Source organism: Brevundimonas sp., assembly GCF_036963785.1.
Taxonomy (GTDB): Bacteria; Pseudomonadota; Alphaproteobacteria; order Caulobacterales; family Caulobacteraceae; genus Brevundimonas.
Genome location: NZ_JBALUS010000007.1, coordinates 1 through 56,320 on the forward strand (window position 1 = coordinate 1; position 56,320 = coordinate 56,320).

The 56,320-nt window shown below is 67.7% G+C and carries 50 protein-coding genes, 1 tRNA gene, 1 pseudogene and 1 riboswitch (1 of these 53 cut by a window edge); of the genes and pseudogenes, 31 read left to right on the forward strand and 21 right to left on the reverse strand.

Annotated elements, in window-relative coordinates; all coding sequences use genetic code 11:
• The first annotated feature begins 143 nt into the window (after positions 1-143).
• Positions 144-220: transfer RNA gene (locus V7672_RS13430), tRNA-Met, on the forward strand.
• Between the two features lie 61 nt (positions 221-281).
• On the opposite strand, the gene V7672_RS13435 is transcribed toward V7672_RS13430, so the two are convergent.
• Entirely contained in the window at positions 282-1,772 is a 1,491-nt protein-coding gene (locus V7672_RS13435) for a spinster family MFS transporter (RefSeq protein ID WP_335625083.1), read from the reverse strand.
• 9 nt (positions 1,773-1,781) lie between these two features.
• A complete protein-coding gene (locus tag V7672_RS13440) occupies positions 1,782-3,062 on the reverse strand; it encodes a hypothetical protein (RefSeq protein ID WP_335625084.1) in 1,281 nt (426 codons plus the stop codon).
• Positions 3,063-3,441: 379 nt separating this feature from the next.
• Between V7672_RS13440 and V7672_RS13445 the strand changes: the two genes are divergently transcribed.
• The 7 genes from V7672_RS13445 (at position 3,442) to V7672_RS13475 (ending at position 12,991) form a co-directional block, all read left to right on the forward strand.
• Positions 3,442-5,778 carry a TonB-dependent receptor gene (locus V7672_RS13445; protein ID WP_335625085.1) on the forward strand — a complete coding sequence of 779 codons (2,337 nt, stop codon included), beginning with the start codon at positions 3,442-3,444 and terminating at the stop codon, positions 5,776-5,778.
• 3 nt (positions 5,779-5,781) lie between these two features.
• A complete protein-coding gene (locus tag V7672_RS13450) occupies positions 5,782-7,116 on the forward strand; it encodes a spinster family MFS transporter (protein ID WP_335625086.1) in 1,335 nt (444 codons plus the stop codon).
• On the forward strand, positions 7,113-8,756 hold the full coding sequence (locus tag V7672_RS13455) for a carboxylesterase/lipase family protein (RefSeq protein WP_335625087.1): 1,644 nt from the start codon (positions 7,113-7,115) through the stop codon (positions 8,754-8,756). The genes V7672_RS13450 and V7672_RS13455 overlap by 4 nt, the downstream gene beginning before the upstream one ends.
• Positions 8,753-10,318 (forward strand): AMP-binding protein, encoded by a 1,566-nt coding sequence (locus V7672_RS13460; RefSeq protein WP_335625088.1) that lies wholly within the window; start codon positions 8,753-8,755, stop codon positions 10,316-10,318. Before V7672_RS13455 ends, V7672_RS13460 begins: the two co-directional genes overlap by 4 nt.
• A 94-nt stretch (positions 10,319-10,412) precedes the next feature.
• Positions 10,413-11,039, forward strand: coding sequence for a TetR/AcrR family transcriptional regulator (locus V7672_RS13465; protein WP_335625187.1), 627 nt, complete (start codon positions 10,413-10,415; stop codon positions 11,037-11,039).
• Between the two features lie 51 nt (positions 11,040-11,090).
• The gene (locus tag V7672_RS13470) at positions 11,091-11,981 is read left to right on the forward strand and encodes an SDR family NAD(P)-dependent oxidoreductase (protein ID WP_335625089.1); all 891 of its coding nucleotides are present in this window, start codon (positions 11,091-11,093) and stop codon (positions 11,979-11,981) included.
• Positions 11,978-12,991 (forward strand): serine hydrolase domain-containing protein, encoded by a 1,014-nt coding sequence (locus tag V7672_RS13475; RefSeq protein ID WP_335625090.1) that lies wholly within the window; start codon positions 11,978-11,980, stop codon positions 12,989-12,991. Before V7672_RS13470 ends, V7672_RS13475 begins: the two co-directional genes overlap by 4 nt.
• Here V7672_RS13475 and V7672_RS13480 read toward each other — a convergent pair.
• The 3 genes from V7672_RS13480 to V7672_RS13490 all read right to left on the reverse strand — a co-directional run bounded on the left by V7672_RS13480 (position 12,988) and on the right by V7672_RS13490 (position 16,708).
• Positions 12,988-14,025, reverse strand: coding sequence for an ABC transporter ATP-binding protein (locus tag V7672_RS13480; RefSeq protein WP_335625091.1), 1,038 nt, complete (start codon positions 14,023-14,025; stop codon positions 12,988-12,990). The genes V7672_RS13475 and V7672_RS13480 overlap by 4 nt on opposite strands.
• Complete coding sequence (locus V7672_RS13485) at positions 14,022-15,560, reverse strand: ABC transporter permease (RefSeq protein ID WP_335625092.1); 1,539 nt, start codon at positions 15,558-15,560, stop codon at positions 14,022-14,024. Before V7672_RS13485 ends, V7672_RS13480 begins: the two co-directional genes overlap by 4 nt.
• 71 nt (positions 15,561-15,631) lie before the next feature.
• Entirely contained in the window at positions 15,632-16,708 is a 1,077-nt protein-coding gene (locus V7672_RS13490; protein WP_335625093.1) for an extracellular solute-binding protein, read from the reverse strand.
• A 132-nt stretch (positions 16,709-16,840) separates the two neighbouring features.
• On the opposite strand from V7672_RS13490, the gene V7672_RS13495 reads away from it, so the two are divergent.
• The 4 genes from V7672_RS13495 (at position 16,841) to V7672_RS13510 (ending at position 20,518) form a co-directional block, all read left to right on the forward strand.
• Positions 16,841-17,725, forward strand: coding sequence for a DUF4232 domain-containing protein (locus V7672_RS13495; RefSeq protein ID WP_335625094.1), 885 nt, complete (start codon positions 16,841-16,843; stop codon positions 17,723-17,725).
• Positions 17,726-17,788: 63 nt separating this feature from the next.
• Positions 17,789-18,979, forward strand: a complete 1,191-nt coding sequence (locus tag V7672_RS13500) for a glycine C-acetyltransferase (protein ID WP_335625095.1) — start codon at positions 17,789-17,791, stop codon at positions 18,977-18,979.
• Entirely contained in the window at positions 18,976-20,028 is a 1,053-nt protein-coding gene (gene tdh / locus V7672_RS13505; RefSeq protein ID WP_335625096.1) for an L-threonine 3-dehydrogenase, read from the forward strand. The genes V7672_RS13500 and tdh overlap by 4 nt, the downstream gene beginning before the upstream one ends.
• A 28-nt stretch (positions 20,029-20,056) precedes the next feature.
• A complete protein-coding gene (locus V7672_RS13510; RefSeq protein WP_335625097.1) occupies positions 20,057-20,518 on the forward strand; it encodes a hypothetical protein in 462 nt (153 codons plus the stop codon).
• On the opposite strand, the gene V7672_RS13515 is transcribed toward V7672_RS13510, so the two are convergent.
• Together V7672_RS13515 and V7672_RS13520 are read right to left on the reverse strand one after the other, a co-directional pair.
• A complete protein-coding gene (locus V7672_RS13515) occupies positions 20,515-21,531 on the reverse strand; it encodes a DNA topoisomerase IB (RefSeq protein ID WP_335625098.1) in 1,017 nt (338 codons plus the stop codon). The two genes, V7672_RS13510 and V7672_RS13515, sit on opposite strands and share 4 nt — an antisense overlap.
• A gap of 69 nt (positions 21,532-21,600) precedes the next feature.
• Positions 21,601-22,068 (reverse strand): surface-adhesin E family protein, encoded by a 468-nt coding sequence (locus tag V7672_RS13520; protein WP_335625099.1) that lies wholly within the window; start codon positions 22,066-22,068, stop codon positions 21,601-21,603.
• Between the two features lie 150 nt (positions 22,069-22,218).
• Between V7672_RS13520 and rlmJ the strand changes: the two genes are divergently transcribed.
• Both rlmJ and V7672_RS13530 read left to right on the forward strand, forming a co-directional pair.
• Positions 22,219-23,043: a 23S rRNA (adenine(2030)-N(6))-methyltransferase RlmJ gene (gene rlmJ, locus V7672_RS13525; RefSeq protein ID WP_335625100.1), complete on the forward strand. Its 825-nt coding sequence runs from the start codon at positions 22,219-22,221 to the stop codon at positions 23,041-23,043.
• 117 nt (positions 23,044-23,160) lie between these two features.
• A complete protein-coding gene (locus V7672_RS13530; protein WP_335625101.1) occupies positions 23,161-23,739 on the forward strand; it encodes a tetratricopeptide repeat protein in 579 nt (192 codons plus the stop codon).
• A gap of 149 nt (positions 23,740-23,888) precedes the next feature.
• Here V7672_RS13530 and V7672_RS13535 read toward each other — a convergent pair whose 3' ends face one another.
• Positions 23,889-24,197: an antibiotic biosynthesis monooxygenase family protein gene (locus V7672_RS13535; RefSeq protein WP_335625102.1), complete on the reverse strand. Its 309-nt coding sequence runs from the start codon at positions 24,195-24,197 to the stop codon at positions 23,889-23,891.
• A 58-nt stretch (positions 24,198-24,255) separates the two neighbouring features.
• Here V7672_RS13535 and V7672_RS13540 point away from each other — a divergent pair, with 58 nt between their 5' ends.
• From V7672_RS13540 to V7672_RS13550, 3 genes are all read left to right on the forward strand, one after another.
• Entirely contained in the window at positions 24,256-24,960 is a 705-nt protein-coding gene (locus V7672_RS13540) for a type 1 glutamine amidotransferase (RefSeq protein WP_335625103.1), read from the forward strand.
• 188 nt (positions 24,961-25,148) lie between these two features.
• Positions 25,149-25,343: a hypothetical protein gene (locus V7672_RS13545; protein WP_335625104.1), complete on the forward strand. Its 195-nt coding sequence runs from the start codon at positions 25,149-25,151 to the stop codon at positions 25,341-25,343.
• 15 nt (positions 25,344-25,358) lie between these two features.
• Positions 25,359-25,967, forward strand: a complete 609-nt coding sequence (locus V7672_RS13550; protein ID WP_335625105.1) for a YdcF family protein — start codon at positions 25,359-25,361, stop codon at positions 25,965-25,967.
• Positions 25,968-25,971: 4 nt separating this feature from the next.
• Here the strand turns inward: V7672_RS13550 and hemF are convergent, their stop codons facing one another.
• A complete protein-coding gene (gene hemF / locus V7672_RS13555; RefSeq protein WP_335625106.1) occupies positions 25,972-26,859 on the reverse strand; it encodes an oxygen-dependent coproporphyrinogen oxidase in 888 nt (295 codons plus the stop codon).
• Between the two features lie 102 nt (positions 26,860-26,961).
• On the opposite strand from hemF, the gene V7672_RS13560 reads away from it, so the two are divergent.
• Positions 26,962-28,230, forward strand: a complete 1,269-nt coding sequence (locus V7672_RS13560) for a dipeptidase (RefSeq protein ID WP_335625107.1) — start codon at positions 26,962-26,964, stop codon at positions 28,228-28,230.
• Here V7672_RS13560 and V7672_RS13565 read toward each other — a convergent pair.
• Positions 28,227-28,667: a tRNA (cytidine(34)-2'-O)-methyltransferase gene (locus V7672_RS13565; RefSeq protein ID WP_335625108.1), complete on the reverse strand. Its 441-nt coding sequence runs from the start codon at positions 28,665-28,667 to the stop codon at positions 28,227-28,229. The two genes, V7672_RS13560 and V7672_RS13565, sit on opposite strands and share 4 nt — an antisense overlap.
• A gap of 192 nt (positions 28,668-28,859) precedes the next feature.
• Between V7672_RS13565 and petA the strand changes: the two genes are divergently transcribed.
• The 5 genes from petA (at position 28,860) to V7672_RS13590 (ending at position 35,838) form a co-directional block, all read left to right on the forward strand.
• Positions 28,860-29,411 (forward strand): ubiquinol-cytochrome c reductase iron-sulfur subunit, encoded by a 552-nt coding sequence (petA, locus tag V7672_RS13570; RefSeq protein ID WP_335625109.1) that lies wholly within the window; start codon positions 28,860-28,862, stop codon positions 29,409-29,411.
• Positions 29,412-29,428: 17 nt separating this feature from the next.
• Positions 29,429-30,730 carry a cytochrome b gene (locus V7672_RS13575; RefSeq protein WP_335625110.1) on the forward strand — a complete coding sequence of 434 codons (1,302 nt, stop codon included), beginning with the start codon at positions 29,429-29,431 and terminating at the stop codon, positions 30,728-30,730.
• A 5-nt stretch (positions 30,731-30,735) separates the two neighbouring features.
• Positions 30,736-31,620 carry a cytochrome c1 gene (locus V7672_RS13580; protein WP_335625111.1) on the forward strand — a complete coding sequence of 295 codons (885 nt, stop codon included), beginning with the start codon at positions 30,736-30,738 and terminating at the stop codon, positions 31,618-31,620.
• A gap of 871 nt (positions 31,621-32,491) precedes the next feature.
• A complete protein-coding gene (locus V7672_RS13585; protein ID WP_335625112.1) occupies positions 32,492-34,147 on the forward strand; it encodes a M28 family metallopeptidase in 1,656 nt (551 codons plus the stop codon).
• Between the two features lie 86 nt (positions 34,148-34,233).
• On the forward strand, positions 34,234-35,838 hold the full coding sequence (locus V7672_RS13590) for a M28 family peptidase (RefSeq protein WP_335625113.1): 1,605 nt from the start codon (positions 34,234-34,236) through the stop codon (positions 35,836-35,838).
• On the opposite strand, the gene V7672_RS13595 is transcribed toward V7672_RS13590, so the two are convergent.
• The 5 genes from V7672_RS13595 to V7672_RS13615 form a co-directional block, all read right to left on the reverse strand.
• Positions 35,791-36,999 carry a hypothetical protein gene (locus V7672_RS13595; RefSeq protein WP_335625114.1) on the reverse strand — a complete coding sequence of 403 codons (1,209 nt, stop codon included), beginning with the start codon at positions 36,997-36,999 and terminating at the stop codon, positions 35,791-35,793. The two genes, V7672_RS13590 and V7672_RS13595, sit on opposite strands and share 48 nt — an antisense overlap.
• A gap of 1 nt (position 37,000) precedes the next feature.
• Entirely contained in the window at positions 37,001-38,194 is a 1,194-nt protein-coding gene (gene metB / locus V7672_RS13600) for a cystathionine gamma-synthase (protein ID WP_335625115.1), read from the reverse strand.
• A complete protein-coding gene (metX, locus tag V7672_RS13605) occupies positions 38,191-39,150 on the reverse strand; it encodes a homoserine O-succinyltransferase MetX (protein WP_335625116.1) in 960 nt (319 codons plus the stop codon). Before metX ends, metB begins: the two co-directional genes overlap by 4 nt.
• A gap of 132 nt (positions 39,151-39,282) precedes the next feature.
• A riboswitch (SAM riboswitch) is annotated at positions 39,283-39,414 on the reverse strand.
• Between the two features lie 46 nt (positions 39,415-39,460).
• On the reverse strand, positions 39,461-40,447 hold the full coding sequence (locus tag V7672_RS13610) for a DUF6607 family protein (RefSeq protein WP_335625117.1): 987 nt from the start codon (positions 40,445-40,447) through the stop codon (positions 39,461-39,463).
• 47 nt (positions 40,448-40,494) lie between these two features.
• Positions 40,495-42,702 (reverse strand): TonB-dependent hemoglobin/transferrin/lactoferrin family receptor, encoded by a 2,208-nt coding sequence (locus V7672_RS13615; protein ID WP_335625118.1) that lies wholly within the window; start codon positions 42,700-42,702, stop codon positions 40,495-40,497.
• 117 nt (positions 42,703-42,819) lie between these two features.
• On the opposite strand from V7672_RS13615, the gene V7672_RS13620 reads away from it, so the two are divergent.
• The gene (locus V7672_RS13620; protein ID WP_335625119.1) at positions 42,820-43,269 is read left to right on the forward strand and encodes a hypothetical protein; all 450 of its coding nucleotides are present in this window, start codon (positions 42,820-42,822) and stop codon (positions 43,267-43,269) included.
• On the opposite strand, the gene ychF is transcribed toward V7672_RS13620, so the two are convergent.
• Positions 43,266-44,360, reverse strand: a complete 1,095-nt coding sequence (gene ychF, locus V7672_RS13625) for a redox-regulated ATPase YchF (protein WP_335625120.1) — start codon at positions 44,358-44,360, stop codon at positions 43,266-43,268. The two genes, V7672_RS13620 and ychF, sit on opposite strands and share 4 nt — an antisense overlap.
• Before the next feature lie 79 nt (positions 44,361-44,439).
• Positions 44,440-44,871 (reverse strand): copper chaperone PCu(A)C, encoded by a 432-nt coding sequence (locus V7672_RS13630; RefSeq protein ID WP_335625121.1) that lies wholly within the window; start codon positions 44,869-44,871, stop codon positions 44,440-44,442.
• 167 nt (positions 44,872-45,038) lie between these two features.
• Between V7672_RS13630 and V7672_RS13635 the strand changes: the two genes are divergently transcribed.
• Both V7672_RS13635 and V7672_RS13640 read left to right on the forward strand, forming a co-directional pair.
• Positions 45,039-46,451: a DUF4139 domain-containing protein gene (locus V7672_RS13635; RefSeq protein WP_335625122.1), complete on the forward strand. Its 1,413-nt coding sequence runs from the start codon at positions 45,039-45,041 to the stop codon at positions 46,449-46,451.
• A 5-nt stretch (positions 46,452-46,456) separates the two neighbouring features.
• Positions 46,457-48,112, forward strand: a complete 1,656-nt coding sequence (locus tag V7672_RS13640; RefSeq protein ID WP_335625123.1) for a DUF4139 domain-containing protein — start codon at positions 46,457-46,459, stop codon at positions 48,110-48,112.
• A gap of 3 nt (positions 48,113-48,115) precedes the next feature.
• Here V7672_RS13640 and pth read toward each other — a convergent pair whose 3' ends face one another.
• The 4 genes and pseudogenes from pth to V7672_RS13660 all read right to left on the reverse strand — a co-directional run bounded on the left by pth (position 48,116) and on the right by V7672_RS13660 (position 51,799).
• Positions 48,116-48,724, reverse strand: a complete 609-nt coding sequence (gene pth, locus V7672_RS13645; RefSeq protein ID WP_335625124.1) for an aminoacyl-tRNA hydrolase — start codon at positions 48,722-48,724, stop codon at positions 48,116-48,118.
• A 170-nt stretch (positions 48,725-48,894) separates the two neighbouring features.
• Positions 48,895-49,509: pseudogene (locus V7672_RS13650) on the reverse strand (50S ribosomal protein L25/general stress protein Ctc); the annotation flags it as partial.
• Positions 49,510-49,658: 149 nt separating this feature from the next.
• A complete protein-coding gene (locus tag V7672_RS13655) occupies positions 49,659-50,771 on the reverse strand; it encodes a hypothetical protein (RefSeq protein WP_335625125.1) in 1,113 nt (370 codons plus the stop codon).
• Between the two features lie 92 nt (positions 50,772-50,863).
• A complete protein-coding gene (locus tag V7672_RS13660) occupies positions 50,864-51,799 on the reverse strand; it encodes a ribose-phosphate pyrophosphokinase (protein WP_335625126.1) in 936 nt (311 codons plus the stop codon).
• Between the two features lie 223 nt (positions 51,800-52,022).
• Here V7672_RS13660 and V7672_RS13665 point away from each other — a divergent pair, with 223 nt between their 5' ends.
• The 5 genes from V7672_RS13665 to V7672_RS13685 all read left to right on the forward strand — a co-directional run.
• Positions 52,023-52,883 (forward strand): outer membrane protein assembly factor BamD, encoded by an 861-nt coding sequence (locus tag V7672_RS13665; protein ID WP_335625127.1) that lies wholly within the window; start codon positions 52,023-52,025, stop codon positions 52,881-52,883.
• A gap of 112 nt (positions 52,884-52,995) precedes the next feature.
• The gene (recN, locus tag V7672_RS13670) at positions 52,996-54,747 is read left to right on the forward strand and encodes a DNA repair protein RecN (protein WP_335625128.1); all 1,752 of its coding nucleotides are present in this window, start codon (positions 52,996-52,998) and stop codon (positions 54,745-54,747) included.
• A 154-nt stretch (positions 54,748-54,901) separates the two neighbouring features.
• On the forward strand, positions 54,902-55,252 hold the full coding sequence (locus V7672_RS13675; protein WP_335625129.1) for an AtpZ/AtpI family protein: 351 nt from the start codon (positions 54,902-54,904) through the stop codon (positions 55,250-55,252).
• A gap of 22 nt (positions 55,253-55,274) precedes the next feature.
• On the forward strand, positions 55,275-56,060 hold the full coding sequence (locus tag V7672_RS13680; protein WP_335625130.1) for a F0F1 ATP synthase subunit A: 786 nt from the start codon (positions 55,275-55,277) through the stop codon (positions 56,058-56,060).
• Between the two features lie 50 nt (positions 56,061-56,110).
• Positions 56,111-56,320, forward strand: the 5' portion of a protein-coding gene (locus V7672_RS13685) for a F0F1 ATP synthase subunit C (protein ID WP_335625131.1). 15 nt of this gene lie beyond the right edge of the window; 210 of the gene's 225 nt are visible here — the first part of the coding sequence; its start codon is at positions 56,111-56,113; its stop codon lies beyond the right edge, outside the window.

Sequence of the window (56,320 nt, forward strand, 5' to 3'; positions counted from 1 at the left end):
CTTCGTCTTAAGGCGCGGGAGAGTAGGTCGCTGCCGGGTCTACCAGTCAGATAGGGATTAAAACGATGTCGCCTGAAGCCGCTTGTGCCTCGGGGACATGTCTCGAACCTTTTCTTCCTTCACATTCTCCTTTCCATCTTTGACGCGGGATGGAGCAGCCCGGTAGCTCGTCAGGCTCATAACCTGAAGGTCGCAGGTTCAAATCCTGCTCCCGCACCCAAGATCCAACGCCGCCCGGTTCCGCCGGGCGGCGTTTTTCGTTTCCGGCCTGTGCTTTCCGCCTAGCTTGGGCCCCTCAGGTGCCGGGCCATGCCGATGGCGGCGAGGAAATAGTGGACCGAGGCCCAGCCGTAGAACAGGAAGGTCAGCACCAGCCCGCCCTGGGTGCCGTCCGCCAGGGCACGCCGACACGCCTCGACCGTGCCGGGTGCCGCTCCGGCCGGGGCGATGCCGCCGGGGCAGGTCGCGGCGAACACTGCGGGATCTCCGCCGACGCCCCCGGCCCAGCCGGCGAGCAGGGCCGCGACGCCGCCCGTGCCGCCCAGGTTGAACCGGACACCGGCCAGCTGGTCGATCACCCAGCCGGTGAAGGGCGGGCCGCCGCCCAGGGCGATCAGGTTCAGGAACAGGAACAGCACCGCCGTGGCGGTCGCGCGCCGCCGCACATCTACGGAATTCTGCACCACGCCGAAGGTCGGTCCCAGATAGGTGTACTGGAAGAAGCCCGGCAGCAGCAGAATGGCGGCCGCCATCTGCCAGGACTCGCGGGTATAGGCCAGGATGTAGAGCGGCGTGCACAGCGCCAGGCCGATGGCCGGCGTCAGCGCGTACCAGGCCGGACTGATCCGGGCCAGCCGGTCGGCCAGGAAGCCGCCGGCCAGGGTGCCGATGCCGGCACCGACGCCCCCGATCAGACCGATGATCAGGCCCACCGTCGTCAGATCGAGGCGGAAGGCGGCGACGAAATACTGGGGCGCGAACTGGGCGGATCCATAGAGGCCGAACGACACCAGGGTGATCCCCAGCGCCATGTTGAGCACCGGCCAGTTGCCGAACAGGGCGCGGACCACGGCCCCGATCTCGCGCGTCTCATGGCCAATGGACCAGGGAAGGGGCGGGTGCGGCGCCTCGACCGGCAGTCCGGCCGCCAGCGCTGCCTCTCGGTCGGCGTAGCCGCGGGGCGGCTCCCGGACCAGCAGTTTGAAGACGATCGCCAGCAGCACGCCGGGCAGGCCCACGGCTACGAAGGCCCAGCGCCAGCCCAGGGTCTGGGCCAGCCAGCCGCCCGCGGCCGCGCCGAACATCACCCCGAGCGGCACGCCCAGCCCATAGATGGCCAGGGCCGAGGCGCGGCGCCCTGGCGGGAAATAGTCGCTGATCAGGCTGTGGGCCGGCGGCGAGCAGCCGGCCTCGCCGACGCCGACCCCGAACCGGCACAGGGCCAGCATCACATAGTTCCCTGCAAGGCCGCACAGGGCGGTAAAGCCTGACCACACTACCAGCGACACGGTCAGGATATTGACCCGGCTGTAGCGCTCGGCCAGCCGCGCGATCGGGATGCCCAGCAGGGTGTAGAGCAGGGCGAAATACAGCCCGCCCAGCAGGCCGATCTGGGTCGAGGTCAACGACAGCTCGGCCCGGATCGCCGGCCCCAGGATCGACAGGATGGTCCGGTCGATGAAATTGAACACATAGGCGCAGAGCAGCAGGCCGAGGACCATCCCCCTGTACTGCGGCGAGTGAAGGGGGCGGGCCGTCGGATGCGGGGGCATGGGGTGTCCTTACGAGGCCAGGATGTCGGCGAGGGCGCGCCGCAGCGCCTCGGATACGGGCCGGACCAAGGCCCCGGACACACAGCGCAGGTCGTCGTTGCGGCTGTGGTGGAACCGGTGATTGCCGAAAAAGCCGGCGGCGCTCGGGTATCCCGCCCTGAGGATGTTGGTCAGTTCGCCGGCGGCGTTCTCGACGGTCGCCGGATAGAGGGCCTCCAGACCCGGCTGGCCGGCGAAGGCCCGGGTGAAGGCGTCGGCCACATCCGGCGTCGCCAGCAGATAGCGCTGGGCATCGGGGCCGGGCAGGGGGCGGGTGCGGCCCCCGTACATATGCCAGTCGCGCGCCGCCAGATTGGCGCCCACATGCACCCACAGGCGCGTGCGTTCCGGTCGGGGGGCGAGCACCTCCAGATAATGTTCTCCACCCAGATTCTCGTATTCATGGCCGCTGATGGCGACCAGCTCGACGTCGAAGGGATCCTGTCGCTGCGCCAGCCAGTGGGCGGCGGCCAGCCAGACGGCGATCCCCGACCCGCGCTCGGCGGCACAGGTGAACCAGCCGGATCGCGGCGTCGACAGCACGACGGCGCGATCGGCATTCCGCTCCAGTCGGGCCGTCAGGTTGAAGGCCGGGCGCTGTCCCCCCTGTCCCGACAGGGTGAGCCTGCCGGTCCGGCCCTCGGCGGCCGCATTCAGAAAGGGCTCTGCATCATCGGGGGCCAGAATGGCGATGGGCCCTGCACCCGGCGCCAGACGAGCCGGGGCATTGAGCGCCAGGGCGTCGCCGGTCGGGCCGGTCGTGACCAGCACGGCGGCCGCCGCGCCCCGGCTCCAGACATCCGCCAGCCGGGCCTGGATCAGTCCGTCCAGCGCACTGGACCATCGGCGTGATGGCAGGACGATCAGGGCAATACTGCCGTCCAGCCGACCCGTGCCCAGGGCGAGGCGAAGCGGAGCGCTCAGGCCGTCCGCCCCCGTCGCGGTGACCGGCGCCTGGGGAATGACGGCCGCGGACTGCCCCTCGATCGCCAGCGTCGCCTGGTCGACGTCAAAGTAGGGGGCCTGAAAGCCGTGGCGGTGACAGACGTAGCCGATGCGGGTCAGGTCTTCCTCAAGCCAGGCGCCGACCGCGGTGTCGCCCGGTCCGCCGGTCGCCTTTTCGCCAGCACCGGCGTAGCGCTCGAGCACCCTCTGGTGCCAGGCGTCGTCCAGGTGAGGCGTGTCCGGCAGCAGGGGCGCCAGTCCGGCCCCTCCCGCGCCCATCAGCACCCCCCGCCGCGAGGGGGTCACGTCGTCGCTCCGTCGCGGGCCGTCCGGGTGTCCGTTTCGTCGACCATGGGGCCTCCCTGCTGCAGGCGCGGGAATCGCCGTCCCGCCCTGCCCGGCGCCGATGAGGTCGGCGCTCTCCCGCAGCGGAGTGGGGCACGCCACGGCGGATGTGTCAAATATCACTCACAGGAGCGTGAACAAAAGTATTTCGCTCGACGATGAATATCGGTTCAATCGTGTCGAAATCCTTGGTGTGGCGTTCGATCCAGCCTGAAATCACCGCGTCGCCCTGCGTCGTTGATGTTCACACGCGTGATAGGGAGTGTTGACAGGCCGCTGATGTCGTGTCCCTCTCTGGTCAAACGTCGGCGCTCACGACCGGCGTAAGGGAGGGATTTCTATGAAAGCGACACTTCTCGCGTCGGCCTGCGCCGCCGCCACCCTTGCTGTCCTCACCCCGGGCCTCGCCCTGGCGCAGGAGCAGGACCCCGCGACCAACCGGTCACAGGAACAGGCCACAACCCTTGAGGAGGTGATCGTCACCGCCACCCGCCGCACCGAGCGGGCCCAGGATGTGCCGATCAGCGTGACCACCCTGTCGCAGGAAGATCTGAACGAGCGGGGGATCGTCAACTATGACGGTCTGGCCATCGCCACCCCGGGCGTGACGCTCAACCGGGCCTCGGCCAACTTCAACAACTTCTCCGCGCGGGGCGTGGCCACCAACGGCTATGGCGCCAATCTTCAGAGCACGGTCGCCATCTATCTGGACGAACTGCCGATTTCGTCGAACGGCAACTCCACCATTCTCGATCCCAGCCTCTACGACGTGGAGCGGATCGAATTCCTGCGCGGGCCCCAGGGCACCCTGTTCGGCTCGGGCTCGCTGGCCGGCGCCCTGCGCATCCTGACCCACGATCCGGACCCCAGCGGGTTCGATGCCTCGTTCCTGATGGACATCGGCAAGATGAACGAGAGCGACGGCCTGCGTCAGCGCTACAACGCCATGATCAATGTGCCCCTGATCGAGGATCAGCTGGCCATCCGCGTGGTGGGCTTCTCGCGCAACGAAGAGGGCTGGGTCGACAACATCGGCACCGGCATCGAGGACTCGAACACCCTCATCCAGTACGGCGGCCGCGCCATCCTGCAATGGGAGCCGAACGAGCGCTTCGTCGCCCGCCTGCTGGTCTCGAACGAGGTCTCCAACCCGCATGACTCGTCGCTGACCAACCCCAATCTGGGCGACTTTGTCCGGCGCAGCGACCGCCCGGATCGCTTCCAGAGCGACATGACCAACTACAATGCGACCTTCGAATACCAGTTCGACGGCGCGCGCCTGACCAGTTCGACGACCTTCTCGGACTACACGGGCCTGTTCTACGTCGACCTGGCCGGCAGCTATAATCAGGCCTTCCCGTTCGCGCTGGACGCCGATGCCTGGGACGAGACCTTCGTCCAGGAAACCCGGCTGGTCTCGGATCCCGGCGGCGCCTTCGACTGGTCGGTCGGCACCTTCTACTTCCGCAAGCGTCGCGATGTGGACTATGGCTACCGGTCCAACCAGGCGTTCCTCGACGACTACCTGCTCTCCGGTCTGCCGGACGAGTATTACCAGAAGTTCGCCTCGCATTTCATCAGCCACGAGATCGCGGCCTTCGGCCAGCTGACCTATCGCTTCACGCCCGACCTGTGGGTGACCGGCGGCATCCGCTACGGCAAGACCGACGCCCAGGGCTTCACCGAGGCGGGCGGCTACAATTCGAACTATCTGGCGACGGCCTATGACATGACGGTCAATGGCAACTACGCCGCCTACTACAACTACTATATCGGCTTCCTGGGGCTGGACAGCATTCCGCTCACCGTGGCGCCGCCCTATGCCGCCGCTGAAGGGGTCAAGGTTGAGGAGGAGGGGCCGTCCTACCGGTTCAGCCTGTCCTGGCGCCCGACGCCGTCGATCACGACCTATGCGTCCTATTCGACCGGCTTCCGTCCGCCGATCGTCAACGCCCGGGCCGGCGCGGTCAGCACCATCGACCCCACCGACATCGTCATCCCGTACGGGGCGACGTCCGATGAGCTGATCAACTACGAGGTCGGGGTGAAGGGCCGCTGGTTCAACAACCGCCTGTTCGCGGATGCCGCAGTCTATTTCATCGACTGGAACGACATCCAGGTCCAGGCCAACCGCGTGTCCGACTCGGTCCAGTTCGCGACCAACATCGGCGGCGCCACCAGCAAGGGCTTCGAGGTTGCCCTGGTCGCTCTGCCGGTCGAAGGCTGGACGGTGGCCCTGACCGGGTCCTGGAACAAGACCGAGGTCGACGATCTGACCGCGTCCGAGGCGGCCATTTCCGGCGCCGTTCTGGGGGCTCCGCTGGCCGGGCCGGAATTCTCGGGCTCGCTGCGGGTCAACTACGAGTGGTTCCCGACCTCGACCGTGACGGGCAATGCGTCGCTGGCGATCTCGCATGTGGGCGGCTATCCGAACGCCTTCCCCAACACCCCGGGCAAGCCGAACATCCCGCTGCCGACCTTCGACGAAGTGGACAGCTACACCTTCGTCAACGGCACCGTGGCCTTCGCCTTCGATCACTACGTCGTCGGGGCCTATGTCGAGAACCTGTTCGACGACAAGTCGGTCAACTATGTGCACCCGGAAGCCTTCATCGACGGGCGCTACGGTCGGGTGCGGCCGCGCACCATCGGTATCCGCCTCAGCTATGAGTACTGATCGATGACGGCATCGTCTCCTGTTGCCCCGGACGCGCGCCCTGCGCGTCCGGGTGCCCGGGCCTGGACCGTCCTGGCGATCCTGTGCTTCGTCTATGTGCTGAACTTTCTGGATCGGCAGCTGCTGTCGATCCTGGCCAAGCCGATCCAGGATGAGCTGGGCGTCTCGGACGGCCAGCTGGGCCTGCTGGGCGGCCTGTTCTTTGCGGCCTTCTACTGCATCCTGGCCATTCCGGTCGGTTGGCTGGCGGACCGGACGAACCGGGTCCGCGTGCTGGCCATCGCCTGCGGCCTGTGGAGCGCGGCGACCGCCGCCTGTGGCCTGTCGACCAATTTCGGCCAGCTGGCGGTCTCGCGCATGGCGGTGGGCGTCGGCGAGGCGGGCGGGGTTCCCCCGTCCTACGCCATCATCTCCGACTATTTCCCCTCGGGCACGCGCGGCACAGCGCTCAGCCTGTTCAACCTGGGACCGCCGATCGGCTCGGCGCTGGGCGTGGCCTTCGGTGCCTCGATCGCCGCCAACTATTCGTGGCGCGACGCCTTCATCTGGGTCGGCGTGATCGGGGTGATCACAGCCGTGGTCGTCTGGATGTTCGTCAAGGAACCGAAGAAGGGCGGGCTGGATGCCGCACCCGTCGTCGATCCCGTCCCGACGGCAGATCCCGTCACCTCGCCGAAGACCGGATTCATGGCGACGTTCACTATGTTCTTCGCCAACTCCACGCTTCGGGGCATCTCCCTGGCGTGTGGCGCCACCCAGTTCGTCACCTATGCCCTGCTGAACTTTGCGGTGCTGTTCCTGATGCGCGAAAAGGGCATGACCCTGGAACAGGTCGCGCTGTGGTACGCCCTCGTCGTGGGCGGCTGCGTCAGCCTCGGCATGCTGATGTCAGGGCGTCTGATCGACATCTTCGCCAAGCGCTCCAAGACGGCCTATGCGTGGATTCCGGCCATCGGCCTGATCATCGCCGTGCCTTTCTACGCTGGCTTCGTCTGGGCCCCGACCTGGCAGATGTCCCTGGCCTTCCTGACCGTGCCGATGGCGCTCAACTACTTCTATCTGTCGCCGTCGATCACCCTGGTCCAGGAGACCGTTCGCCCGGATCAGCGCGTCATGTCGGGCGCCCTGCTGCTGCTGGTCATGAATCTGATCGGGCTGGGCCTGGGGCCGACCTATCTGGGCTTTGCCAGTGACTTCTTCGGGGAGAACGGCTTCCCGGACAACTCGCTGCAGATCGCCCTCTACACCCTGATCGCCTTCTATGTGCTGGCGATCGCCATGTTCCTCGGCATGGTCGGGAAGATCCGCCGTCAGACGGTACAGGAGGCCGCACGATGACCCGCGTACTCACCAGTCTGATCGTGGCGCTGGCGCTGACCGCCTGTGCGACCGCAACGGTCGAGGCCCAGACCCCGCCGGTGGTCAACGCGCCTGCCGGTCCGGTCCAGGGGCAGGCGGCGGACGGGCTTCATATGTTCAAGGGCATTCCCTACGCCCTGCCGCCGACCGGCTGGCGACGCTGGCGCCCGCCGGCGAAAATGGATCGCTGGACCTCGACCCGCGACGCCACGCAGTTCGGCGCGGCCTGTCACCAGCCCGTCGCGCGCGGCACCAGCATCTATGCCGGTGACGCCCCGACGATGAGCGAGGACTGCCTGTTCCTGAACATCTGGGCGCCGGAGGACGCCCGGGGCGCCCCGGTGTTCGTCTGGATCCACGGCGGCTCGCTGACCACCGGCGCGGGCAGTGAGCCCATGTATGACGGCGCGCGCATGGCGTCCGAGGGCGTCGTGGTCGTGACCCTCAACTACCGCCTTGGTGTGCTCGGCTACATGGCGCACCCCGAGCTGAGTGCCGAGTCCCGCAAGAACGTCTCGGGCAACTACGGCCTCCAGGACCAGATCGCGGCGATCGAATGGGTTCGGGACAATATCGCCGCCTTCGGGGGTGACCCGGAAAACGTCACCGTCGCAGGCGAGTCCGCGGGCGCCCTCAGCGTCATGTATCTGATGGCCTCGCCCGAGGCCGAGGGCCTGTTCGACAAGGCCATCGCCCAGAGCGCCTATATGTTGTCGATGCCCGAGCTGCGCACGCGCACCCACGGCGACGTCCCGGCCGAAGGGCTGGGCTGGTGGCTGCAGGGACAGCTGGGTCAGGCCAATCTGGCCGGCCTGCGCGCCATGGATGCCCAGACCCTGACCGTCTCGGCGCAACAGGCGGGCTATGCCCCTTTCGGCAATATCGACGGAGTCTATCTGCCGGCCCAGCTGGCCCAGGTGTTCGAGCGGGGCGAGCAGGCCCCCGTGCCGCTGCTGGCCGGCTTCAATCAGGGCGAGATCCGCTCGCTGCGGTTCCTCGTCCCGCCGGCGCCGGCCGACGCGGCCGCCTATGAAAAGGAAATCCGCGACCGCTACGGCGAACTGGCCGACACCTTCCTCGCCCTCTATCCCTCGGCCGACATGGCCGAGAGCATGCTGGCGACGCCGCGAGACGCCCTTTACGGCTGGACCGCCGAGCGCCTGATGCGCACCCAGACGGCACGGGGTCAGAACGCCTATCTCTACTTCTTCGACCACGGCTATCCAGCTGCGGATGACGCCGGACTGCACGCCTTCCATGCGGCCGAGATTCCCTATGTGTTCGGCAATGTGGATCGTTTGCCGCCGCGCTGGCCCGCCATCCCGGACACGCCGACCGAGCAGGCGTTGTCAGATGCGATGATGTCGTATTGGCTCAGCTTCGCCCGAACCGGTGTGCCGACCGCCGAGGGTCAGCCCGACTGGCCCGCCTATGGACGCACGGCCGCCTATATGCATTTCGCGGACGGCCCGCAGGTCGGCCAGCGCCTGATGCCCGGCATGTTCGAGCTTCATGAGACCGTCGTCTGTCGCAGACGGGCGGCCGGCGGAATTCCGTGGAACTGGAATTTTGGAGTCATCTCTCCGCCGCTGCCGACCGCCGCCCCCGGCTGCCCATGATTGACGGGGACATGCAGGCCTGGGCGCTGACGCTCGATAAATTCCTGGACCACGCGGCCCGCTGGCGGCCGGACGGACAGGTGGTCACCGCGCGCGGGAACGGCCGGGTCGACCGGATAGGCTATGACGCCCTGCGGACCCGCAGCCGCAAGGTCACGGCCGCGCTGATCGGGCTGGGCATCGCCCCGGGTGATCGCGTTGCGACGCTGGCGTGGAACAGTCAGGCCCACGTCGAGGCCTGGTATGGGGTGATGGGCATGGGCGCGGTCTGCCACACGCTCAATCCCCGCCTGACCGAGGCGCAGCTGGTGTCGATGCTGTCGCAATCGCGGGCCCGGATCCTGATCGCCAGCGCGGATCTGGAGCCCGTTGCGCGTCGCATCGTCTCCCGGACGTCCTCGCTGGAGCGGCTGTTGGTCATCGATGCCGATGCCGACGGCGCTGACCAGCTGGAGACGCTGATCGCCCGCGAGACCGGTGACGGCGTGGTCTGGGGCGACTTTGCCGAGACCACCCCCAGCGGCCTGTGCTTCACCTCGGGCACCACCGGCGCCCCCAAGGGGGTCACCTACACCCACCGGTCCAGCTATCTGCATACCCTGCGTCTGCTGCAGGCCGACGTCATGGGCATCACGGGGGCCGACAGCGTGCTGGCCGCCGTGCCGATGTTCCATGCCAACGCCTGGGGTCTGCCCTTCGCCGCGCCCGCGACGGGGGCCCGGCTGGTTCTGCCCGGACGCTGGCTGGACGGCGCCAGTCTGGCCAATCTGATCAATTCCGAGAACGTGACGCTGGCTGTCGGCATCGCCACCGTCTGGCTGGGACTGGTCGAACACCTGGACGCCCACGGTGGCGACACCCCGACGCTGGAGCGGGTCGTGGTCGGCGGCGCGCCCATGCCGCCGGCGCTGATGGAGCGGATCGAGCAGCGGCTGGGCGTGACCGTCCAGACCAGCTGGGGCATGACCGAACTGTCGCCGCTGGGCACCTGCGCACCCCGGAACGGCCCGCGCGCCGCCCAGTTGTCCGGGCGCCCCGCGGTGGGGGTCGATCTGTTGCTGACGGATGCCGACGGCCACGCCCTGCCCGAACAGCGCGGCGCCGAAGGGCATCTGCATGTGCGCGGCGAGGCTGTCGTCGATCGCTATTTCGGCGAGACCACCCCCGCCACCAATGCCGACGGCTGGTTCCCGACCGGCGATCTGGCCCGCATCGACGAGACGGGCAACCTGATCATCACCGGCCGCGCCAAGGACCTGATCAAGTCGGGGGGTGAATGGATCAATCCGGCCGAGATCGAGGCCGTGATCAATGAGCATCCGGCGGTGTCGCTGGCGGCGGTGATCGGCCGTGCCGATGCCAAATGGGGGGAACGTCCGGTGCTGGTCATCCAGGCCCGTGACACGCCCGACGTCACCGACGAGGATCTGCTGGCCGCCCTGCGGGGACGGGTGGCGCCGTGGTGGATTCCCGATGCGGTCATCCGTGTCGGACAGATGGCTCTGGCCTCGACCGGCAAAATCGACAAAATGCGTCTGAGAGTTGAATATGGCGACAGCTAATCTGAGGTCCGAGATCAAAGCGCCCCGAGTCCCTGCCGATCCGCCCGTCGCTGCCAAGCGCCGCCGCCGTACCAAGGTCGAGCAGCGCGCCGACATGATGGAACAGATCCTCGACGCGGCCGAGTATCTGTTCTCGATCCATGGCCTGTACGGGGTGACCCTGAAGGACGTGGCCAAGCGCGTCGGCGTCCACCACACCCTGCTGAACTACTATTTCACCGACAAGAAGAAGCTGTTCGACGACGTCATCGCCCGCCGCGCCGGCGTGACCAGCACCCTGCGGATGCAGGCGCTCAACGACTATGATGCCGCAACCGGGGGCAAGCCGACGGTCGAGGGCGCCTTGCGCGCCTTCCTCGACACCGACCTCGACCTCTATGGCCAGGGCGGCGAAAACTGGAAGAACTACGGGGCTCTGGGCGCGCAGGTGTCCAACACCCCCTATGGCGCCGAGCTGTTTGACCTCCACTTTGACCCGGTGGTCATGCGGCTGATCGAACTGCTGAAAAAGGCTCTGCCGGACTGTGCCGAGGAAGACATCTTCTGGGGCTACCACTTCGTCACCGGGGCGCTGATGCTGACGCTGGCGCGGACCGGGCGGATCAACCGCCTGTCGGGCGGCCTGTGCGACGCCGACGATTTTGACGCCATCAAGGATCGCATGGCGACCTTCATGGCCTCCGGCTTCATGTCGATCTGCAAGCCGAAGGCCCGGGGCTGACGCTTCGGCGTGCCGCCTGCCAACATTCTTTTTATACGGGGAGTAAGGCCCATGAGGCTCAACGGACGAATCGCGATTGTCACCGGCGCAGGCGGGGGGCTGGGCCGCAAGCATGCCCTGTTCCTGGCGCGGCAGGGCGCGCGCGTGGTGGTCAATGACATGAACGGGGCGGCGGCCGATGCCGTGGCCGCCGAGATCGTCGCAGCGGGCGGCGAGGCGATCGGCATCGGTGCCTCGGTCACCGATGAGGCGGCGGTCCAGGCCATGGTCGAGCGGACTCTCGCCGAATGGGGCCGCATCGACATCCTGATCAACAATGCCGGCATCCTGCGCGACAAGAGCTTCGCCAAGATGGACATGGCCGACTTCCGGCTGGTCGTCGACGTCCACCTGATGGGCGCGGCCCTCTGCTGCAAGGCGGTCTGGGCGGTGATGCGCGAGCAGGGCTTTGGCCGCATCGTCATGACCACCTCCTCGTCCGGCCTGTTCGGGAACTTCGGCCAGGCCAACTATGGCGCGGCCAAGATGGCGCTGGTCGGCCTGATGCAGACGCTGGCGATCGAGGGCGAGAAGTACGGCATCCGCGTCAACTGTCTGGCGCCGACGGCGGCGACCGGCATGACCGAGGGCGTGCTGTCCGAGGCCAGCCTGAAACAGCTGGACCCCGCGCTGGTCAGCCCGGCCCTGCTGCCGCTGGTGGTCGACAATGCCCCGACCCGCGCCATCGTCTGCGCCGGCGCGGGCCATTTCGCCCGGTCGTATGTCACCCTGACGGCCGGCCAGTTCATCGGCGGTGGCCCGGATGCGGGTGAGCGCCTGCTGGACGCCTGGGACCGGGTCTCGGACGACGCAGGGGCCATCGTCCCCGAATACGGCTTCACCCAAGCCGAGCGCGAGGTGGCCAGTGCCGAGCGTCACGGCCGGGTGCTGGTCGACTCATGACCCCGCTCAGCCGGCGCACAGCCCTGACCGGCGCGGGCGCCCTGGCGGCGGCGTGCGCCGGTCGGTCGATGGCGGGGTCCGGCGATCTCGAGGCCGTGGTCGACCGGGCCATGGCGGACCGGGCCACCTCAATGCTGATCGCGCGGGGCGACACTGTGCTGGCCGAGCGGTATGCGCCCGACTGGCCCGCTGACCGTCCGCGCGAGGTGGCCTCGGTGGCCAAGAGCATGATGGCCGTCCTGTTCGGCATGGCCATCGAGGACGGGGTCATCAGCGGCCTCGACCAGCCCGCCGCTGACTTCATCCCGGCCTGGCGAGACGATGCCCGCGCCGGCATTACCCTCCACCATCTGCTCAGCATGACCTCGGGGCTGGACGACACCGGTCTGGCGCTGCGCGGGGTTACCGGCGACCAGTTCGTGATCAATGCCGCCGCCCCGCTGGCCCATCCGCCGGGCACTCACTGGGCCTACAACACCGCCGCCTATCACCTGCTGTTCCACATCCTGATGCGGGCGACGGGCGAGACGATCGAGGCCTATGCGGACCGCAAACTGCTCGGCCCGCTGGGCATGCGCGACACCGTCTGGGTGACCAGCGAGGGGCAGGGGACCGACGGCCCGGTCACCAACTACTATTCCGCCGCCTCGACCGCGCGCGACCTGTGGACCTTCGGGCGAATGGTCATGCAGGGCGGGCGCTGGCAGGGGACACAGCTGGTCCCGGCCGACTATGTGGCGCGCATGGTGAGCCCGTCCCAGCCGATCAACCGGTCCTATGGCCTGCTCTGGTGGGTGAATGCGGAAGAGGGTCTGGACGTCATCGGCCGCCCCGGCGGGCGCCGCTTCCCCGGTGCGCCCCACGACACCTATGCCGCGCTCGGTGCGGGCGGGCAGGTGATCCTGATCGTGCCCTCGCGACAACTGATCCTCGTGCGCCAGGGCGACCCGCCCGGCTCGCCCGATTTCGCCGACCGTATGCTGGCCGAGACCCTGGCGGTGGTGGGCTAGACCGGCACAATCACTGCGCGGCCGGCGTCCAGCACCAGCGACACGGTCTGACCCTCTGCGGGCGCGGGCCCGGCGTGGCTGACGGTCAGCCGATGCGCCCCTTCCGGCCCGGCCATCGCAACCGTGACGGCGGTGGTATGTCCCGCAAAGCGCCGGGCCACGACGGTCGCCGCCACGCCCTGATCCGCCAGCCGGACATCGCCGGGTCGCACCAGCAGCTGCCAGTCCGTGGCCTCGCCGTCGGGACGGGGAAACCGGCCCAGGGGCGTCATCACCGTCTCGCCGTCCACGCGGGCCGGCAGGGCCTCGACCGGACCCAGCATCCGCGCGGCGGCCAGCGACACGGGCCGCAGATAGCAGGCCTCGGGCGTCCCCGCCTGCAGCACCTCGCCCTGATCCAGCAGCACCAGGTGATCCGCCATGGCCAGGGCGTCCTCGGCATCGTGGGTGACGATCAGCACGGCCGCCCCCGCCGCGCGCAGCGCCGGTGTCAGGGCGTCGCGCACCGCGGCCCGGAGCGAGGCATCCAGTCCCGAGAACGGCTCGTCCATCAGCAGCACGGCGGGCTCCCGCGCCAGCGCCCGGGCCAGTGCCACCCGCTGCTGCTCGCCGCCCGACAGGGTCGAGGGCCAGGCCCCGGCCCGGTCCTCGAGCCGCAGCGACCGCAGCAGGTCCAGCGCCCGCGTCCGCGCCTCGGCCCGGGTCAGGTGGCTCAGGCCAAAGGTGACATTGCCCAGCACCGTCTTGTGCGGGAACAGAGCGTGTTCCTGAAACATCAGGCCGATGCCGCGATGCTCGGGCGGGACCGTCTGCCCCGGCCGCGACAGGACCGTCCCGCCCAGCCGGATCTCTCCGGCCTCGGGCGCTTCCAGACCGGCGATCAGGCGCAGCAGGGTGCTCTTGCCGCTGCCCGAGGGGCCCAGCAGGGCGGTCACCTGTCCGGGCACCAGGGTCAGGTCGACGCCCTGCACCCCGGCATCGCGGCCATAGCGGCGGACCAGTCCGGCGGCGGTCAGGGTAGGGCGGTCGGTCATGGTTCTCCGGGGCGCGAGGCGCTGATCTTGCGGGTCAACCACAGCACGGCGGGCAGGGCCAGCAGAACGAGCAACAGGGTCGGCCAGCCGGCATTGGCCAGCCGCTCGTCCCGCGCATAATTGTCGGCCATCACTGCCAGGGTGTCGACGTTGAACGGACGCAGCATCAGGGTGGCGGGCAGCTCCTTCATCACATCCACGAACACCACGAGGCCGGCGGTGAACAGGGCCCCGCGGGCGAGCGGCAGCTGAACCGCCCAGGCCGTGCGCGTCTCGCTCCGGCCCAGCATGCGCGAGGCCTGCACTACTGATGGCGTGACGCGGGTCAGCCCGGCCTCGATCGGCTCGAAGGCGGCGGCCATCAGGCGGGCGGCATAGGCATAGATCAACAGTGCGATCCCCAGCCCGAAGCCACCCACCGATCCGGGCACCAGCCGCCACAGCACGGCGGCCGGGATCAGCAGCCCGATGGCCATCACCGCCCCCGGCGTCGCATAGCCGAGGCTGGCGAGGCGCGCGGCCAGGGGATGCCGCGTCGATCCCAGCGCCAGCAGGGCCGCCAGCGCGACCGTCACCACCGCCGCGATCACCGCCAGACCGACGCTGTGGCGCGCGGCGGCGATCAGCCTCGGCCATTCGGGGGTGATGTCGATCATGGTGTGCGCCATCCAGCCCAGCGGCAGGACGAGGCCGAGGCCGACCAGCATCAGGCAGACGCCGGTCGCCAGCGCCGCCTTGATCGGGGGCAGCGGCTGCAGGGTCAGGGGCCGCCAGCGGCCGCGTCCGCTGTCATGGTCGGCGCCGGACCGGCCCATCCGCTCGATCCACATCAGCACGGCGGCAAAGGCCAGCAGGGGCAGGGCGATCCGGGCGGCGGCCTCGACCGAGCCGAACACGAACCAGGCCCGCACCACGCCGGTGGTCAGGGTCTGGACGCCCAGAAACTGAACCGCCCCATAGTCCGCCAGCGTCTCCATGACCGCCAGCGCGACGCCTGCGGCCAGCGCCGGGCGCGCCATCGGCAGCGCCACCTGAAAGAAGGCCCGCAGGGGCGATGCGCCCAGCATCCGCGCGGCCTCGACCGCCTGCGACGACTGGTTCAGCAGGGCCGCCCGCATGGCCAGATAGACATAGGGGTAGAAGGCCAGCGACAGGATCAGCCCCGCCCCGCCGAGGCTGCGCATCTCGAACGGCATGTCGACGCCCAGCGTGCCCCGCATCCAGATACGCAGATCACCGGCCGCGTCGAACAGGTCGGCATAGCCATAGGCGAGGGCAAAGGCCGGCGCCGCCAGCGGCAGGGCCAGCGCCCAGCTCAGCCAACGTCGGCCAGGAAAGTCATGGCCGACCACCAGCCAGGCAGCAGTCACCCCAAAGATCGCTGTCAGCACTGCCACCTGGGCCGACAGGGCGACCGAGGTCAGGGCATAACGCGTCAGGTCCGACAGGGCGATGTCCGCCTGCCCCTCGCCCAATGCCGTCGCCACCACCCCGATCAGGGGCAGGACGGCGACCAGAGCCGCGCCCAGCCCCATCCACACCAATGGCGAAAGCCCGCCCCGGATGCCGGAGCGGGCCTTCAGTCTCGTCGGGGCCGGGGTCGGGCCTATCGCCAGCCTGCCTGGCTCATCATCGTCTGGGCTGCGGCCTGACGCGGACCATAGCGGGCGACCGACATCGGATGGGCCTCGAACGGCGCATAGGCGCTGACCGGGGCCGGCACGGTCACCGAGGGGCTGGCCGGATACTCATTGTTGTGCTCGGCGACCAGCGACTGGGCCTCGGGCGAGGCCAGGAATTCCAGCAGCTTGACCGCATTGTCGAAATTCGGGGCATTGGCCGCGACGCCGCCGCCCGAGATGTTCACATGGGCGCCGCGACCGTCCAGCGACGGGAAGGCCAGCTTGACCCGTTCGGTGATCTCGCGGTCGCCCGCATCCTCACCCGACGCCAGCCGGATGTAATAATAGCTGTTGGTGATGGCGACTTCACAGATGCCGGCCCCGACGGCCCGGATCTGGTCGCGGTCGCCGCCCTCGGGCTGGCGGGCCATATTGGCGACAATCCCTTCGACCCACTCGCGGGTCTTTTCTTCTCCCCAGACCTCGATCAGGGCACCGACCAGCGACAGGTTGTAGACGCTGTCGGCGGCGCGAACGCACAGCTTGCCGCGGAAACGGGGCGAGGCCAGTTCTTCATAGGTATCGACCTCTTCCGGGCGCACCTTGGCGGAATCATAGGCGACGATGCGGGCCCGGCGGCTGAAGCCGTACCAGTGGCCACCCGGCTCGCGCAGATTGGCCGGAATGGCTTCCTGCAGGACGGTCGAGTTGGCGGGCTGGAACAGGCCGGCGTCCTGGACGCGCCACAGGGCGCCGGCGTCGGCGGCCACGAACACATCGGCGGGACTGGCTTCGCCCTCGGACTGCATGCGGGCGATCAGGGTGTCGGGGTTGCCCTCGATCCGGTTGACGCGAATGCCGGTCAGCTCGGTGAACCGCTCATACAGGCGCAGGTCGCTGTCATAGTGGCGGGCGGTATAAAGGTTGACGACGCCGGCATCCGCCGGAGGCGTCGCCTCGGCGGTCCTGGTCTCGGATTCGGGCTGGCCGCAGGCGGCAACCAGCAGACCAAGGGCAAAGGCGCCGGCCAGGGCGCGGACTGAGGCGAAGGGCTTCGTCATCGAACTCTCCTGAAATGTGAGGCTCTCCTAACGCGATTGAGAATGTTTCGCAACAACGCGGCCGCTCCGATTGCGGAAACCGTAAAGCCTTCCGATGCGCTATAGTGACGCTGGAACAAGAGGGTCGATGCCATGATCATGCGGTTGAACCGGAATACGCGACTGTGGGGCGCGGTCTGCAGCCTGGCGCTCGTCGGGGCCTGTTCGCAGGAACAGCGCGATCCGCCGGATCCGGTCGAGGCCCCCCTGCCGGATGAGGCCCCGATCAGCGGCGTGGCCATCGCCTATGACTGCGAAAGCGGCGAGAGCCTGTCGGTCGTCTACGGCAAGGACCGCACTGCGGGCCTGACCTATGAGGGCAAGTCCTACCGCCTTCGTCCGGTGACCTCCGGTAGCGGCGCCCGCTACGCCGGCGACGAGCTGGAATGGTGGTCGGCGACCCGCGACGGGCGCGAGGAAGGCCGCCTCAGCCGTCTGGACGACGAAGGCAAGCCCCAGGGCGTCGAACTGGAACGCTGCGTCCGCAAGGGCCAGCCTCTGACCCCCGCCAGCAATCCGCAGTCGATGGCCGAGGCCCCGGCCTGCGCCGGGCCGCAACTGGCGCTCGAGATCGAAAACTCGGACGCCGGCGCCGGCAATCGCGGCATGGTGCTGTCCCTGCGCAACGCCGGAACCGAGACCTGCAGCGTCACGGGCTATCCGGGCGTGACCCTGATGAACGAGGAGGGGCGCCCCGTCGTCGGCGTGCGCGCCGATCCGTGGATGCAGGGCGATCCCGCGGAACCCCCGCACCCCGTCGAACTGATCGCGGGCGCCAAGGCGTATTTCGACATCGGCTGGAATGTGGTGCCCCACGAGAGCGAGGGCGAGACCCGCTGTCCGGTGACCGAAGGCCTGCGGGTCACGGCGCCCGGCGACACGGCGCCCCTGACGCAGCAGACCGAGATGACCGTCTGCGGCGGGCGGATCAAGGTCGGGCCTGTGCGCGCAACCCAGGATGTCTCGGCCGGGGCCTGATGCCGAAGCTGTGACACCGGGCGGGGCTTTATGCGGCCCACAAAACCGTCTAGCGGAGCGCCCATGACGACATTCCACGACCGTATCGCCGCCGAACTGGCCGACATCGACGCCCAGGGGCTGACCAAGCCCGAACGGGTCATCGCCTCACGACAGGGGCCTGTGATCGAGGTGGCGGGCAAGAAGGTGCTGAACTTCTGCGCCAACAATTATCTGGGTCTGGCCGGGGACGAGCGCGTCGTCCAGGCGGGCATCAAGGCCCAGGAACGCTGGGGCGCCGGCACGGCCTCGGTGCGCTTCATCTGCGGCACGCTGGAGATCCACAAGGAACTGGAGCGCGCCATCGCCGACTACCTCGGCTTTGAGGACACCATCCTGTTCGCCGCCGCCTTTGACGCCAACGGCGGGATCTTCGAGCCGCTGTTCGGGGCCGAGGACGCGATCGTCTCGGACAGCCTGAACCATGCCTCGATCATCGATGGCGTGCGCCTGTGCAAGGCCAAACGCTATCGCTTCGCCAACTCCGACATGGCCGACCTCGAGGCCCAGCTGAAGCAGGCCCGGGCCGACGGCGCGCGCGACATCACCATCGCCACCGACGGCGCCTTCTCCATGGACGGCTATGTCGCGAAGCTGGCCGAGATCCGGGCGCTGGCCGACCAATACGACGCCCTGATCATGGTCGACGACTGCCACGCCACCGGCTTCATGGGCGACAAGGGGCGCGGCTCCTATGCCCATTGCGGGGTCAAGGTCGACTTCGTCACCGGCACCTTCGGCAAGGCGCTGGGCGGGGCCATGGGCGGTTTCATCTGCGCGACCGCGCCGGTCGTGGCCCTGCTGAAGCAGCGCGCCCGGCCCTATCTGTTCTCGAACGCGCTCAGCCCCGCTGTCTGCGGCTCCTCGCTCGAGGCCATCCGCATCGCCGCGGGCGAGGAGGGCGACGCCCTGCGCCAGCAGCTGTTCGCCAATGCCGCACGCTATCGCGCCGCCATGACCGAGGCCGGCTTCGACCTGCTGCCGGGCGAGCATCCGATCATTCCGGTGATGCTGGGCGATGCCCGCATCGCCCAGGACATGGCCGCCCGCATGCTGGAGCTGGGCGTCTATGTCATCGGCTTCAGCTTCCCGGTGGTGCCGCGCGGCGCCGCCCGCATCCGCACCCAGATGTCGGCCGCCCACACCTTTGAGCAGATCGATCAGGTCGTTGCGGCGTTCAAGACCGCAGGAAAAGAGTTGGGAGTGATCAAATGACCGACACCATGAAGGCCCTGGCCAAGATGAAGCCCGCCGAGGGCCTCGAGCTGATCGACGCCCCGATTCCCGAGGCCGGTCCCGAGGATGTGCTGATCAAGGTGCACAAGACCGCCGTCTGCGGCACGGACATCCACATCTGGAACTGGGACGAGTGGTCGCAAAAGAATGTGCCCGTCCCGATGATCACCGGCCACGAATTCTCGGGCGAGATCGTCTTCGTCGGCAAGGACGTGGACCGTCCGCTGAAAATCGGCCAGCGCGTCTCGGCCGAGGGCCACGTCATCGACCTGAACTCCGAGGCGGCCCGCGCCGGCCACTTCCACCTCGACCCCGCCACCCGCGGCATCGGCGTGAACCGTCAGGGCGCCTTTGCCGAGTTCGTCGTGGCTCCGGCCTTCAATGTCATCGAGCTTCCGGATGATGTGCCCTATGCCATCGGCTCGATCCTCGATCCGTTCGGCAATGCCGTGCACACCGCGCAGCAGTTCGACCTGCTGGGCGAGGATGTGCTGGTCACCGGCGCCGGCCCGATCGGCATCATGGCCGCCGCCGTCGCCCGCCACGCCGGGGCGCGCACCGTGGTCCTGACCGACATCAACGACTTCCGCCTCGATCTGGCCCAGAAGGTCGCGCCGGGCGTCCGCACCGTGAACACGCTCAAGGAAGACCTGCACGACGTCATTGCCGAGCTGGGCATGAAGGTCGGCTTTGACGTGGCGCTGGAAATGTCGGGCTCGCCCATCGCCTTCAAACAGTGCGTCGACACCCTGATCATGGGCGGCGGACTGGCCCTGCTGGGCATTCCGTCCAAGCCGATGGAGACCGACTGGGGCGCCATCATCCTCAAGGCCCTGACCATCAAGGGCGTCTATGGCCGCGAGATGTTCACCACCTGGCGCAAGATGCTGGGCCTGCTGAAGGCCGGGCTGGACCTTGAGCCGCTCATCACCCACCAGCTGAACTATGCCGACTATCGCGAGGGCTTTGAGGTGATGAAGTCTGGCAAATCCGGCAAGGTCGTGCTGGACTGGTCAAAGGCGGCCTGATTGGCGGTCGCTTCTGACGGGGGGCCATATGCTCGGTCTGATCGCCACCATTCTGCTGACCACCACGGCCCCTGATCGGGTCGAGGTGCGATACACCCCCCTGTCCGACCATTGCGAGATGATGGACGAGGGCGCCTTCGAAGGTCAGGACTGGGTTCTCCATCGGTGCCAGGGTCTGGCCGGCTATCCGGTCTGGATCGGCTATGCCGACGGCACCCGGATGTCGCTGGCCTTTGGCGCGATGCAAACGATCAGCGGCATGTTTGCGACCGAGCGGAACGTCTCATGGCCCGTCGAATGGCGGGGCGTGGCGGGGGACGTCTTCCAACCTCATGCGGCCATCGTCAGGGTCCGCTCGCTCACAGACGGCGCCTCCATGTTGGCCGTCTATCGCATTGCAGAGGACGGATCGTCGTGCCTGCGGGGCGTCACCGCCACGACTGAAGCCGCCCGCGAACTGGCCGACGCCCCGCCCCGCCAGGGTTGCTAGGTCGCCAGCAGTATCCTCAGCCGCGTCTCGAACGATTTGGCCTCCGGACCGGGCAGGGCCTCGGCCAGGTCTCCGGCCTCGAACCGCGCCAGCACCTTGGGGTGGATGTAGGACGCCCGGCACACCGTCGGCGTATTGCCCAGCAGGCCCGACACCGTCCGGCAACAGGCGACGATCTTGCGCCGGGCATCGGTGGGCGAGGTCGGCGGCTCGACCTCGCACAGCACCCGCGCCGCCGACAGGGTCGCCGCCCAGGTGCGGAAATCCTTGGCCGAAAAGTCCTCGCCCATGGCCTCGCGGATATAGGCATTGACGGCGTCCGAGGTGACGGTGGCCAGATCGCCCTCTGGCGCCCGATACTGGAACACCGGCTGGCCGGGCAGGTCGCGCAGGCTGCGGATCACCCGCGCCAGCCTGCGGTCGCGCACCGACACCTCATGGCTCTGGCCGCTCTTGCCGCGAAAGGCGAAGGTCAGCGAGCCCCCGTCCACCGCCAAGTGCCGCTTGTTCAGCGTGGTCAGCCCATAGGACCGGTTCTGCCTGGCATAGCGGGCATTGCCGATCCGGATCAGGGTCAGCTCCAGCAGCCGAACGACCGTGGCCAGCACCTTGTCGCGACACGGCCCCCGCTTGTTCAGATCGGCCTCGACCCGCTCATGCAGCCGGGGCAGGGCGCGGGCGAAGGCGGGCAGCCGGTCGAATTTCGACTCCGAGGCATGGCTGCTCCAGTCGGCATGATAGCGGTACTGCTTCCGCCCCTTCGCATCGCGGCCGATCGCCTGGATGTGGCCGTTGGCGCGCGGGCAGATCCACACGTCGGTCCAGGCCGGCGGAATGGCCAGGGCCTTGATGCGCGCCCGGACCTTCGGATCGCGGATCACCGCGCCCTTGCGATCCAGATAGGTGAATCCCTTGCCCGCGCGCCTGCGCGATAAACCGGCATGATCGTCGCTGCACCAGCTCAGACCGGCGGGCAGTTCGGGGTCCGTGTCGGACAGGGGGAGGGCCGTCATCGCGGCAAGCGGAGTGTCATGGCGGATCGGCAACGCGGCCCTCCGCCCCCCGGTTCCTCCGGCAGAGCTCTAGGCGGCGCCGCCCTCGAACACCCGCCGGGCGGCCCGCGCGAATTCGTCGCCCGTGGTAAAGCCCATGCTTTCCAGACGCGTATCCGAACAGATCGCCCGGATCACGACCCCGCTGACCGACCCGGCGGCCGTGGGCTCGCTCCAGTCGCCCGGTTCCTCGTGCGTCCGAAAGGCTTCGGAATCGCTGAACCGATGGGCCGTCGAACTCAGCACCCGCCGCCGCAAATTCGTGCAGTCGAACTCCTCATGGGTCAGCACATAGTCCCATGTGCGACCGGTCGGCAGGGTCTGGATCCCCGACGCGACCACCACGACCCGCGCCGTGCGCAGGGCCCCGTTGCGGGTCACGCTGTCGGCGTCAAAGCCCTGCGCGATACCGCCCCCGTGGGCGCCGTACACCCAGTCCTGCGCGCCGACCGTCCCCGCGAGGGCCCAGGCGACGACCGCAACAGCCAGCAATCTCATGAGCGACTCCTTCGACGATGCCCTGTCGGCCCGCACGGGGCCGCGCCGGAATTCAGCATTCCCGTCGCGGCCGCGCAATGTCATAGCGGGCCCCAATCAGCTTTGGTCAGGATCACGCGCCTGACACCCGACACGAGCAGGCCCCGGTCCATGAACTACCGTCACAGCTTTCACGCCGGAAACTTCGCCGATCTGGTCAAGCATGCCCTGCTGCTGTGGCTGGTCGACCGGATGCAGGCGCGCGGGCCGCTGACCGTCATCGACACCCACGCCGGGGCCGGCCTCTATGACCTGACCGGTGATGCCGTCCGCTCGCGCGAGGCCGAGGCGGGCGTCGCGCGGCTGATGGCCAGCGAGACCCTGCCCCCCGCGATCCGGGCCCTGGCCGAGGAGGTCACGGCCCTCAACCCCGACGGCGGTGTGCGCTTCTATCCGGGCTCGCCCCTGCTGGTCGCCCGGCGCCTGCGCGAGGGGGACGCCTATGTCGGCTTCGAGATGAACCCGCCGGTGGTCACGCTGCTCAACCAGGCGCTCGCCGACCATCCCCGGGCGTCGGGTCAGGCGGCTGACGGCTATGAGGCCCTGGCCGGAGCGACCGCAGGCGTGCGCGGTCCGCTGGTGCTGATCGACCCGCCGTTTGAACAGGCCGACGACTATCAACGCGCGGCTGACGCGGCCGCCGCGGTGGCCCGGCGCGACCCGACCGCGACCGTCGCCATCTGGACCCCGCTCAAGGACATGGAGACCTTCGACGGCTTCCTGCGCCGCCTGTCGTCCGGCAAGCCCGGTCGCGTCCTGGTGGCCGAGGCGCGGCTGCGGCCCCTGACCAATCCGATGAAAATGAACGGCTGCACCCTGGTCATGCTCAACCCGCCCGAAGGCGCCGAGGCGGTGTCACAGGAGGTCTGCGGCTGGGTGGCGGAAACCCTGGGCGACACCGGTGCCCGCGCCGAGGTCTGGTGGGCCTCCCCCTAAAATCGCCGATGCTGCGGGTCCGCTTACAAGCAGCAAGTCAATGACGGCTCTCGACCCAAAGCGGACAGCCCCAACCCAACACTTGGAAGTCCGATGCGATCATGATCTGAAGGCCAAATGATCGACGCCGTCGAACTCTATGGTCTGGAAGCCTTGGACGATCCGTTCCGCGAGGCGTTTGAGGCCGCTCATGCTTTGCTCGATGAACCGGAATGGGAACACGGCCTCGAAAAGCTTGAGACGCTGGCATATGCGGGTTCAATGCTCAGTACGATCTGCGTGGCGGGCTGCATGTTGAATGGCTGGTACGACCGCGAAGACCTTCCCGGTGCCGAAGCCTGGTACCGAGTTGCAGCGGAAGCCGGGTACTCCGCCGCATTCGTCGGTTTGGGAGCTACATATCATCGCATGGGCCGCTTCTCGGACGCGGCGGTTGCGTACGAGGAGGCAGCGGCAAGAGACTATCCGCCAGCCTACCACAGGCTCGCGTTGCTTTACTGGTACGGAGAGGGTGTTTCGCCAGATCGGCAAAGAGCGTTGAACCTATGGAGGTCGGGCGCTTCACAAGGCCACCAGCAAGCAAGACACGCGTTGGCCAGGGTGCTCATTCATGGCGCCGGAGGGCTTCGGGGTCGGATCGAGGGACTGCGGTATGCGTTCCAAAGTGTTGCGGAGATTTTGCGGGGAACGACCTGAAATCGCGCCCGGACAAGCCAATGAGACCGCTTTCTTCTGTTCATTGAGCGTCCGCTTTAGGCGACGGCGTAATGTCCGCTTTCCACCCCTGGCGGACATTCCGCGAGTCCGCTTCTTGGGGCATCGCGCGTCGCTTGCGCGTAGATGGGCTAGTCGAACGTCTCGCCCGGCTCGTACAGGTTGGGCTCGAACGTCGCGATGCCCATGATCGGGCTCATCGCCTCGACGATGGCCGGGGCGCGGGTCATGGCCTTCCAGTCCTCACGGCTGGCCCACACGCCGTGGACCGCACAGACCTTGCCGTTCACGCCCCGGTGCAGGGTCGCGGAAACGAATCCGTCCAGCCCCCGCTGACGTCCTACCATGACGGTCAGCGCCTCCATCAGCGCATCCTGCTTCGCAGGCTCGCATTTGTAGACATTGATCAGGACGACGGCGTCGGAATCGGGTGCGGACATGGCCGTCCCTTAGCCCATCCCCCTTACCAAGTCGTGCTTTGACGGCCATATCGACACCATGACCGAGACCCGTAAGCCCCGCATCGCCATTCTCGAAACCGGCGCGCCGCCCTCCGACCTGTCGCCCGAGCACGGCCGCTATCCGCAGATGTTCACACGCCTGCTGGGCGAGGGCTTCGACACCCGCACCATCGACGTGCGCCACAGCCCGCCGCCCCGCCCGGGCGACTTCGACGGGGTCATCATCACGGGCTCACCCGCCGGGGTCTATGACGGCGAGCCCTGGATCGGTCGCCTGCTGACGTGGATCGCGGCGGCGAGGGGCCAGACCCGCATGGTCGGCATCTGCTTCGGTCATCAGGCCATGGCCCAGGCGCTGGGCGGCCGGGTTGAAAAGTCGGACAAGGGCTGGGGCGTGGGCCTGCACCGCTACCGGGTCGACCAGGCCCAGCCGTGGATGGCACCGCCCCGGGGCCAGGTCGCCATCCCCGTTTCCCATCAGGATCAGGTGGTGGAAAAGCCCGCCGGGGCCCGCATCATCCTGTCCAGCGACTTTACCCCCTTCGCGGGCCTGGCCTGGGATGACGACGCCATCTCCATGCAATGCCACCCCGAATTCACCCCGGCCTTTGCCTCGGCCCTCGCCGAGGGCCGCCGCGACCGCATCGGCGCCGACCGCGTCGATCCCGCGCTGGATACCCTCAAGGGCGACAACGACCGCGACGCCGTCGGCCAGTGGATCCGCACCTTCCTGAAGGGGTGATGCCGTCTCGTCATCCCCGGACTTGATCCGGGGATCGGCGCCATGCGCCGTCGTATCCCGTGGCCCAGCGACTGCCCGGTCCGATCCTCTGTTCAAGCCAGGGGATGACGGGGCTTATGCGGTCCGGATTCGTCAGGTGCGCGCCGCGAAAAATCGGCTAGCGTCAGGTCTCAATCCGGAGATCTGACATGACCCTGACCCTGAAAGCCCGTGACCTCCTGCTTGCCGCCCTGCTGCTCGCCATCGGCGTGCTGATCGGCCTCGCCTTCAACGCTGCACCCAGCCGCGCCCAGTCCGTCGCGACCGGCAGCTATGTCACCAACAATGGCTCGGTCTACTACTGCCAGGAACGCGCCTGTTACCGCGTCTTCTTCAACAGCTGAGGCGCGAGGCCCCCGATGTCCGGAGCGTTGAAGCTTGGCCGGTCTCGTCCCGCGCGCTGGCTGGCTTTCAGTCTCCTGGCCTTGGCCGCCGTGTGGCTGGTCCTCGCGATCTCGATCGTGACCTATGCGGGCAAGGACGCCGACGGCCACGCCGATGCGGCAATCGTGCTCGGTGCGGCCGTCTCGGACACTCTGCCGTCACCGGTGTTTGAGGCGCGTTTGCGTCATGCGCGCGACCTCTACCTTCAACGACGGGTGAGGCTGATCGTGGTGACGGGCGGGCGGGGTCCCGGAGACGCGCTCAGCGAGGGGGAGGCGGGACGTCAGTGGCTGATCCGTCAGGGCGTCCCGGCGGACTCTGTTCTGGCTGAAACGCGGTCACGGACCACGATCCAGAACCTGGCCTTCGCCCGCCCGCTCCTCGACGCCAGACGGGCCGAGACTGTCCTGATTGTCTCAGACCCCCTTCACATGCGCAGGGCGATGGTCGTCGCATCCCGACAAGGCCTGGATGCCAATCCCTCTCCGACACCGAGTTCGCGCTATCGCTCGGCAAGGACGCAGGGGCCGTTCCTTCTGCGGGAGACCTGGTTTTTCGCGCAGTACCTCGTGACTGGCCACTAGGGGCTCAGGGCCACTTCACCTCGGGCGGCATGGAGCTGAGGATGGCTTCGACATTGCCGCCGGTCTTCAGGCCGAAGGTCGTGCCCCGGTCGTACAGCAGGTTGAACTCGACATAGCGACCGCGGCGGATCAGCTGTTCCTCGCGCTCGGCCGGAGTCCAGGCCTCGCCCATCCGGCCCCGCACAATGTCGGGATAGGCGGCGAGGAAGGCGTCGCCGACATCCCGCGTAAAGGCGAAGTCATCGCCGTGGTCTCCGCTGTCCAGATGGTCATAGAAGATGCCGCCGGTGCCGCGCGGCTCCTTGCGATGCGCCAGCCAGAAATACTCGTCGCACCAGGCCTTGAAGCGCGGATAGTAGCTGGAATCGTGCCGGTCACAGGCGGCCTTGTAGGCGGCGTGGAAGGCGATCGTGTCGGGCGCATCCTCGCGCCGGTCCACGTCCAGCACCGGCGTCAGGTCGCCGCCGCCGCCGAACCAGCCCTTGGTCGTCGCGATAAAGCGCGTGTTCATGTGGACGGCGGGCACGTGCGGATTGCGCGGATGGACGATCAGGCTGATGCCCGTGGCGAAGAAGCGCGGGTCCTCGGCCGCCCCCGGCACCTGTTTCGCATAGTCCTCGGGAAAGGTGCCGTGCACGGTCGAACAGTGCACGCCGGCCTTTTCGAACAGCCGTCCGTGCAGCATGCCCATGACGCCGCCGCCGCCCTCGGGCCGCTGCCATTCGGTGCGGACGAACCGGCCGGCTTCACCGGGATAGAGGGCCGGGTCGGCGGCATCCTCCAGCGCCTCCAGCGCCGCGTGGATCCGGTCGCGCAGGCTTTCGAACCAGGCGCGGGTTTCGATCTTCAGCGTATCGAGATCGGGCTGCGGGGCAGGTGAGGGGGTGTCCATAGCTGGCTTCTAGTCGATTTTTCCGGACAGGGCAGGGGGCAGGGCGACTTGCGCCGCCCGGTCCCGACCGCGACAGTGCCCCGCATGCAAAGGGAGGCCTCCATGGCGCGTCATCTGAAATCCTGTGTCCTGGCGGCGACGGCGATCACGCTGGCGGCGGCTACCCCGGCCCTGGCCCAATCGCCCGAGATCAACACCGCCCGGCGCCTGCTGGCCGCCTCGCCCCTGATCGACGGCCACAACGACCTGCCCTGGGCCCTGCGTCAGCCCTATCAAAGCGACCCGCAGGGCGTGGACCTGCGCATCGACCTGTCGGCCAGCACCCGCCTGCACACGGACATCGCCCGGCTGCGCGCCGGCGGCGTGGGCGGCCAGTTCTGGTCCGTCTATGTGCCGGCCAGCATGACCCCGCTTGAGGCCGCGCGCGCCACCTTCGAACAGATCGATGTCGTGAAGCGCCTGATCGACGCCTATCCCGATGTCTTCGAACTGGCCCTGACCGCCGATGACGTCGAGCGCATCCATGGCGAGGGCCGCATCGCCAGCCTGATCGGCATGGAGGGCGGTTATTCCATCGCCGATTCGCTGGGCCTGCTGCGCAGCTTCCACGACGCCGGCGCGCGCTACATGACCCTGACGCACTCAAAGACCACCAGCTGGGCCGACAGCGCCACCGACGCCCCGCGCTGGGACGGCCTCAGCCCGTTCGGCGAGACAGTTGTCCTTGAAATGAACCGTCTCGGCATGATGGTCGACCTCAGCCATGTGTCCGAGGCCACCATGATGGACGCCGTCCGCGTGTCGCAGGCCCCGGTGATCTTCTCCCACTCATCGGCCCGGGGCGTGACCGGCCATCCGCGCAATGTGCCGGACTCGGTCCTGCGCCTGCTGCCGGAAAAAGGCGGGGTGGTGATGATCACCTTCGTGCCCTCCTTCATCGACGAAGGGGTGCGCGCCTGGGGGGCAGACCAGTCGGCCGAGCGCGCCCGCCTTGAATCGCTCCATCCCGGCGCCCCCGATGCCGTGACCGAGGGTATGCAAGCCTGGACCGCCGCCCATCCGGCCCCGACCGCCGACATCGCCGACATCGTCGCCCATATCGAGCACGTCCGTGACGTGGCGGGCATCGACCACGTCGGCCTGGGCGGGGACTTCGACGGCATCAGCAGCCTGCCGGTGGGGATTACGGGCGTCGACGCCTATCCGCTGATCATCGCCGAGCTGCTGAAGCGCGGCTGGAGCGAGGCGGACATCCTCAAGCTGACCGGGGGCAACATCCTGCGGGTCATGCGCGAGGTCGAGGCCAGCGCTGCCCGCATGCAGCGCGAGGAATCCCCCTTCCTGATGACCAACCCGGATGCGGCGGACTAGCCCGCCTGCCGTGTCCACTCCCAGCAGGCGATGCCGGCGCTGACCGCCAGGTTCAGTGACCGCGCCCCGGGCTTCAGCGGAATCAGCACCCGCGCGTCGGCGGCCGCGTGCACATTGTCCGGCGCGCCCGTCGGTTCCGAGCCGAACAGCAGGGTGTCGTCGGGCTGGAATCGAAAATCCGTCAGGGGCTCGGCCCCCTTCGTCGTGAACAGAACCAGCCGCCCGGCCCCGCGATCCCGCTGAAAAGCGCTCCAGTCGGCATGCCGGACCATATGTCCCAGAGGCCCGTAATCCAGCGCCGCGCGCTTCATCGCCCGGTCGTCCAGACGAAAGCCGGTGGGCTCGATCACATGCAATTCGACGCCAAAACAGGCCGACAGGCGGATGCAGGCGCCCACGTTCTGCGGAATGGCTGGTTGAAAAAGAGCGAGACGCATTCTAAGGCCCTTCTACGCGTGAGCCGGGGGCTTGTCGCGGCTGGTTTTGCGAGTGTTTCTCAGCCACGCGCCGTCTTGCGGCGATGAGCCGCAAACCCTGTCGGGATAGCTGGTGTATGACGTCTCGCGTCAACTATGACGATACCGTCGATGGGCCGACAGGGGTCCATCGGGGCGCATGAGAGGTGTGATGTGACCGAATCGGTCGAGCTGAACCACGACGGACACGGAGGGGGCGACGACGCCACCCGCCGCGATTTCATTCACATTGCCGCCGGTGCTGCGGCCGTGGGCGCCGGGGTCATGATGGCCTGGCCGCTGGTCAACACCATGAACCCCGCTGCCGACACCCTGGCGCTGTCGACCATCGAGTTCGACCTGACCAAGGTTGCCGAGGGCATGCAGGTCGTCATCAAATGGCAGGGCAAGCCGGTGTTCGTGCGCTACCGCACCCCGGCCGAGATCCAGGAAGCCGCCAGCACGCCGCTCAGCGCGCTCAAGGATCCCCAGCCGGATGCCGAGCGCATCAAGGCGGGCCATGAGCAGTATCTGGTCGTGATCGGCTCGTGCACCCACCTGGGCTGTGTGCCGACCTTCAATGCCGGGGACTACGGCGGCTGGTTCTGCCCCTGCCACGGCTCGCACTACGACACCTCGGGACGTATCCGCAAAGGCCCGGCACCGCTGAATCTGGTCGTGCCGACCTATGAATATATCTCCGACACCCGCGTGCGGATCGGCTGAGGACGGACGGACAGATCATGAGCGACCACGAATCCACCTACGTCCCCAAGACCGGCATCGAAAAGTGGCTCGACAGCCGCCTGCCGATCATCCGCTTCGGCGCCGACTATATGGCGCTGCCGACGCCGCGGAACCTGAACTACTGGTACACCTTCGGCGGCATTCTGATGCTCTGCCTGGTGATCCAGATCGTCACCGGCATCGTGCTGGCCATGCACTATGTGCCCAACACCGAAATGGCCTTCGCCTCGGTCGAGCGCATCATGCGTGACGTCAACGGCGGCTGGCTGATCCGCTATGTGCACGCCAATGGCGCGTCGATGTTCTTCATCGCCGTCTATCTGCACATGCTCCGGGGCCTGTATTACGGCTCCTACAAGGCCCCGCGCGAGATCATCTGGATCCTCGGCTGCGTGATCTTCTTCCTGATGATCGCCACCGCCTTCCTCGGCTACGTCCTGCCCTGGGGCCAGATGTCCTTCTGGGGCGCCGAGGTCATCACCAATCTGATCGGCGCCGTGCCGGTCGTCGGCGAGCCGATCCTGATCTGGCTGCGCGGCGGTCCGGCCATCGACAACGCCACGCTGAACCGCTTCTTCTCGCTGCACTATCTGCTGCCGTTCGTGATCTTCGGCGTGGTCGTGCTGCACCTGTGGGCGCTGCACACCTCGGGCCAGAACAATCCCGCCGGCGTCCTGATCCCCAAGGAGCGGACGGCCAAGGACACCCTGCCGTTCCACCCCTATTTCACGGTCAAGGACGGCTTTGCGATCATCCTGTTCCTGATCCTGTTCGCCCTGTTCGTCTTCTACATGCCGAACGCCCTGGGCCACGCCGACAACTACATCCCGGCCAACCCGCTGGTGACCCCGGCGCACATCGTGCCCGAGTGGTACATGCTGCCCTTCTACGCCATCCTGCGCGCCATCCCCGACAAGTTCGGCGGCGTGCTGGCCATGTTCGGCGCGATCGGCGTGCTGTTCGTCATCCCCTGGCTCGACACCTCGCGGGTGCGCTCGATGCGCTATCGCCCGACCATGAAGGTCTTCTTCCTGATCTTCCTGGTGGTCGGCCTCGGCCTCGGCTGGTGCGGCGCGCAACTGCCCGACGCCCCGGTGGTGTCCGGCATGCCCAGCTTCATGCTGCTGGACGGCCAGCTGAACAGCTATCTGTGGCTGACGCGCCTGCTGACCGCCTACTACTTCGCCTTCTTCCTGATCATCATGCCCTGGGTCGGGCTGAAGGAGACGCCGCTGCCGGTCCCGGCCTCGGTCTCCGAGCCGGTCCTCGACGGTGGCATCCCCGAGAAGAAGGGCTGATCGTCATGACCATTCAAAACGGGACCCGTTCCGCCGTGTTCAAGATCCTTGCCTCGGCTGTTGCCGCTCTCAGCCTGGTTGCCTTGGCCGCTCCGGCCGGGGCCGCCGGCGGCGGCGCCAAGCACCCGCGCTCGGGTGGCTTCAGCTTCGAGGGGCCGTTCGGCACCTTCGATCAGGCCCAGCTGCAGCGCGGCTACAAGGTTTACCGCGAGGTCTGCGCCGCCTGTCACGGCATGGATCTGATGTCGTTCCGGAACCTCGGCCAGCCGGGCGGTCCGTTCTACGACTCGCACTTCAAGGGCGGACCGGCCGACAACCCCTATGTCCGCGTGCTCGCGGCCGAGGTTCAGGTGGCCGACATCGACTCGGAAACGGGTGAGCCCATCATGCGTCCGGCCACCCCGGCCGACCGATTCCCCAACCCCTATGCCAATGCCACGGCCGCGGCCGGGGCCAATGGCGGCGCCGCGCCGCCCGACCTGTCGGTGATGGCCAAGGCCCGTCACGACGGTGCCAACTACATCTACTCGCTGCTGTCGGGCTATGTGCCGGCGCCCGAGGGTCTGCAGATCGCGCCGGGCCAGTACTACAACCCCTATATGGCCGGCGACCTGTCACCCTTCTGGACCGGCGACCCCGACCATGTGCCGGCGGGCGGCTTCATCGCCATGCCGAATCCGCTCGCCGCCGGTCAGGTGACCTATGACGACGGCTCGCCGCAGACGGTCGACCAGTATGCCAAGGACGTCGCCGCCTTCATCGCCTGGGCGTCCGACCCCCACGCCACCGAGCGCAAGCGCACCGGCATGGGCGTGCTGGCTTTCCTGGTGATCTTCGCCGGCCTGACCTACGCCAGCTACCGCCGCATCTGGAAGGGCATCGCCCACTAGGGCCAGCCGTCCCCAACGCCGATCGATTGACCCGCCGGAGCCCGCGCTTCGGCGGGTTTTTCGTGGGCGCTCCCATCCCGTCTCCTCCCCATCATGATGGGGAGGGGGACCACCGAAGGTGGTGGAGGGGTTTTTTACCTCACGCACACCCTCAAGAGCCCCTCCGTCTCGGCTGCTTCGCATCCGATCCACCTCCCCGACTTCGTTAGGGAGGAGACAGAATCCTCGTCATCCTCGGGCTTGCCCCGAGGATCGGTCCGGGCAGCCCGTCTCCTGTCGAGGGCGACACCGATTCTCGGGTCAAGCCCGAGAATGACGATGGGTTGAGGGCAGCAGATAGGATAGCCGCCCCCGAATTCCTCCAGCCTTTCAACGCCTCCACCGTTTCCCGCACCGTTCTGCCCGCCTCACCCCGGACCTGTGCGACTCTTCTCCCGTCCCGTCGCGCGGAGGGCTCGTAAGGCCTGCGACCTTATGGCGGCGGGAGCGGATGGAGCGGGGTCGGCGGCGGTGCTGTCCGGGTTTCGGGCCTCAGGGAGGTTTCGCGAGCCGGGCATAAGGCCCGCCTTCAACACTGGGTCGAGGGGGATACTCGGCCGTTCCGGGAGGTGTTGCAGGACACCCCCGCCCGTCGGAGGCGCTGCGGTAAGGCCCGAATACGGCCACCCGACGCAAGCTTCCGGAAAACCACCCGCGCGGAGCGTCAGCCTCCGTCGAAACGGTAAAAGCAATTCACTCCGGACGAAGGCCCGGCGCTCCGCCTGCTCTCCACCTCTGCCTCACGGGCGAGAGGCGCTCGGCCCTGCCTCAACAGTTGCGTCGCCCGGACAAGGCTTTAGGGTCGCGTCTCCGGTTTCGTGAGAGGTCCCCCATGCGTCTGTTGTCCAGGCTGAGTGTTCTTGCTGCAGGAGCGGCGCTGGCCGCCTGCATGACCCTGCCGAATGGCGGAGAGCCCGCCCGGATCGACCCGGATCGCCTGTCAGCGCATGTTCAGGCCCTGTCGGACGACAGCTTCGAAGGGCGGGGCATTGCTACCCCGGCCGAGGACAAGGTCATCGCCTATCTGTCCGAAGCCTTTGCCGAAGCCGGCTTTCAGCCCGGCGGTGAGAACGGCGGCTGGACCCAGGCCGTCACCCTCAAGCGCTTTGCCGTCAGCAATGTCAGCGCCTCTTTCGCTGACGACGGCGAAAGCCGCGCCCTGACCCAGGGCGAACAGATCGTCATCTCGACCCGCCGTCCGGCCGATCAGGTGCGCCTCGACGACCTGCCGCTGGTGTTCGTCGGCTATGGCACCACCGCGCCCGAGCGCGAGTGGGACGACTTCAAGGACGTCGACGTGCGCGGCAAGGTCATCGTCGTTCTGGTCAATGACGCCGACTATGAACAGCCCGAGCTGAACACCTTCAACGGTCGGGCCATGACCTATTACGGCCGCTGGACCTACAAATACGACGAGGCGGCGCGTCGCGGCGCCGCCGGTGTGCTGGTGATCCACGAGACCGCCCCGGCCTCCTATGGCTGGACCACGGTCAAGAATTCCTGGACCGGACCGCAATTCGACATCGTCCGCGCCAATGCGGCCGAGGAGCGCGTGCCGCTTGAGGGCTGGATCCAGCGCGACGTCGCCGTCGATCTGTTCGAACGAGCCGGTCTGGATTTCGAGGCCCTGAAGGTCGCCGCCCGCAGCCGCGATTTCCGCCCCGTCACCCTGGAGGGTCAGACCCTTGACGCCAGCTACAGCGTGGCGACCAGCCAGATCGAGACGCACAATGTGATCGCCCGTCTGCCGGGCACGACCCATCCGGACGAGACCATCCTCTATACCGGTCACTGGGATCATATCGGCGTGGGTGACCCGGATGCCGAGGGCGACCGCATCTTCAACGGCGCTGTCGACAATGCCTCGGGCATCGCCGGCCTGATCGAGATCGCCCGCCTGTACGGCAGTGGTCCGACCCCCGAGCGGTCGATCGTGATCATCGCCTTCACCGCCGAGGAAAGCGGCCTGCTGGGCTCGGAATTCTATGCCGCCAACCCCCTCTATCCGCTGGAGACAACGGTGGCGGGCTTCAACCTTGATGCCATGAACGTCTATGGGCGCCTGTCGGGCCTGGGCGTCACCGGCTACGGCCAGTCGACCCTCGATGAACGACTTGAGGTCGTGGCAGCGACGCAGGGACGGGTGATCGTGCCGGATACCAACAATGCCGCCGGCACCTATTTCCGTTCGGACCACTTCCCGCTGGCCAAGCGCGGCGTGCCCATGGCCTATCCCAAGGGCTCGGGCGATTTCCTTGATGAGCCGATCGCCGAGCGTCAGGCCCTGCGCGATGAGTATGGCGCGCGTCGCTATCACCAGGCCGCCGACGAATGGCTGCCCGGCATGGACTTCCGCGGCGCCGCCGAGGACCTCGAGGTCGTCTATGCCGTCGGTCTGTCGCTGGCCAACAGCCGCGACTGGCCGGGCTGGAAGGACGGGTCCGAGTTCGGTCCGGTTCGTGAGGAAAGCGCCGCCGCACGCCGCTGATCCTTCAGCGGCACATGACGAAAACTTAACGGGCGCACCGGAGGCCGAGGCCTAAGGTGCGCCCGAAATTCATCCCGGAGTTCCCCATGTTCCGTCGTCTTCTGGGCGGTGTTGCCGCCGCCGCCGTCCTCCTGTCCGCCGGCGCCGGTCTGGCCCAGGACATCTCGGCCGACCGCCTGTCCGACCACATCCGCGTGCTGGCCGACGACAGCTTCCAGGGCCGCGTCCCCGGCGAGGTCGGCGAGGCCATGACCCTCGAATACCTGCAGGGCCAGTACGAGGCCATGGGCCTCCAGCCCGGCGGCCCGGATGGCCAGTGGCTGCAACCGGTGACCCTGTTTCGCTTCACCCCGGCCCGCGCGGCCGTGGCCCACTGGACCGCGCCGGACGGCACCTGGCACCCGCTGGCGGCCACCGACATCCAGCTGCGGTCCTCCAACGACAGCGGCCGGGTCGAGATCGCCGATGTACCCGTGGTCTTCGCCGGCTATGGCATCACCGCGCCGGAACGCGGCTGGGACGACTACGGCGACCTCGATGTGACCGGCAAGGTCGTCATCGTGCTGGCCGGCGAACCGGCAGGCGACCTGTTCCGGGGCGACTACAACTCGGCCTATTCCAGTGCCGGCTACAAGAAGACGGAGGCCCTGCGCCGCGGGGCCGTCGGCGTCGTCACCCTGGTCCTCGACGAAGCCAGCTGGCGGGGGATGGCGGGCCGCCCGGCCCGCACCCGCACCACGGTCGAGGGGCTGGACCCGATCCCCTTCACCGGCACCGTCGGCCCGCAGACCGCCATGCAGTGGGGCACGGCCGCCGGCGTCGATCACGCCGCCATGGCCACGGTCGACACCGGCCAGTTCAAGGCCCTCGAACTGACGGGTGTGCGCCTGAGCGTCGACATCGAGGAAGCCCGCGAGGAGATCCACACCTATAATCTGCTGGCGAAAATCGAGGGCTCGGAGAACCCCGATGAGGTCGTGATCTTCTCGGCCCACTGGGACCACGTGGGTGTCAGCTCGCCCGACGCGCATGGAGACACCATCTTCAACGGCGCCTGGGACAATGCCTCGGGCACGGCGGGCATCCTCGAACTGGCGCGCGCCTTCTCGCTCTCTCCCCGGCCGAAGCGCACCGTGGTCTTCGCCCATATGGCGGCCGAGGAAATGGGCCTGCTGGGCGCCTATGCCTATTCGGTCGATCCGGTCTATCCGCTGGAAACCACGGTTGCGGACCTCAATATCGACATGCTGCCGCTCAGCGGGCCGACCCGCGATGTCGCCATCTTCGGCTTTGGCCAGAACTCGCTCGAAGACGATCTGGCTGTCCTCGCCGAGGCCGAGGGCCGCTATGTCACCGATGACCGCGAGCCGGAACAGAACTACTATTTCCGCTCGGACCACTTCCCCTTCGCCCGCTCCGGCGTGCCGGCCCTGATGCCCTGGCACGGGGTCGATCTGGACGAGGGCGGGATCGAGGTCGGCCTGCCCGAATACCAGGCCCTGTTCTCGCGCGACTATCACCAGCGCAGTGATGAATGGCGTGCGGACTACGACCTGCGCTCGGCCGTCGAGAACCTGACCCTGATGTACCGCCTCGCCTGGGACCTGGCGAACTCGGACCGCTGGCCGACTTGGAAGGCGGACTCAGAGTTCGGCGCCATCCGCGCCCGCTCCGACGCGGCTCGTCAATAGGTCGGTCAGGTCGGCCCAGACGCTCTCGGCCGTTGGCGCCCGTCCGGCCCCCAGCCCGGACCGGCTCAGCACCCGTCCGTCGGCCAGGGTGATGCGGATGGCGTTTCCGGCATCGGCCAGCGCCGCGAACAGCGCATCGCCCGCGACCGGGGCCAGGGTGATCTGCCCGCCGGCGCAGTCGGCCACCGCCAGCTGGCGGACCGGCGCCGGGCCCGGCTGAAAGTCTGGACCAAGGGCGTCGACCCGGTCGGGCAGGCGTGCACCTGCCCCGAAGGCCGCCCGACTGAGCAGGAACAGTTTGGCCGCCGCGTCCCGCCCGGTCAGGTCGGCAGAGGGGTCGGCCTCGGCAAACCCCGCCGCCTGCGCCTCGGCCAAGGCTGCGTCGAACGGATGTCCTACCGCCAGCCGGTTCAGCAGGAAGTTGACCGTGCCGTTCAGCACCGCCTCGATCCGCCGGATCGGCCCCAGCGCCCGGGCCTGCCTGACGGTCTCCAGCATCGGCACGCCTCCACCGACCGCCGCCGAGTACCGCAGGGTCGCGCCGGTCGCCGTCGCCAGCGCCGACAGGCCCTCGACGTCGGCGGCCACCGCCTGCTTGGAGGCGCTGACCACATGGATGCCCCGCGACAGGGCCGCCCGGATCAGGGCCAGCGACACCGAGGCGTCCGACAGGGTGTCGAGCACCACATCCGGCTCCCGTGCCAGCAGGGCCGCCGGGTCGGTGACCACCAGCTCGGGCGCCGGCTCCGGCACGCGAACCTTGACGGGGCTCTGCACCAGCACGCCGACCAGGGCGATGTCGGGCCGGTCCAGCAGGCGCGGCAGGACGCCCCCGCCCACAACCCCGCACCCGGCCAGGGCCACGCGCAGCGGTCCGCCATGGCCGGGCAGGGGGCCCAGCGGCGACAGGCTGAGGTCGGCCGGTCCCTCCAGAAGGCGCAGATCGACAGTGCCGAGGCCGATCGCACGACAGGCCTGCTCCAGTCGCGCCAAGGCCTCGCGACCGCCCGCGACCTGAACCGTTACGGCTCGTCCGGCCCGGATCTGGCGATAGATCAGCCCGGCACCATCCCGCGCCTGATCCGGGGTCACCGCGCGCAGACAGAGAGGCACCGGGGCGACAGACGGACTGGCCGTTTTGACGGAGGAAAGGGCGCTCATCTCAGGCCGCCTTTCGCTGGTCGGAGACCAGGGCCGCGCGGGCCAATCCCGCCGCCAGTTCGGCGCGCAGGTCCTCGACATGCTCGAGCCCGATCGACAGGCGCAGCAGACCCTCGGTGATGCCGGCGGTCTCCCGGGCCTCGGGCGTCATGGCGGCATGGGTCATGCCCGCCGGATGCGCGATCAAGCTCTCGACCCCGCCGAGGGACTCGGCGAGCGTGAAGACCTGCAGCCCTTCGACCAGGGCCCGGGCCGCCTCACGACCGCCGTCCAGCTCGAGGCTGAGCATGGCGCCGAACCCGGCCTGCTGGCGTTTCGCCAGCGCGTGGCCGGGATGGTCGGCCAGCCCCGGATAGTGGACGGCCCGCACGCCCGGCTGCCGAACCAGCCATTCGGCGAGGTCGCCTGCGGTGGCCTGCTGCCGCTCGATGCGGACGAAGAGGGTGCGCAGGCCGCGCAGGGTCAGCCAGGCATCGAACGGCGCACCGGTCGTGCCCAGACAGTTGGCCCACCACGCCAGCCGCTCATGGTCCTCCAAGGTGGCACTGATGACCGCCCCGCCGACCACATCCGAATGGCCGTTGATGAACTTGGTCGTCGAATGGATCACCCAGTCGGCTCCCAGCGCGATCGGCTGCTGCAGGGCCGGGGACAGGAAGGTGTTGTCGACGGCGACCTTTGCGCCCGCGGCATGGGCCGCCCGGCAGACGGCCGCGATGTCGGTCAGGCGCATCAGCGGGTTGGACGGGGTCTCGACCAGCACCAGTTTCGGCTGGCGGGCGAGCACTGTGTCGAACACGATCGCGTCGGCGAAATCGACAAAGGCCACCTCGAAATGGCCCCGGCCGGCGCGGGCGTTCAGCAGGCGGTGCGTGCCCCCATAGCCGTCGTGCGGGGCGATCACGAGGTCGCCCGGCGACAGTTCGCTCAGCACCAGATCGACGGCAGCCATGCCGCTGGCGGTGACCACGGTGCCGGCTCCGCCTTCCACCGCGGTGAGGGCTTCGCCCAGCAGGTCGCGGGTCGGGTTGCCCGAGCGGCTGTAGTCGTAGCGGCGTTTCCCCTCCAGCCCGTCGAAGCTGTAGTTGGCGCTCAGGTGCAGGGGCGGCATGACCGCGCCATGGGCCGGGTCCTGATCGATGCCGACGCGGGCGAGGCGGGTGGCGAGGTCTTGGGAGGAGGGCGAACAGGTCATGCGGCAAGCTCGGAAAGACAACAGAGGGGTTCGGCCAGTGCCGAGGTGATGAGGTCGGCGACCACGGCCTCTTCCTTGAGGAAGCCGTCGTGGCCGTAGAGGGAAGGCGCGCGGACGAGGGTGCGAAGGTTCGGGAGGCCCACGGCCAGTGCTTCGAGGTCGGCGATCGGCACCAGCTGGTCTGAGGTGAAGCCCAGCAGGGTCGTGGGAACCGTGACGGCCCCCGGATCGACCCGGTGCCGGTCCAGCGAATCCGACAGGCTGATCCAGCGTTCCGCCGTCATGCGCGGCACATAGGCCCGGCCCCGGGCCTTGAGATAATCGCAGACGGCATAAGGCTGGCCGGCGGCGTCCGGCACCGCGTCCTGGCCGAAGCGCAGCTCCAGTTCCTCGGCCGTGCGATAGGTGGTCATGGCCAGTTCGCGGGCGAGGGCGACGGCCTGTTCAGGTCGACCCGTCTCGATGCCGAGGGCGAGGATGCGGCGCTGGATGCCGCGCAGGGCCGTGGCGTGGATGGCGGGACGATGCGGGGCGGAGATGGCGATCAGTTGCCTGAGCCGCTCCGGGAACAGGGCTGCAAAGGCCAGTCCGACCATGCCGCCGTAGGAGGCGCCGATCAGGGCTTCCAGCTGCGGCACACCCAGGTGATCGAGCGCTGCGGCGAGGGCACGGGCCTGATCCGCCGGGGTCAGGGTGCGCACCCCTGTTTCACCCGGGCCGGGCAGCAGGTCGAGGCCCAGCACCTGATAGCGATCGAGATCGACCGGCCCGCCGGGGCGCACGATGCGGGGCCACCAGGCGGCGCGGCCGTCGCCGACATCCGCCAGGCGACGATCCGACGAAATGCCGCCGAGGGCGACGATGACAGGTGCCCCGTCCGGACCGAACCGGCGCAGGCGCACGGTCGCATCGGTCAGCGGCTGACCGTCACCGAGACAGAACCCGGGCAGCGGCACGGTGTGGTCCCGCCAGACGGGGAGGGTGGGAGAAGAAAAGACAGCAGGCACGACACGACGAACTCCGCCCATCGAGTACTCGTGCGTGGATCGACCCGTGAAACGGCGGGACCTCGCAAGAGGCCGTCGCTTCACTCATCTCTCGCGGACCGGGTCGTGAGACCGTGATCCTCGCAGGAGTTGGCACCATCTCGCGAAGAGGGTCTCTTCGCGAAGGTTGCCCCGGCGTCAAAGGGCCTATCCCTCGACCGGTCTTGATGAGTGACTTAAGCGTGGCGACGGGCGGCGCAGCCGTCAAGCAGAAAAATCATCAGCTACCGGAAGTGGCATCCATAATGATGGTGCGGGCCTCGGCCAGGGCGGCTTCGGTGGTGGTTTCGCCGGCGTGGATCTGGTCCGCCAGACCCATCAGGACCGGTCCGGTGACGGCACCGGCATTGGGCTCTTCCTGGACGCGGATGCCGCCGTCGCGGGCGATCACCTCGTCCCACAGGTCGCGAACACCGCCCCAGTAAGCCTGGGTATCAGACCAATAGGCATCTCCGGGGGCGGCGTCGTAGCCGTCCCACTGGCGATAGGTATTGACCACATCCTCGTGCACGATCACCTGACCGTCGCCGTCATCGCCCTGAGCGCCGGACATCTTGAGGTTGTCCTGAATGTGCACCCAGCCAAACGGCGTCAGGGCGTGACGGTTGGTCCCGACATAGCGGTCATAGACCGGATCGCGAACCGCATCGCGGCGGGCCAGCGGACGCAAGGTCGGCGCCGAGGCCCATTCCGTCATGCCGTGGTCGTACGTCCAGACGCCGACGCCGCCGTAGCGGGGCGAGTCGTCGGTCTGCCAGACCGTCTGCGACCAGGTGCCCTCGCGCTGGTCTTCCGGCACAGGGGTCAGCACCCACTGGTTGGGCCCGGCATAGGTCAGGACGGTCTCGGGCTCATAGACCCAGTCCTGGCGCCAGTGCTTGATGACGAAGGTCTGGCCCTCGTGATCCATGACCAGGATGTGCTGCAGGCTGATGCGGGTGCCGTCGTCATAGACGACCCGGACGATCTCATTGCCGCCCGACAGTTTCTCGTCCAGCGGCTCATAGCCGTCGACGAAGGGCACGGTCTCGCGCATGTCGAACCGCACGCGAAACTGCCCGGCCTGGGACAGGATGGCCTGACGGTCGCGCTGGAATTTCGCATCTGCCGTGGCCGCTGCGGGGGCCTGGGCGAGCGCGGTCGCGGGAAGGACGGCGACCGGCATACAGGTACCGATCAGAAGGGCGGCGGCAAGGGCGGCGCGCATGGGGGGCATCTCCAACATGACAATCATTCGCACTATCGCTTCCTGACCTACAGACGCAAGGTCAGCGAGACCGAAACATTGCGACCGGGCTGGGTGTAGGCGTCCAGTACGGTCGAGGTGGTCGAGAGACCCGAGACGTCGCTCCACCAGCCATAGGTCTCGTCGAACACATTGAACACGCCGACGCGGGCCGTGACCGTCTCCGTCACATTCCAGTAGCCGGTCAGGTCGAACAGGGTGAAGTCATCGCCAACGTAGCAGTTCGGCGAGCAGGCCAGCCCGGTGGTGTCCGCCGCATCCTTGGCATCGGACCAGGTGACGATGGCCTGGCCGCCGAAGGCTCCTGACGGCGCGTCCCAACCCATTCCGGCGACGATCTTGAGCGGGTCGATGCTGGGCAGGGCCGTGGTGGTGCCCGCCGTGGTCTGATCGCCCTCCGCCCAGGCAGCCGACACACGGGCGCTGAGACCGTTGTCCCACGACGCGTCGCTGCGGAACTCCAACCCCTTCACCTCGACGTCGGTGAAGTTGACGTACTGGAAGACCGCCGGGTCTGTCGGGGTGAAGGCGCCTGACACGACCTCCTGGCTGATGAAGTCCTCATAGTCCGCCTGGAAGGCCACGGCCTGCAGGGCCATCCGGCCGCCCCAGACCGGAACCTCGCGCAGGCGAAGACCCGCCTCGAGGCTCCGGCTGGTCTCCGGCGTCAGGTCGGGATTGGGCGCCGAAATATAGCCGAAGACGAGGTTGCCGAAGGCGCTGTTCACCTGCGACGGCGTCGGCGCCTTGAAGCCTTCGGCATAGGAGGCGAACAGGCCGAAATTGTCATTGGCCCACCAGACCACGCCCAGCTTGGGCGACAGGCGGCTGTCCTCCTGATCCGCCTTGGCCCCCGTGAACAGCGGATCATCGGCCGTCGTCAGCTCATAGGCGTCATACCGCAGGGCTGGCGTGATGCGCAGCGATCCGCCCGCCAGCACAATCTCGTCCTGGATGAACAGGCCCGACAGGGTGTAGTCGGTTTCCGGGAAGGGGCTGGAGGGGAAGGTCTCTCCGAAGGGCGGCACGGTGCCATCACGCACACCGCTCTGGGTGGTTTCGGACCAGTCCCCGCCGAAGATCAGGCGGTGCTCGACCGAGCCGGACGTCAGCGAGCGGCGGCCCTGCGCGGCCAGGCCCATGACATCATTGTCGAAGGTGTTGTCGCGCGTGCGGTCTGCGGCCGGCTCACGATCCTCGAAAGTGAACTGACGGGTCTCGGACTCCTGCCGGTAGACGGCGAGGGAGGCCTCATCCAGGCCGGGCAGGGCTTGGGTGCGCCAGTCCAGGCCGATGCGCTGGCGCGTGGTCTCGTCCTCGGCACGGAGGTCCAGAACCGAGGCGCTGCGGCCCGACAGCACATTGGCGTCGACATCCGAGTTGTAGGACTCCCAGGTCAGGCCCAGACGGTGGTCGGGCGCGACGTCCCAGACCAGCTTGGCCAGCAGGGCGTCGGAACTGAAATCCTGGGGGTTGGGCTCGGTCCGGGTCGCCCCCTCGCCGCCGACCGTGCCCTGATTGTCGGTTTCCGACGCATCGCGGTGGGTCCAGGCGACCAGACCGGAAAGGTCACCGTCGCGACCGGCAAACGACAGGCCCGTGGCAACGCTCTCGTCTGCCGACCCATAGGCGACGCGGGCCCGGGCGGTCCAGTTGCGGCTGGCGCCCAGCATGTCGACCGGGGCCTTGGTCGTGAACGAGACCGCACCGGCCACGCCGTCCGAGCCATAGAGGGCGGAAGCCGGGCCGCGCAGGATCTCGACCGACTTCATCAGATCCAGATCGGAATAGCCGCCGCGGCCGACACTCTGCGGGCCGAATGCATAGCCATCGGGCGTACGGACCCCGTCGACGACGATCAGCACCCGATCACCGCCCAGGCCGCGGATGGTGAAACCAGCATTGCCGTCGCGGCCCGTCGAACCCAGGGCCGCACCGAATCGTGCCGGCTGGGTCCGGACGCTGACGCCCGGCTCGAAGCGGACCAGGTCCTTGATGTCGGTATAGAGGTTCTGCTCGATCTCGCGCGCGGTGATGACGGTGACAGTGGCGGGGGTCTCATCGACCCGGGTGGCGGTGCGGGTCGCCAGCACGGTGATCGGGTCAAGGGTCACCGGGTCTTCGACGGGATTCGATACCGGTCGGGTCTGGGCCAGAGCCGGCGCCGCGGAGGCCAGGCTGACGAGCGCGGTGGTGAGGAGGAGGGAGGTACGCATGAGAAGCCCCGGGGAGTTACTGTGAAGGTGTCGGGCAATTACTGCGAACGATTATCAGAAGCAACCGCAATTGCGACTCGTTCTGAACACAGTCGGGGCGTGTGCGTTCAGGGGGGCATGAAAACCGTGATCCGCCTTGCCGCCACTGTCAGCCTGGCCGCCGCCGTTGCGGCCTGCGGGAATGAGCCGATGGAGCCGGGACCGGTGACTCCGGATCCAGACGCACCCCTGCCACCGGCGGAGCCTGCTCCGGCCCGGACAACGGGGCATGCGGAACTGTTAGGCGACTGGGCCGCCTATCCTGCCTGGTGTTCGAACACGACGGGGGCAGAGCGGCCGATCACCATCACACTGACGCGCTTCGAAGGGTATGAGAACAGCTGCGCTATCGAGGCGTCACGCCCGATTGCAGAAGGCCATGAGCTGGACCTGGTGTGTCAGGCCGAGGGGCAAGAGACACGCGAGACCATACGCGCCTCGGCCACGGAGGATCGCCTGCGTCTGTCCTATCCGGATCGGGACGGGGCGACGGTGGCGTTTACCCGCTGCCCGTCGGAACAGCCCTAGCTGAACAGGAAGTTCATGACGTCGCCGTCCTTGACGACATAGGACTTGCCCTCGGCCCGCAGCTTGCCGGCTTCACGGGCCTTGGCCTCGCCGCGCAGGGCGACATAGTCGTCATAGGCGATGGTCTCGGCGCGGATGAAGCCCTTCTCGAAATCCGTGTGGATGACGCCCGCCGCCTGCGGAGCGGTGTCGCCGACATGGATGGTCCACGCCCGGGCTTCCTTGGGCCCGACCGTGAAATAGGACTGCAGCCCCAGCAGGGCATAGGCCTCGCGGATCAGGCGATTGAGCCCCGGCTCGGCCAGACCCAGGGTCTCGAGGAACTCCAGTTGCTCCGCCTCGTCCAGCACGGCCAGTTCCGAATCGATCTTGGCCGAGATGACGACCGAGTTGGCGCCATCCTTGGCGGCCCGTGCAGCCACGAGATCGGACAGCTCATTGCCCTTGTCGGCCGAGTTCTCGTCGACATTGGCGACATAGAGGGCAGGCAGGGCGGTCAGCAGTTGCAGCATGTCCCACGCCTTCCGGTCCTCTTTCGAGATATCGGCGGTGCGGGCAGGCTTGCCGGCGTTCAGCTGGGTCAGGGCCAGGTCGACCAGTTTCAGGCTCAGCTGGCTTTCCTTGTCCCCGGCCTTGGCGCGCTTCTCCATCTGGACGCGGCGACGCTCGAGGCTCTCGAGGTCGGCCAGCATCAGTTCGGTCTCGATGATCTCGAGGTCCGACACCGGATCGATGCGATCCTCGACATGGGTGATGTCGTCGTCGACGAAGCAGCGGGCCACGAAGGCGATGGCGTCGCAGTCGCGGATGTTGGCCAGGAACTGATTGCCCAGACCCTCGCCCTTGGATGCGCCGCGAACCAGACCGGCGATGTCGACGAAGGTGATGCGCGAGGGGATGATCTCTTTCGAGCCGGCGATCTCGGCCAGCACCTTGAGGCGCGGCTCGGGCACGGCCACGTCGCCCGTGTTCGGCTCGATCGTGCAGAACGGATAGTTGGCCGCCTGGGCCGCTGCCGTCTTGGTCAGGGCGTTGAACAGGGTGGACTTGCCGACGTTGGGCAGGCCGACGATCGCGACTTTCAGGGCCATGGAACTCTCTGGGGAACGGGTCGAGGCGAGCCTTTACCCGCTGGGCACCGGTTTGTCAGGCGCTAACCGCCCCCGACCGTCAGTTGGCGGCGGGAGTACCGACCCGGGCGGAGACGGTGATCGGGGCCGCGTCCTCGAAAGTCAGGGCCAGGTCGACCGTGTCGCCCTCCGCCAGCGGCGTCACCACCTGCATCAGCATCAGGTGATTTCCGCCCGGCTGGAGCGCCGTTGCCTCACCGGCGGGAAGGGGCAGGCCCCCCGCCATTTCGGCCATGGTCATGACGCCGCCCTCGGTCGACATTTCGTGGATTTCGGCCTTGCCCGCGGCATCGGTCGAGACGGAGACAAGGCGGTCGTCCGTGGTGGCCGTGAGGGTCATATAGCAGCCCGTCAGGTCGCGACCGTTCGGCGTCGGCCGGCAGACGGCATCGCTGACTTCTACGGACGGCGCCGCCGCATCCTGACAGGCGGCAACTCCGAGACAGAGCAGGGCGAGGGCGGGCAGGCGCATGGATAGACTCCGTCGAGCAGGCGTGAGGGCGCAATGAACCCGGTCGCGTCATCAGGCAAGGGACGCGGTGTCGCGCCCGTCAGGAACAGACAGGCTTTGGCTCTCGACAGGGCCGGGGGGCCGTGCCAGCGTGGCCGCCACAAACCGCTGTATTCATGGAGTTCGCCATGTCGCTTCGTCCGGGTCTGATGGTGGGGGCCTGTGCCCTGTTGCTGACAGCGACGGCTGTTCAGGCCCAGGAACAGGTGGACAGTCGGCCCGGTGGCCCGGGGCGCGTGGCCATCACCATCTATAACCAGGACATCGCCCTGGTCGAGGATGTGCGGGACCTGAACATCCCCGAGGGGCGGTCGCGCCAGGAGTTTCCGGGGGTCTCGGCCAGCATCCGGCCCGAGACGGTCGGCCTCAGCGGCCGCGGCCTGTCGGTGGTCGAACAGAATTTCGACTATGACCTGTTGACGCCCGACAAGCTGATGCAGAGCGCCGTGGGCGACACCATCGGCATCGTCCGCATCAATCCCGGCACCGGTCGCGAGACGACCGAGCGGGCCCAGGTTCTGGCTGCCAATGAAGGCGTGGTGCTGCGTATCGGCGACCGGATCGAGGTGCTGCGCGATGACGGCGTGCCGACCCGGGTGATCTTCGATGAGGTGCCGGCCAATCTGCGCCCGCGCCCGACCCTGAGCGTGACGCTGGATGCCGAAGGCGGCGGCCGCCGCGAGACGACGCTCAGCTATCTGACCAGCGGCCTGTCTTGGAAGGCGGACTATGTCGCCGAATATGACGAGCAGGGTGGCATGCTGGACCTGACGGGCTGGATCACCATCACCAACCGCTCGGGCGCGACCTTCAGCGACGCGAGCACGCGGGTGGTCGCGGGCGAGGTCAATCTGGTCAACGGCGGCGGCTATTACGGCGGCGGTCGCAGCGGCAATGGCACCCAGTTCTCGGACGGGGGCGAGGGCATCGCCGACTATTACATCTACCCCCTGCCGGGGCGGGTGACGGTTGCCAACAACCAGAACAAGCAGGTCGGCCTGCTGGACGTCGCCGATGTGCCGGCATCCAAACGCTATCTGTTCGAGATGAGCGGCTTTTCGACCTATGAGCAGGCGCAGTCGGCCGAGGTGGCGGTGCTGTTCCAGAACGGTCGCGCCTCGGGCGTCAGCCAGGCCCTGCCGGCCGGGGTGGTGCGCGTCTATGTGCGCGATGCGGGCGGCGAACCGCGCTTCATCGGCGAGGATGAGATCGGTCACACGCCTGCGGGCTCGGACATCGCCATCACCACCGGCGATGCCTTTGATGTCACCGTGCAGCCGCGTCTGGTCAGCAATGAACGGGTGGCGCCGCGCATCCTGAACACGGAGCGCTCGCGCTACCGGATGGAATACACGGTGCGGAATGCCCGCTCCGAGCCGGTGGTGGTCGAGGTTCGTCAGAGTGGGCTGGGCCGCGACACCGAGATTCAGGACCAGAGCCTCCAGGGCGAGATGCGCGACGCCCGCACCATCGTCTGGCGCGTGCCGGTGCCGGCCAATGGGCAGACGGTGCTGACGGCCACGATCGAGACGGGCGGCTGATCGCCATGCGCGCCGGCACCAGTCTGATCGCCATACTGGCCCTGTCGGGGTTGGCGGCGCCTGCGGCCCTGGCCCAGGCCGCCGCGCCAGTGGCCGTGGCGGAGCCCGCCATCGCTGTCTCGTCCGGTCCCGAGGCCGTGTCGGTGGTCATCTATCGCGACCGGCCGGTGAACACGGTCGAGCTGATGCGCCAATCGCAGCAAAGCTGGAGGCGACTGGACCGCGAGGGTCTGGCCCTGATCGTCGAGACCCGCACGGTCGACCTGCCCGCGGGCGAGGCCGTAATCCGCTTCGAGGGCGTGGCGGGCGGCATTGTCGGCCAAAGCGCGGTACTGGAGGGCCTGCCGGCCGGGGTGATCGAGCGGAACACCGACTTCGATCTGCTGACGCCCGGCTCCCTGTTCGAGCGGTCGATCGGAGAGACGGTGCGGGTGGTGCGGATCAACCCCGTGACGGGCCGGTCAGAGGAACGGGTTGCGGTCATCCGGGCGGGGGCCAATGGTCCGGTCCTGGAGGTCGACGGCGGCTTTGAGGCCCTCAGCTGTTCCGGCCTGACCCAGCGCGTGGTGTTCGACCGTGTGCCCGAGGGGCTGAGCGACCAGCCCAGCCTGTCGGTGCGGACGCGCGCGGGCGAGGCGGGCCGCTATACGGTGACCCTGGCCTATCTGGCGACCGGGCTGCAGTGGTCCAGCGACTATGTGGCCGAGCTGGCGCCGGACGGGCGCTCCATGACCCTGACGGGCTGGCTGACCCTGGCCAATTTCGGCAGCACGGGATTCGTCGATGCCCCGGTCCAGGCTGTGGCCGGCAATCTGAGGACCGAGTCGGGCACCGTCCCGGTCGATGCGGTGCGACTGCCGCGCCGCGCCGGGTGCTGGCCGCAGGATACGACGACCGAGGGCGAGATGCCGGATTTCTATGGCGCTGAGGATATCGTCGTCGCCGGCTACCGCGCGCGCGCGGGCGCGCCCCCTCCGCCAGCTCCCCCGCCTCCCCCTCCGCCACCGCCTCCTCCTCCGCCGATGGCCGAGCAGGGCGAACTGGGTGACTACAAAATCTACACCCTCCCGGAGCGCACGACGGTCGCGGCCCGCCAGACCAAGCAGGTGCGGTTCCTCGAGCGTCGGGACGTGCCGGTCGAGCGGATCTACCGGATACGGGTCTCTGCGCGCGCCGACGGGCCGGCATTGAACGGCCCCTTTGACACCGAGATCATCCTGAAGCTGGACAACGACCCGGGGTCGGCGCTCGGCGTGGCCTTGCCCGGAGGCACCTGGAGCCTGCGCCAGCAGCAAGAGGGCGGGGCGGCTTTCTTCAGCGGGGAGGCCCGCAGCACGGACCGCCCGGTGGGCCTGCCGGTTGAATTGCGGATCGGCCGGTCACCCAACGTCCGGGCGACCATTCGCACCACCGATTATCGATCCAGCGTGGCCGACGATATCACGACCACCCTCGTCACTGTCGAGGTGGTTGTGAGCAATGCGGGCCGCGACCCGGCCACGGTCGAGATCATTCCCCAGGACTATTACCTTCCGGGTTTCCTGATCACGGACGAGAGCCGCGCCGGCGCCGTCAGCGAAAACGGCTATCCGGCATGGACCGTGGCCCTGGCGCCGGGGGGCAACGAGACCCTGACCTACACCTACCGGATCCGGTACTGAGCCCTAGTCGCCGTTCTGCGCGGCCTGACGGGGGCTGAATTTGGGCGCGGGGGCGAGACGCAGGACTTCGCCCTGATAGCGCTCGTCCTGACCGGTCAGAAGGAAGGGCAGGGCGTCGGCGCAGGCGTTCAGCAGGGCATCCCGCCACGGATATTCCGCCTTGTGGAAATCACCCAGTACATGAGGCATGACCAGTTGCGGCTGGCCCGGGTGGCCGATGCCCAGACGCGCCCGGCGGAAGTCGGCGCCCAGATGAGCGATCAACGAGCGGATGCCGTTCTGACCCGCAGCCCCGCCGCCGGTCTTCATGCGAAACCGCCCGGGAGCCAGATCGATCTCGTCGTGAAAGACGACAATGTCACCGGGCGGCACCTTGAAGAAGCGTGCGGCCTCACCGACCGCGCGACCGCTTTCGTTCATATAGGTCTGGGGCTTCATCAGAAGGATCTTGTGGCCCTCGACCTCGCCGTCGCGCACGACGGACTGGAATTTGGCCCGTTCGGGACCGAAGCGCCAACGGTCGGCGATCACATCGACCGCCATGAAGCCGATGTTGTGCCGGTTGTTCTGATACTTCGGCCCGGGGTTGCCCAGGCCCGCCAGGATGATCATGGGCAGGGTCCAAAACGGTCGCGGCCCACTCCCTGAAGGGAATGGGCCGCGGGGTCAAATCATGCCGTGAAGCAGGGAGAGGATCAGCTCTCCGGGGTCTCTTCGGCAGCAGCTTCGCCGTCTTCGCCCTGGGCGGTGGCGGGCACTTCGTCGGCGGCCACTTCAGCTTCGGCCTCGGCGGCGGCTTCATCCGCAGCCTCGTCGGCGGCGTCAGCCTTGGCAGCGGACGAGATCTTGATGGCCGCAACCATGAAGTCGCGGTCGCCGATCGCGGGCTCGACGCCCTTGGGCAGCTTGATGTCCGAGATACGGATGGTGTCGCCCATCTTGTGGCCGGCCAGGTCGACGACCAGTTCCTCGGGGATGTGGTCGGCGCGGACCGAAATCTCGACGGTGTGGCGAACGATTTCCAGCGAGCCACCCTGACGGAAGGCGGCGCATTCGTCGTGGTTGATGAAGTGCACCGGGACTTCGATCTTGATCACCTGCTTTTCTTCGACGCGCATCAGGTCGAAGTGCATCGGACGATCCGACACGGGGTCGAACTGCACGTCCTTGGCGATAACCGGCTGGGTTTCCTTGCCGTACTTCAGGGTCACCAGGTGGCCCAGCAGCTTGCCGGTGTACAGGTTCTTGCGGAAGTCCTTCTCGTTGACCGAGATGGCCACCGGGGCCTTGTCGCCACCGTACAGCACGCCGGGAACGGCGCCCGCACGACGGGCAGCGCGGGCGCTGCCGGTACCGACGCCGTCACGGACGTCAACGTTCAGAATGATCTCGGCCATCGGGCTCGCCTCAATAACGCACGCCGCGCTTCCAAAGACAGCGCGCAGCGGGGATTGCATCCCTCGAATTCAAGAGCGCGGGCTATTACACGGATGCGACCCGGCGTGCAACCGGCTTTGCATCCAATACAGCAACCCGCGTAGGTGCCTCAGGGGCGACCGGGTGACGGCGCCTGGGACTGGGCCGTGTCCGCTGCGGCTGCAGCGGTCGCGGCGGGCGCATCCGATACGGATGCATCCTCAAGGGCAAAGGCTGTGGTCGGAACCATGACCGGCATCGGCCCCATGCTCTGGGCGGCGCAGGTCGCCAGATCGCTGACGATGTGCTGCCCGATGCAGAAGATGTCCTCATAGTGAGGCCGCGAGGCGGCCAGGCACTGGAACAGGTTCAGCTTGGACATGTTGAGGCAGAATTCGTTTCCGGTCTCGACGACCAGCGCCTCGGTATAGGTCCGGAAGTCGTCGCCCCCGGCCCCCAACGCAGCCAGCGCCGCGATGGCCAGCGAATTGATCACCGGCTGGGTATAGGGCGGCTGAAGCTTGATCGGTGCCAGTTCAAGGCCGGACCCCGCGTGGGCCGCTGTGAACAACAGGCTGGCGTCCTCGGCGGAGGGCAGCATGACAACGGCCGAGTTGGCCTTGGCGGCGTCCAGACGGGCCTGACGCTCGTCAATCGGCCGGATGGCCCAGCGGCGCCGGGGGTCGTCGCGCCCCTGGATCGTATAGGCATCTTCCTTGATGGCTTCGGCAATCGTCGACAGGGCGGCAATGTCCTCGCCCAGGGTGCTGACGATCAGACCGGCCGCAGCGTCAGCGCCCGGCAGGGTCGCGGCGTAGGCCGGGTCCTGGATGATGCGATTGATGACTTCCTCTCGCTGCACGGGGTCGGCGGCGTACTGGCGCACGCCGGCCACGAACTCGGGCGACTGCAGCGCCAGGACGGCGCCATAGGCGATCATGCCGCGTGAGAGCTGGGCCGGCTCATAGGCCGAGCCCTTGCGAATGGCATTCTGGATCGACTCGGCATCGGGGAAACCGGCCTCGATCGTGCCGACCTCGCGGATGAAGGCCACATAGATGGAGGCGGCCTCGGACACACCCTGATTGAGGGCCAGGGCCGGAGGCGGCGGGGGAGGCGGCGGCGGCGGGGGCGGCGGTTCCGGCTCGGTCGCGGCACAGGCGGCGACCATGGCCAGGGCGGCCAGGGTGCCGCCCTTCAGGCCGAGGGACAGGGCGGTGGTGGACCGAAGAACTCGGGTCATCGACAGGGCTTCCCCACTGAATACTCGGGCGACGCAGACGAAAGCGTCGCGATCCGGGCTCTTATAACGCGGGATGAAGCGTTTTCCGACCGTTAATCGAACAGCTTGGAGACGGACTCCTCGTTGGCGATTCGGCGGATCGCCTCGCCTATCAGGGGAGCGACCGACACGGTGCGGATCTTCTTGCACGTGGCCACTTCGTGCGGCTGTTCGATTGAATCGGTGATCACCAGTTCCTTCAGCGGGCCGTCGTTGACGCGGCTGACGGCGGGCCCGGACAGCACGCCGTGGCTGATGTAGGCCGAGACTTCGGTGGCGCCCTGGTCGATCAGGGCCTTGGCGGCATTCACCAGGGTGCCGCCCGAGTCGACGATGTCGTCGAACAGGATACAGCGGCGCCCCTGCACATCACCGATGATGTTCATGACTTCGCTCTCGCCGGCCCTGGCCCGGCGCTTGTCGACGATGGCCAGGTCAGCGTTGAGGCGGCTGGCCAGTGACCGGGCACGCACCACACCGCCGACATCGGGCGAGACGATCATCAGATCATCGCCGCGCGGATAGTTCTCCCGAATGTCCTGCGCCAGCACGGGCGTGGCGACCAGATTATCGGTCGGAATGTCGAAAAAGCCCTGAATCTGGCCGGCGTGCAGGTCCATGGTCAGCACCCGGTGGGCCCCGGCCCGCGTGATCATATTGGCCACCAGCTTGGCGGAGATCGGCGTGCGTCCGCCGGTCTTCCGGTCCTGCCGGGCGTAGCCGAAATAGGGCATGACGGCCGTGATCCGTTTCGCCGACGCCCGGATCAGGGCATCGGTCATGATCAGCAGCTCCATCAGATTGTCATTGGCCGGATAGCTGGTCGACTGGATGACAAAGACATCCTCGCCGCGCACATTTTCCTCGATGACGGCAAACACCTCGTTGTCCGCAAAGCGTTTCACGTCGGCGCGGGTCAGCGGCATATCGAGGTGATCGGCTATGGCGCGGGCCAGCGTTCGGTTGGCATTGCCGGATAGCAGCTTCATGGCCCGTCATCCTTTCGCCCTCATCGGACCGCCAATAGGGAGAGGAAGCGTCCGGGGTGTGGGCGCTTCTTAACAGCGGGGCGTCAGGCATCAAGCCGCTTCACGAGCATTCCGGATCAAATCCGACATTGGTCTGCACGTGATTGGCGCTTGGGTTTCGCTGGTGTAGAGATCGCTTCGTCTCCCGGATGGCCCGCTGCGGCGCGCCTTCCGGCCGGTAATCATGGGGTCGCAATCAGTGCCTGTTTCCAAATTCCGTTCCGGTCTGATCCTGTCAGCGGTTGTTGTCTTCTCGCTGACAGTGGCAGCCTGCAACAATGGTCGGGAGCGGCCGAAGCTGGCCTATGAAGAGCGCCCGGTCGAGCTGCTGTACAACACCGGCTACGAGCGGCTGGAGCGCAAGCGCTGGCGCGACGCCATCGACTACTTCCAGGAAGTGGAACGTCAGCACCCCTATTCCGAGTGGGCGCGGCATTCGATCCTGATGCAGATCTACGCCTATTATCAGAACAACAGCTATGCCGAGGCCATCGCCGCCTCGGACCGCTTCATCCAGCTGTTCCCCGGCAATCCCTCGGCGGCCTATGCCTATTATATGAAGGCGATCTGCTTCTTTGAGCAGATCACCGACGTGGGCCGGGACCAGGGCTATGCCGAGAATGCCCTGGCGGCGCTGCGCGAGGTCGCCCGCCGTTATCCGGACACGGCCTATGCCTCTGATGCCCTGGTCAAGATCGACATGGTCAACGACCAGCTGGCCGGCAAGGAAATGGAAATCGGCCGCTACTATCAGCGCGCCAACCAGCCGCTGGCGGCGATGAACCGCTATCGCACCGTCGTCGAGAACGAAGAGTTCCAGCGTACCTCGCATGCCCCCGAGGCCCTCTATCGTCTGGTCGAGGTCAGCCTGGTGCTGGGCCTGAAGGACGAGGCTATCCGCAATGGCGCGGTTCTGGGCCACAACTTCCCGGGCAGCCCCTGGTACAGCGAGGCTTATGCCCTGCTGACCGATCAGGGCGAGCGTCCGGACGTCGAACCTGAGGCCCGCCGCGAAGGCTGGCTCAGCCGGATCATCCCGGGCTGAGTTCGGGGCTGAATTCGGGACCAAACACGGAACAGCGCATCGTCAGGACGCAGCCCGGCGCTATGATCGGCCCCATGTCGAATCATTCCGACCGCCAGACAGGCCGCCCTCCATGCTGACCGCCCTGTCGATTCGCGACATCGTGCTGGTCGACCGGCTGGACCTTGAGGTCGGCTCCGGCCTGACCGTGCTGACCGGCGAGACCGGGGCGGGCAAGTCGATCATCCTCGACGCTCTGGGTCTGGCGCTGGGCGCCCGATCCGACGCCGGACTGGTGCGTTCCGGTGCGGCCCAGGCCGTGGCCACCGCCACCTTCGACACGCCTGCGGATGCCGACTGGCTGGCCGAGGCGCGTGACAAAGGGCTGGAGGTTGAGCCGGGCGAGGAGCTGATCCTGCGCCGGGTGCTGGGGGCGGACGGCCGCAGCCGCGCCTTCATCAATGATCAGGCCGTCGGGGTGAATGCGCTGAGGGCGCTGGCGCAGGGACTGGTCGAGGTGCATGGCCAGCATGAGACGGTCGGCCTGCTGGATGCGCGGACCCATCCCGGCGCGCTGGACGGCTATGGCGGTCTGCACGACGACGTCGCGGCTGTGGCGCGGGCGCATGAAGCCCGGCGCGAAGCCCAGCAGCGGCTGGATAGCCTTAGGGCGGAAGCCAGCACAGCCGCCGCCCGGGCCGAAGAACTGACCCTTGCGCTCGAGGAACTGGACGCTCTGGACCCCCGGGCGGGCGAAGAGGCCGAGCTGGCGGGCGAGCGGGCACTGCTGGGAGCTGCGGAAAAGGCGCTGGCTGATCTGTCCGAGGCGCGGGACTCGCTGGGCGGCGACAAGCTGTCACAACGACTTTCGGCGGCCCTCAGGGCTGTGGAGCATGCACGGGGCCGGGCGCTGCAGGCCGTGCGGCTTGAGGCGGAAAATCAGGGCACAGCCTCGGAAGCGTCCGGGCACGACCACCCGGTCGTCCTGCGCCTCGCGGCTGCGGCCGAGGCGATTGACCGCACCCTCGTCGAGGCCATGGAGGCGGTCGCCCAGCTGGATCAGGCCGCCGATGCGCTGGATGTCGAGCCGGGACGTCTGGACAAGGCCGAGGAGCGCTTGTTCGCCCTGCGCGCCGCCGCCCGCAAACTGAACACCACGGTCGAGGAGCTGCCGCGCCTGCGTATCCGCCTGCGCGAGCAGCTGCGCCTGATTGAGGACGGGGCGGAAGCGCTGACCGCCGCGGAACGGACGCTGACCGCCGCGCGCGCGGCCTATGATGCAGCCGCCGCCACCCTTTCGTCGCGCCGGGCCGAGGCTGGCAACCGTCTGGCCCAGGCTGTGGCCGGGGAACTGGGCCCACTGAAGCTGGACCGGGCCCGCTTTCGGGTGGCGCTGGAGCCTCTGCCCGAGGAACGCCGCGGCGCGCGGGGGGCCGAGACTGTAAGGTTTGAAATCTCGACCAATCCGGGTCAGCCGTTCGGCCCGCTGGACACCGTGGCCTCGGGCGGGGAGCTGGCGCGGTTTGCTCTGGCGATGAAGGCAGCACTGGCGGCCCGTCCCGAGCAGGTCCAGCCCGTGATGATCTTTGACGAAGTGGATCAGGGCGTAGGGGGCGCTGTCGCCGAAGCCGTAGGCCGCCGCCTGCAGCGACTGGCCAGCGGCGGTCAGGTGCTGGTCGTCACCCACAGCCCCCAGGTCGCGGCACGCGGTCACACCCACTGGAAGGTGCGCAAGGGCGACCGCGACGGTGCCACCTTTACCACGGTCGAGGTACTGGATGCCGCCCAGCGGGACGAGGAGATCGCCCGCATGCTGTCGGGTGCCGTGGTCACGGACGAGGCCCGCGCCGCCGCCCGCGCCCTGATCGAGCACCCCGACAGGTGACGCATCGCCACAGGGGGCTTTGCGTGCGAATTTTCCCTGTATTTTCGGGGCTTGAGCCCGGGGTCAGGACGCCTTGACCTGACGCCCGACCGCCTATAGGTTCCGCGCCGAATTCAGACCCCCTCCGGCACCCGTCGGAGCGCTGAGGCCGCTCATGTCACTGCCCCCGGAATCGCGTGAAGAGGCGATCGCTCGTCTCACCAGAAGCGCATCCGATCTGGAGGCGAGGACGACGCGCGAAGTCGGCGATCATGGCGTCCAGGCTGCCGCTGCCAGCAAGGCGTGGCGTATCCTGGCCGAACTGTTCGGCGGCGTCTTTGCGGGCCTCGCCGGGGGTTTTGTATTTGACCGGTTCTTCGGAACCGTGCCGTGGGGCCTGATTGTCGGCGTGCTTTCGGGCTTCGCCGTATCGGTCTGGATGGCGCGTCGGACGGCGAATCGCCTGATGGCAGAAGCAAGATTGGAAGGGGAGCCGAAGTCGGTTCCCTTCGACGAAGACGAGTAAGACCAAGGGACGTTAGGGCTAGATGGCCGATCCGATTCATCAGTTTGAGATCGTCAAGATCGTCGACCTGCCCGACGTGACCGTTCCGGGTCTGGGCGTGATTGACCTTGCCATCACCAATTCGCACGTCGCGATGACGATTGCCTTTGCCGTGATCGTGTTGTTCCTCAACATGGTGACCGCGCGGGCCTCGGTCGTCCCCGGTCGACTTCAGGCCACGGGCGAGACCCTGTTCGGCATGATCGACGGCCTGACCGACTCGATCATCGGTCATGAAGGCCGCAAGTATTTCCCGTTCGTGTTCACGATCTTCACCCTGATCCTCGCCATGAACCTGCTCGGCATGTTCCTGACTTTCACGGCGACTGCGCAGCTCGCAGTGACGGCGACGTTTGCCATGCTGACGTTCGGCCTGGTGCTGATCATCGGCTTTGCCAAGAACGGGTTCCGCTTCTTCCTGCTGTTCTGGCCGACGGGCGCTCCGCTGGTCATGCGACCGATCGTCGGCTTCATCGAGTTCATCGCCTTCATGCTGCGCCCCCTGACCTTGGCCCTGCGTCTGTTCGGCAACATGCTGGGCGGCCACGTAGCCCTGAAGGTCTTTGCCGGGTTCGTCGTGTCCCTCGGCGCACTGGCCGCCGGCGGCGGCTTTGGCCTGCTGGGCCTGCCCGCTGCGGGCCTGTCGCTCGGCATGGTGCTGGGACTGACCGCTCTGGAATTCCTCGTGGCCTTCCTTCAGGCCTTCGTTTTCGCCGTTTTGACCTGCATCTACCTGAATGATGTGGTCAATCTGGATCATGCCCACTAGGCCGGATCCGTCCCTTACCTCTCAACCAACCCAGACTAGGACTAGAGACCATGGAAGTAGAAGCCGCCAAGGCCATCGGTGCCGGCCTCGCCACCCTCGGAATGATCGGCGCCGGTATCGGCGTGGGCAACATCTTCGGCAACTTCCTGGCGGGCGCCCTGCGCAACCCGTCGGCCGCCGGCGCCCAGATCGGCAACCTGTTCGTGGGCGCGGCGCTTGCCGAAGCCCTGGGCATCCTGGCCTTCGTGCTTGGCCTGCTG

Excerpts from the sequence above, each read along its gene's own strand:
- rlmJ (WP_335625100.1), top strand. The coding sequence starts at position 22,219 with ATGAACTACCGTCACAGCTTTCACGCCGGAAACTTCGCCGATCTGGTC.
- V7672_RS13575 (WP_335625110.1), top strand. The coding sequence starts at position 29,429 with ATGAGCGACCACGAATCCACCTACGTCCCCAAGACCGGCATCGAAAAG.
- V7672_RS13595 (WP_335625114.1), bottom strand. The coding sequence starts at position 36,999 with ATGAGCGCCCTTTCCTCCGTCAAAACGGCCAGTCCGTCTGTCGCCCCG.
- V7672_RS13585 (WP_335625112.1), top strand. The coding sequence starts at position 32,492 with ATGCGTCTGTTGTCCAGGCTGAGTGTTCTTGCTGCAGGAGCGGCGCTG.
- V7672_RS13480 (WP_335625091.1), bottom strand. The coding sequence starts at position 14,025 with ATGACCGACCGCCCTACCCTGACCGCCGCCGGACTGGTCCGCCGCTAT.
- V7672_RS13580 (WP_335625111.1), top strand. The coding sequence starts at position 30,736 with ATGACCATTCAAAACGGGACCCGTTCCGCCGTGTTCAAGATCCTTGCC.
- V7672_RS13515 (WP_335625098.1), bottom strand. The coding sequence starts at position 21,531 with ATGACGGCCCTCCCCCTGTCCGACACGGACCCCGAACTGCCCGCCGGT.
- V7672_RS13450 (WP_335625086.1), top strand. The coding sequence starts at position 5,782 with ATGACGGCATCGTCTCCTGTTGCCCCGGACGCGCGCCCTGCGCGTCCG.
- V7672_RS13590 (WP_335625113.1), top strand. The coding sequence starts at position 34,234 with ATGTTCCGTCGTCTTCTGGGCGGTGTTGCCGCCGCCGCCGTCCTCCTG.
- V7672_RS13445 (WP_335625085.1), top strand. The coding sequence starts at position 3,442 with ATGAAAGCGACACTTCTCGCGTCGGCCTGCGCCGCCGCCACCCTTGCT.
- V7672_RS13475 (WP_335625090.1), top strand. The coding sequence starts at position 11,978 with ATGACCCCGCTCAGCCGGCGCACAGCCCTGACCGGCGCGGGCGCCCTG.
- V7672_RS13520 (WP_335625099.1), bottom strand. The coding sequence starts at position 22,068 with ATGAGATTGCTGGCTGTTGCGGTCGTCGCCTGGGCCCTCGCGGGGACG.
- tdh (WP_335625096.1), top strand. The coding sequence starts at position 18,976 with ATGACCGACACCATGAAGGCCCTGGCCAAGATGAAGCCCGCCGAGGGC.
- V7672_RS13665 (WP_335625127.1), top strand. The coding sequence starts at position 52,023 with ATGGGGTCGCAATCAGTGCCTGTTTCCAAATTCCGTTCCGGTCTGATC.
- V7672_RS13660 (WP_335625126.1), bottom strand. The coding sequence starts at position 51,799 with ATGAAGCTGCTATCCGGCAATGCCAACCGAACGCTGGCCCGCGCCATA.
- V7672_RS13470 (WP_335625089.1), top strand. The coding sequence starts at position 11,091 with ATGAGGCTCAACGGACGAATCGCGATTGTCACCGGCGCAGGCGGGGGG.
- V7672_RS13455 (WP_335625087.1), top strand. The coding sequence starts at position 7,113 with ATGACCCGCGTACTCACCAGTCTGATCGTGGCGCTGGCGCTGACCGCC.
- V7672_RS13550 (WP_335625105.1), top strand. The coding sequence starts at position 25,359 with ATGTCCGGAGCGTTGAAGCTTGGCCGGTCTCGTCCCGCGCGCTGGCTG.
- V7672_RS13630 (WP_335625121.1), bottom strand. The coding sequence starts at position 44,871 with ATGCGCCTGCCCGCCCTCGCCCTGCTCTGTCTCGGAGTTGCCGCCTGT.
- V7672_RS13435 (WP_335625083.1), bottom strand. The coding sequence starts at position 1,772 with ATGCCCCCGCATCCGACGGCCCGCCCCCTTCACTCGCCGCAGTACAGG.
- V7672_RS13640 (WP_335625123.1), top strand. The coding sequence starts at position 46,457 with ATGCGCGCCGGCACCAGTCTGATCGCCATACTGGCCCTGTCGGGGTTG.
- recN (WP_335625128.1), top strand. The coding sequence starts at position 52,996 with ATGCTGACCGCCCTGTCGATTCGCGACATCGTGCTGGTCGACCGGCTG.
- V7672_RS13495 (WP_335625094.1), top strand. The coding sequence starts at position 16,841 with ATGATCATGCGGTTGAACCGGAATACGCGACTGTGGGGCGCGGTCTGC.
- V7672_RS13615 (WP_335625118.1), bottom strand. The coding sequence starts at position 42,702 with ATGCGTACCTCCCTCCTCCTCACCACCGCGCTCGTCAGCCTGGCCTCC.
- V7672_RS13655 (WP_335625125.1), bottom strand. The coding sequence starts at position 50,771 with ATGACCCGAGTTCTTCGGTCCACCACCGCCCTGTCCCTCGGCCTGAAG.
- V7672_RS13565 (WP_335625108.1), bottom strand. The coding sequence starts at position 28,667 with ATGCGTCTCGCTCTTTTTCAACCAGCCATTCCGCAGAACGTGGGCGCC.
- V7672_RS13635 (WP_335625122.1), top strand. The coding sequence starts at position 45,039 with ATGTCGCTTCGTCCGGGTCTGATGGTGGGGGCCTGTGCCCTGTTGCTG.
- hemF (WP_335625106.1), bottom strand. The coding sequence starts at position 26,859 with ATGGACACCCCCTCACCTGCCCCGCAGCCCGATCTCGATACGCTGAAG.
- V7672_RS13510 (WP_335625097.1), top strand. The coding sequence starts at position 20,057 with ATGCTCGGTCTGATCGCCACCATTCTGCTGACCACCACGGCCCCTGAT.
- V7672_RS13485 (WP_335625092.1), bottom strand. The coding sequence starts at position 15,560 with ATGGGGCTGGGCGCGGCTCTGGTCGCCGTCCTGCCCCTGATCGGGGTG.
- V7672_RS13535 (WP_335625102.1), bottom strand. The coding sequence starts at position 24,197 with ATGTCCGCACCCGATTCCGACGCCGTCGTCCTGATCAATGTCTACAAA.
- V7672_RS13465 (WP_335625187.1), top strand. The coding sequence starts at position 10,413 with ATGATGGAACAGATCCTCGACGCGGCCGAGTATCTGTTCTCGATCCAT.
- V7672_RS13680 (WP_335625130.1), top strand. The coding sequence starts at position 55,275 with ATGGCCGATCCGATTCATCAGTTTGAGATCGTCAAGATCGTCGACCTG.
- V7672_RS13490 (WP_335625093.1), bottom strand. The coding sequence starts at position 16,708 with ATGACGAAGCCCTTCGCCTCAGTCCGCGCCCTGGCCGGCGCCTTTGCC.
- V7672_RS13675 (WP_335625129.1), top strand. The coding sequence starts at position 54,902 with ATGTCACTGCCCCCGGAATCGCGTGAAGAGGCGATCGCTCGTCTCACC.
- V7672_RS13500 (WP_335625095.1), top strand. The coding sequence starts at position 17,789 with ATGACGACATTCCACGACCGTATCGCCGCCGAACTGGCCGACATCGAC.
- V7672_RS13545 (WP_335625104.1), top strand. The coding sequence starts at position 25,149 with ATGACCCTGACCCTGAAAGCCCGTGACCTCCTGCTTGCCGCCCTGCTG.
- ychF (WP_335625120.1), bottom strand. The coding sequence starts at position 44,360 with ATGGCCCTGAAAGTCGCGATCGTCGGCCTGCCCAACGTCGGCAAGTCC.
- V7672_RS13540 (WP_335625103.1), top strand. The coding sequence starts at position 24,256 with ATGACCGAGACCCGTAAGCCCCGCATCGCCATTCTCGAAACCGGCGCG.
- V7672_RS13560 (WP_335625107.1), top strand. The coding sequence starts at position 26,962 with ATGGCGCGTCATCTGAAATCCTGTGTCCTGGCGGCGACGGCGATCACG.
- V7672_RS13610 (WP_335625117.1), bottom strand. The coding sequence starts at position 40,447 with ATGCGCGCCGCCCTTGCCGCCGCCCTTCTGATCGGTACCTGTATGCCG.
- V7672_RS13460 (WP_335625088.1), top strand. The coding sequence starts at position 8,753 with ATGATTGACGGGGACATGCAGGCCTGGGCGCTGACGCTCGATAAATTC.
- metB (WP_335625115.1), bottom strand. The coding sequence starts at position 38,194 with ATGACCTGTTCGCCCTCCTCCCAAGACCTCGCCACCCGCCTCGCCCGC.
- pth (WP_335625124.1), bottom strand. The coding sequence starts at position 48,724 with ATGATCATCCTGGCGGGCCTGGGCAACCCCGGGCCGAAGTATCAGAAC.
- V7672_RS13620 (WP_335625119.1), top strand. The coding sequence starts at position 42,820 with ATGAAAACCGTGATCCGCCTTGCCGCCACTGTCAGCCTGGCCGCCGCC.
- V7672_RS13530 (WP_335625101.1), top strand. The coding sequence starts at position 23,161 with ATGATCGACGCCGTCGAACTCTATGGTCTGGAAGCCTTGGACGATCCG.